Origin of the sequence: Chryseobacterium populi (assembly GCF_000282115.1) — a bacterium.
Lineage (GTDB): Bacteria > Bacteroidota > Bacteroidia > Flavobacteriales > Weeksellaceae > Chryseobacterium > Chryseobacterium populi.
The window spans coordinates 1-57,671 of sequence record NZ_AKJY01000009.1 but is presented as its reverse complement, the minus strand read 5'-3'; the positions used below and the strand labels follow the sequence as shown (position 1 = coordinate 57,671).

The window sequence follows — 57,671 nt, the reverse complement described above, 5'->3', positions numbered from 1 at the left end:
ATTGGCGGAAATGTAAAGATGAATGTTAAAGAAAAAGTTGAAATTAGATTTTAAAAGAATTTAAATGGCAACCCACAACGATTTCGGAAAAAAAGCTGAAGATGCAGCGGTTGAGTATTTGCAGAAGAACGGTTATAGGATTTTAGTCAGGAATTTCCGTTTTCAAAAAGCTGAAATTGATATTATTGCCGAAAAAGGCAGCCTGATTATTATAACCGAAGTAAAAGCACGGTCTACTGATGCTTTTATTCTACCCCATGAAGCCGTTACAAAAAGTAAAATAAAACTGATTGTTTCTGCGGCCAATCATTATTTGCAGCAATTCAATAAAAACAATGAAGCGAGATTTGACATTATCTCAGTACTTCCCGACCCGAAAGGAAATTTAACAATTGAACATATTATCGATGCTTTTGAAGCATTTGACGCTAATTAATTGAATGTAACAATATATCAGTCTACCAGTTTATCAATTCACTGTTACATTGCTATACTTTTACATTGTTATATTAATTGAAATTTCACATTTACTTATGAAAACAGTATTAGTAACCGGAGCTACATCCGGAATAGGAAAAGCTACTGCGGAGCTTCTTGCCAGGCAGGGAAACAGAATCATTATCTGCGGAAGAAGAGCAGAAGTTCTGGAATCATTAAAAACAGAATGGTCAGCCTTTGCAGAAATATTCATCCTGAAATTTGATGTAAGAAATCTCGAAGAAGTTGAAAATGCTATCAATTCTCTTCCTGAAACATGGAAAAATATTGATGTTTTAATTAATAATGCCGGAAATGCACATGGTTTGGAGCCTCTTTTAGCAGGAAATACCGAAGATTGGGACTCTATGATCGACGGGAATGTAAAAGGACTTTTATATGTGTCCAAAACGATTATTCCGGGAATGAAAAAAAGAAATGCCGGACATATCATCAATATCAGTTCTGTTGCAGCAAGGCAAACCTATATAAATGGGGTTGTATATTGTGCCACTAAAAAAGCAGTAGATGTTATTTCCGAGGGAATGCGTCTTGAACTGACAGAATTTGGGGTCAGAGTGACTAATATTCAACCCGGAGCTGTGGAAACAGATTTTTCTCTGGTCAGATTTAAAGGAGATAATGAAAGAGCGGCTACGGTTTATGCAGGTTATGAGGCATTAAAGGCAGAAGATATTGCAGATGCGATCGCTTATTGTGTGAATGCCCCGAAACATGTTACCGTTTCAGATATGACGATTTATCCAAGTGCTCAGAGCGAACCCAGAACGATCTACCGGAAATAGTCTGGAAATATTGGATTAAATTTGCAAAATATTCAGGCAATTTTTGCCAATTAGTTTAAATTGAAAAAATGAAAATTTTATACCTCGAAACATCTTCCAAAAACTGTTCGGTTGCTATTTCCGATAATGAAAAGCTTCTGTGCCTTAGCGAAGAGGTTTCCGACAACTATAAACAGTCTGAAAGCCTGCATACTTTCGTAGAATGGGCACTGGAAGGAGCCGGAATTTCTATCAAAGATATTGAAGCAGTTTCACTGGGAAAAGGCCCTGGTTCGTATACGGGATTAAGGATAGGAGCAGCTTCTGCAAAAGGATTCTGCTATGGATTAAAGATTCCGTTAGTGGCAGTAAATTCTCTGGAAACGATGATAGAGCCCTTTCTAAAGCAAAATTATGATTTTATAATATCTTTAGTAGATGCAAGGAGAATGGAGGTTTATACAGCTGTTTATGATGGTGAAACAGGGAAAGAAATCTCTGCGACCGAAGCCAAGATTTTAGATGAAAATTCTTTTGAAGAGCTTAAAGACAAGAAAATCATTTTTGTAGGTGACGGAGCCAAAAAAGCAAAAGAGATCCTGCAGCTTCCTAATGCTGAGTTTAACGAAGAGGTCTACCCTTCCGCACAGTATCTGATTAAAAAAACAATTGAGAAAATCAGAAATAAAGAGTTTGAAGATATTGCTTATTTCGAGCCTTTTTATCTGAAAGATTTCCATGGAGTAAAGAGAAAGAAATAAAGAAATCGGAAGATTCTATATGACAAAATAAGTGACACGCAAAAAAGCGAAGATTATTCTTCGCTTTTTTATTTTATTGAGACTTTACCGGAACCGAATTGGGATTTGGTGGTGGTGCTTTTTTCTGTTTATTGTTCATCATCTGCCCACTGGTATTATTTTGATTAGGGACAGGATTATTTGGATTTGCCGGAATGGTATTACTTTGCTGGACTGTTTGTTGTACTGGCTGCTGTACAGGGGCTCCGGGATTCTGAGGAACTACATTTCCTTTATTATCCGTTGCCTGAAAAGCCAGATCACTTTTCAGATAGTTCAGCATTTCCTTGGCTTTTAAACCTTCCGGGGTTTTGGAATAATTTAAAGCAATTTGTTCCAGCTGTAAAATCATAACCTCTTTCCCACTCGATTTTCCTGCATTAAATGCATTAAGCAGATATAATTTAGGAACAAGGGCATCTTTAGGATTTTTCTGGATAGCCTGATCTATAACACCTTTACTCTCCTCAAATTTCTCCGATTCAAATAAGGCATAGGCTGTTTTGTAGTCATTTTCAACATCTGCAGAAGATTTTACGAAAGAATTGTTTTTGGGATTTCTGGCAAATTCTGCATAAGAAGTATAAGGATAATCCGTCAGTAAGATCTGTTTTGCCCTGTCTGCGGCCTGTGGGTTTTTCTCATAATTCATGGCAAAAATCTCATACAATGCCTGTAGCATTACTTTTTCTTCAGGTTTCACATCTACAAGGTCATACAATGTTTTTGTAGCTAAGGGGGTATTGGTAAAATAATTCTGATACATAATTCCCAAACCTAGAGAAGCAGTATCCCTGTCTTTTTTCAGCTGGCCTAATTTGCCGGCATCAGTTGGGATCTGTTCAATATAATAAGCTGCTTCAAAACGTCTTGGATTAGGTGCTGAAGTTACTCCCAATGCTTCATTCTTCATGTCTTCGATAGAGCTCATTTTCTTCGAATAACGCCAGTTGTCACTTAAAGCCCTTTCACCCCAGGTTTGTTTAAACGATGAAGTTCCTTTGCTTACTGTTCCTGTATTGCTGAAATAAAAGCCTTTCGGTGTCGTTCCGAAATCTTCAAAAGAATTGGAGCTGTTAGCAAAAAGAGAGGTGGAATTGTAATCGCCGGTATCAAAACCTTTATTTCTTTCCGCACGTTTTCTTTCCAGTTCTTCCTTCTCTTCTTTTGCTTTTAATTTCGCAATATGTTTGGTAAAATAGTCGGTTCTTTGTGCATTATCCATTTTTGCCAAAGCAAGGATACTGTCATTTTTCTTGATTAAATAATAGTTTTTTGAGATCTTCTTAATATTGGCAGACTGATCCTTTAAGAGAACCTTAGATGGTTCATAGGTCATCACGGCAAGGGCAGAATCATAATAGGTTCCGGCACCGATATAATCATTCTTATCCAGGTAGCTCTTCCCTATTTCATAAAAAGCAAGGCCACGGATCTGCGGATCGGAAACCTTTTCTGTAAGGGACTTTCTGAAGAATTGCTGGGCTTCGTCTTTTTTTCCTGCTTTATTGGCCATTAAACCTAAAGCATAGTAAAACTCATTCTTTCTCGAAGTATAAGTTCCTTTGTTACTGATCTTTTCAAGATAATCCTTAGCACCGTTATAATCCCCTTTTCCGTTGAAAGTTTTAGCGATTTCTATCTGGGATTTAACTTCAAATTCAAAATCATTGGCATATTTATAGGCTGCTAAAAAACTTTCTCTTGCTTTTTCATTTTGTCCAAGTTCCTCTAAAATCTGGCCTCTTAAAAATGCAATTCTGCTTTTCAATTTTCTGTTGCTGTTTAATTCAAAAGCACGGTCAAGCTCTTTCACAGATTCTTCTTTTTTCCCTGCATCCAGAAGTGTTTCAGAATTATAAATGCTTAAAAGTTTTTCATAATCCTTATTCATTTTTTCTCCTTTAAGCTTACTGAAAACTTCCTGAGCTTTATGATAATCTTTTCGTTGACTGTAAGCTACTGCCTGGTAAATCCTTGCTAAAGGAATTCTTTTATCGTCCTTCATATGGGTGAAAACATAATTTAAGGCATCAAGGGCTCCCAACGATTTATTCTGGTAAATTCTTGCCTGTGCAAGAATCATATAGGCATCAAAGATCTGCTTATTCTTTTCCTCCCCGTTTCTGATGACGGAATATTTATTAATTGCTTTCAGAGCTTTGGCTTCAGCAATTTCAAGTGTAGTAGCTCCTTTTGTTTCCGGTGTCTGGTCATCAGCAGCCTTACCGAAAGCATTACCGGGATTTCCCGGAATTCCGGGCGGCATATTAGGTTTACCTCCATTAGCTTTATCAGAAAGAGGAGATGAAGTTCTGCCGACATCTGCCATTTTCATAGAATTTTCTGCAAACGCGGTAGATTGTCCGAGATCACTTCCCAAAGGCTGATCTTCGTATGTAAGAATAGGGATGTAGGGCGCATAAAAATTGTCTTTATGAGCTTTATCCCTACTCGTAAACTCACTGTTTAATGCGTCTTTTGCATTAAAAAGAGTGTTATAATAGGTGTTAAATCCTTTTAGAAACTTTGACCGCTGCTCCGGCCTCTTGGTTTTAGTGGCACAGGAAACAACAAAACATGCTGCCAAAAGAAAAAAAATATTCTTTTTCATTATTCAATATAACTCGCTAATCTACTTTTTATTATTAAGTAGTTTGATGATTTTGTAAAAATAATAAAATTTTATATTGAAAATATTTATATTTCGCTCAAAATTTTGTAAACCAAATGAGTAGGAAGCCCCATGATCGTGTAAAAGCTGCCCGTCATTTTTCTGATTTTGGCCATCCCGATCCATTCCTGGATACCATAGCTGCCGGCTTTGTCAAAAGGCTTAAAGTTCTGAATATAATAAACTATTTCCTCATCTGAAATTTTATCAAGCTCTACATCGGCAACATCGGTTTCCGTAAAGCTTTTATCTTTCGTTTTTATAGTAATTCCGGTGTAAACCTGATGAGTTCTTCCTGATAACAGCTGCAACATACTTTTTGCATCAGCTTCGTCCTTCGGCTTTCCAAGGATTTTATGATCAAATACAACAACGGTATCAGCAGTCAGTAAAACTTCTTCATCAATAAGATTTCTGAATGTATCTGCTTTTAATTTGGAAAGATAAGCTGCTACCTCTTCTGTTTTGACCTCTTCAGGAATGATTTCTTCACAGTCTGTTTTTACAACTTCAAAATTGAATCCTAATCCGGAAAGCAATTCTTTTCTTCTTGGAGATTGTGATGCCAATAATAATTTCATACCAATGAATTATACAGATTGGGTATTATCATCGTGCCAGTTTCCCTGAACCTTCATCACCTGTTCAATCACATCACGCACTGCTCCGCTTCCACCCTGCTTAGGAGAAATATAATCGGCAATTCCTTTTATTTCCGGAACGGCATTTTCCGGACAGGTTGCAACGGCTGAGTTTTCCATGATATGTAAGTCCGGAAGATCATCACCCATCGTTAAAATCTCATCATTTTGAAGATTATACTTCTTTTTAAAATCTTCATAATCTGCCATCTTATCATGAGATTTCGGATAATAGTCCTGAATTCCGAGATAATTGATCCTGTGTTTTACCATTTCATCATTTCCGCCGGTAATTACTCCTATTAAATAATTGCTTTTTAAAGCTTTAACAACAGCATATCCGTCCAGAACATTCATCACCCGGGACATATTTCCACCGGGCATCAGATACACACTTCCATCAGTGAAAACACCGTCTACATCAAATACAAATGCTTTTATATCTTTTAATTTCTCTTTATAGCTCATACATTTTTTTAATAGAATGATTCATTGTTTTATAAATTTCAAGACTTTCATCTTTTAATAACTGCTCATGAAGTTGGAGAACCCTGACGTCATTCCTCACAGCAGGCCCGGTTTGTGCCAGTTTAGGTTCAATCTCATGGATTTTCTGAACGGTTTCATCAATTAGCGGTAAAAAATAATCAAACGGAATTTTCTGAGAGTCTGAGATCTCCTTCGCCTTAGAAAAAAGATGATTTACAAAATTACAGGCAAAAACAGCCGTAAGATGAATGTATTTTCTCTTTTCATGACTACTTTCCATTACGTTTTCTGAAACTTTATTCGCCAGTTCAAAAAGCAATTCCTTATCGGCTTCATTCTCAGCTTCTATGAAAAAAGGAATCTTTTTATAGTCTAAAGCCTTTGATTTTGAAAAAGTCTGTAACGGATAAAAGCTTGATTTTCTGTACTCTCCTACCAGAATTTCTTTAGGAAGTGAGCCTGAAGTATGGGCAACCAGACCATCTTTTTTTGTGATGAGTTTAGAAACATCTTCTATCGAATTATCACTTACACAGATAAAATATACATCCGCTTCCGCCAGATGCTCCGTTGAGTAAGGAACATTCAGCTCTTCAGCTATTTTCTTTAATTCTTCAGAATTTCTTCCAAAAACCTGGATTAAAGGAATGCCGTTCAGAACAAAGGCTTTTGCCATATGGGAGGCAACATTTCCGGAACCGATAATTACAACTTGCATATAACAAAGATAAGATTTTACGATGAGTCCGGAAAGAAAGCCGGAAACTGTAAACCCGGAGCTTATTCTTAAACACTATAATCGTTATTTTTTAATATTTGGACTAAAAATTGAAGAAGTAATTTAACTTTCAACTATTTTTGTAATCCAAAACAATGAAAGCATCTTATGAAGATTAAGGACGCGGAGATTATTGCGTTGATGCAAAGCCCACGAACTCAGGAAAAGGGAGTTCGTGCGTTGATGGATGCTTATCAAAGTAGATTGTATTGGCATATAAGAAGAATCATTGTAGATGGAGACCTTGCTCAGGATACTTTGCAGGAGACATTTATTAAAGCATATCAGAATTTTCACCAGTTCAAAAATGATAGCCAATTGTACACATGGCTGTACAGGATTGCTACCAACGAAGCATTACAGCAGATCAATAAACTAAAAAAAATGCAGAAAACTGATGAAGATCCTGAATATTATATGCAGAATCTTGTAGCTGACAATGTGGAAGGTGATGCAGATGAAATACAATTACTATTACAGAATGCAATACAAAGCCTGCCTGAAAAGCAGAAACTGGTTTTTATGATGCGGTATTATGATGATCTGCCCTATGAAGAAATATCAAAAATTGTTGATATGTCGGTAGGGACTCTGAAAACAAATTATCATTATGCCAAACAGAAAATAGAAGAATATTTAAAAGAAAATTACGAGAGATAATTTTGAAAAACAACAGATGAAAGAGTTCGATATTGAAAAACTAGAACGTAAAAATATTTACAAAGTACCTGATAATTTGTTTGAAAATATTCAGGAAAAAGTAATGAATGAAGTAAAAGTAGACAAAAAAGCTCCTATCTTTAAACTCAATTGGGTTTATGCTGCCGCTGCTTCATTAGCTTTGATTTTTGGAATTACTTTTGTGCTGAATTATAATGATTCAGCGAACAATCCGGTTACTACAGGAACTTATACTCAGAATAATCCGGCTCCGAAAAGTGAAAGCGAGAAAGCTTACGAAACTTTGAAATCTGATTTAACTTCTGTTGAAAATAATAATCAAATAGTTGTTAATCAGAAAGATAATATTAGTGTTAAACAAAATGAAACAGAAGATATAAAAGCGCCACAAACAGCTAAAACTGTTTCAAAACAAACTGAAGCCCAAATGACAGAATACCTTGACTCTTTTTCTAATTCTGAAATTGCAGAATTGGCAAATAATTCTACTCAGGATATTTATTTGGATTTATATAATTAAAAGAAAGATGAAAAAGATATTATTTACACTTCTTATTATTTATGGTTTTGGGTTGAATGCTCAAAAAACGGATTATGATTGGAAAAAAATGGATCCTAAACAAAGAAAAGAGGTAATAAATAATCTTTCTCCGGAAGAAAGAAAAGCCCTTCTTACAAAGTTCAGGAATAATATGATAATGGATAATCTGAATATTGATCCGGGTGATAAAGCAGAATTTACAGCTCTTTACAATGAGTACATTGAAAACCAGAAACAGATAAAGAGCCAGTTTAATTCAAATTTTAATCCTGAGACATTATCTGATGATGAAGCAAAGGCAAAACTTCAGCAAAGCTTTGAAGTGGGACAAAAATTACTTGATAATAGAAAAAAATACGCTGATAAAATGCAGCAGGTAATACCTTGCCAGAAGGTTTTAAAACTTTTTCAGTCAGAAGGAATGATGAGAGATAAAATGAGTGAAAGAAAACCTCATGACAAAAACGGGATGGTAAGACCTAAAGAAAACCCATAATAGTTTATTTTTTTAATGTTGGACGACTCTTACAAATCTTTTTTGTGAGAGTCGTTTAATTTTCAATAGATGTTGAAAAGACCGAATTAAAATTAATTTCACAGGGATAAAATTAAGAGAGAGGAATTGTCTCGCTTTTTTTTATCTTTGCAAATTACAAGGTTCTTAAATGAAAAACATACGAAATTTTTGCATAATCGCTCATATCGACCACGGTAAAAGTACTTTGGCGGATCGTCTCCTGGAGTATACCAATACGGTAACCCAAAGAGAACTTCAGTCTCAGACGCTGGATGATATGGATCTGGAAAAAGAACGGGGGATTACCATCAAGTCTCACGCTATCCAGATGGATTATGAATATAAAGGGGAAAAATATATTTTAAACCTGATTGATACACCGGGACACGTAGATTTCTCTTACGAGGTTTCCAGATCAATTGCAGCATGTGAAGGAGCTCTTCTTATTGTTGATGCTGCGCAGAGTATTCAGGCACAAACTATTAGTAATTTGTATCTGGCATTGGAAAATGATTTAACGATCATTCCGATCCTTAATAAAATAGACCTACCGTCTGCAAACCCAGAAGAAGTAACCGATGAGATTATGAATCTGATTGGTTGTGAATACGAAGATGTATTAAGGGTTTCCGGGAAAACAGGCGAAGGTGTTCACCATTTACTGGAGCAGATTGTTGAAAGAATCCCGGCGCCGGTGGGAGATCCGGATGCGCCGCTTCAGGCTTTGATCTTTGACTCTGTTTATAATCCTTTCAGAGGAATTGAAGCTTATTTCAAAGTAGTGAACGGAAGTATTTCCAAAAATGAAAAAATTAAATTCTTCGCTACAGGGAAAGAATACGGAGCAGACGAAGTAGGAACCTTAAAACTGAAACAGGTTCCGAAAAAGACGGTTGAATGCGGAGATGTAGGATATCTGGTTTCCGGAATTAAAGATGCACGTGAAGTAAAAGTAGGAGATACCATTACCTCATTTGAAAAACCGGCATCGGGTCCGATTGAAGGATTTGAAGAAGTAAAGCCAATGGTTTTCGCAGGTATTTATCCTATTGATTCTGAAGATTTTGAAGAATTAAGATTCTCTTTGGAGAAATTAAGGCTGAATGATGCTTCTCTGGTTTTTGAACCTGAAAGTTCAGCAGCTTTAGGTTTCGGTTTCCGATGCGGATTCCTGGGAATGCTTCACATGGAAATTGTTCAGGAGCGTCTCGACAGAGAGTTTAATATGAACGTGATCACGACGGTACCGAACGTTTCTTATTTCGGGTATACCAAGAAAGAACCAGAAGTTCCGATTTTGATCAACAACCCGTCTGAAATGATGGATCCGTCAACAATGGATAGAGTGGAAGAACCATTCATTAAAGCCTCTATCATTACAAAATCCGACTTTGTGGGAGCTGTAATGACTCTGTGTATTGAAAAGCGGGGTGAAATTGTAAACCAAAGTTATTTAACATCTGAAAGAGTTGAATTGGTTTTTAATATGCCTCTGGCGGAAGTTGTTTTCGACTTCTATGACAGATTGAAGTCCATTTCCAAAGGATATGCTTCATTCGACTACCATCCGATAGGATTCAGGGCCTCCAAGCTCGTAAAAATGGATATCCTGATCAACGGGGATATGGTGGATGCCCTTTCTTCATTAATTCACGACAGTAATGCGTACCATATCGGTAAAAAAATGTGTGAAAAGCTTCGTGAGCTGATCCCGAGACAGCAGTTTGATATTGCCGTTCAGGCAGCCTTGGGTACAAAAGTTATTGCAAGAGAAACGATCAAAGCATTAAGAAAAGATGTTACTGCAAAATGTTACGGTGGAGATATTTCCAGAAAAAGAAAGCTTTTGGAGAAGCAGAAAGAAGGAAAGAAAAAAATGAAACAGATTGGCAGGGTAGAAGTCCCACAGTCAGCGTTCATGGCAGTTTTAAAGCTAAACGATTAAGAATAAAAAAAGACCGGCAGATCAATTCTGCCGGTCTTTTTATTTCAGAGATTTCTTTGTTTCTCAATTAAATTCCCTTGAATTACCAGGGCGCCCAGGCCGAGGACGACTTCAGCAATTCCCAGTATTCTAATCAGGTTAAATCCACATACGATACATTCCGGTTCCGGAAATGGCTTTTTGCCTACGATAATAATAATTACCCCGCCAATAATGATAATGATGACGATGATGGTTCTTAATAATGCTTTCATGATGGTATAAATTGGTTTTGCCTACTCTTTAAGGTTTTCAGCTTATCCCTGCAATACCAAAATTGAAGCTAATATTCAGATTATCAGTAAGTAAAAACACCATTTATGTATAGTGATTTCACCATAAAAAAACTCATTAAGCAGTTTTCATTTTATTTCTTACGGACAAATTTTATCTCCATCGTTTTCATTTCTTTTCCGGTTTTCCAGTCCGGGCCGTACATTTCCAGGGTATGATTATTGTCGTCCACAAAAGTATAAACTTCTCTTACATCACAGTCTTTACCGGGCCTGCTTGGATCAGTCATTTTACCTTTGAATTCTATAGTTTTTTTCGAAGGGATCCAATCTCCTGCGGCAGACATAATTCCGGTTCCCATATTATCAATCCATGTGCTTACAAATTTTTTCTTGGCATTATCGTAGCCTAGTATATTCATTCCTTCAAAAGGCATTCCCATAAAATTTCCTTTATGATTGCTTACCTGATAACGGCCGTCAAAAATCATTTTATTGGTACATTCAGACTGGCTTACGACCGGTTTGCCTCCTTCTTCCATCCACATTGTGGTTTGGCCGGTCCAGGTTCCGTCATATTTTGTCAACATTTTTTGCATATCTCCCGGTGTGGCATAAGCCATCCAGGCTTTTGTAGCTGTTGCGGAATCTATGGGTTTCCATGCGGAATCGGCAGCTGCGGAATCTGTTTTTCCGGAATCTTTACCGGTGTCTGTTTTTCCTTTCTCGCAGGCTATACATAATATGGCCATGCATAATGTGATGATTAAATTTTTCATAATGTTTTAATTTTAAGTGGGTTATAATGTTAATATAAAGGTATGAATTTTTAATTGGGAATAAATTATATTTTTTATTGCTTTAGTTTTAATCCAAAATCGTAATTTTGTGTATTCATAACGCAAATTAATTATGCAAAATATAAAAGTTGCGGTAGATGCCGTTATCTTCGGATACTTTGATAAAAAAGACCTTCAGATTCTTTTAATTAAAAGGAAAATAGACCCTTTTAAAGGCGGCTGGGCTTTACCGGGAGGTTTGGTTTTAGATGATGAAAATCTTGATGATGCGGTAAAAAGGGAACTGTGTGAAGAAGCAGGCATAAAACCCGATTTTCTGGAGCAACTCTATACATTCGGTAACGTCGGCCGTGATCCCCGGAACAGAGTGGTTTCTGTGGCTTATTTAGGGTTGGTAAATCCATCCTACCATGAGCTTTTTGCTGATTCCGATGCAGAAGATGCCCGGTGGTTCAGCGTTAATAAACTTCCTAAATTAGCTTTCGATCATGATAAGATCATAGATACTGCTTTGAAAAGGCTCCGGACCAAAATTCAATACCATCCGATCGGCTTTAACCTCCTTAATGAAGAATTCCCTTTTTCAGACCTTGAAAATTTATACAAAACAATTATCGGACAGGAAATTGACCGTAGAAATTTCCGTAAAAAAATGATGAGTTACGGACTTCTTAACGAAACCAATAATGTAAAAAAAGAGGGTAGTGGAAGACCCGGCAAGCTTTTTACTTTCAATCAGGAAAAATATAAGGAGCTTGAAGAACAGGGGTTTTATTTTGAGATTAAATAGTTTTAAACGCAAATTTTACAAATATTTTTATAATAATAACCACGGATATTGTAGACCTAAAACAAGATAACAGAGGTATTTTAAACAAAATAAGCGGCACAAATTGATATCGATAGAAAAGGGCTTTAGTCCGTCTTTTAATTGATAGATATTTCATTGGCTTTGGCCGAAACCTAATTGAATAGTTACATTGCTCCATTGTTGTAAAAAGAGTATATGATATTTTTATTGCTGATAATCAATTATTTAAATATTTTAGTGTAAAATAAACGCAAATAAATTTGGCTGATTGGTTTATATTCTTTTAAATTTGTGTAAAAATAACGCAATAATAGAATAGCTGATTTTGAAAAAATAGATTTACATCTACGGATATTCTTAATTCATGAATTTTTTATTCCAGGCAGAATATGAAGAATATATTGAATAAAACTATGTAATTTCTAATTAGCGTAAATATAACACAAATAATAATTTTAAAACTTAAAGCTATGTTTGGTTTCAGACACATCAAATTTGATTCAATGACTTACGTTCTTCATTTTAAAAATGGAAATATTGTAAGAGAAGGAAGAGGTTTATCATTCTTTTATTTTGCTCCGAACAGCTCCATTGCTGCTATCCCAATGGGAAGTAACGACCTGCCGTTTATTTTCAATGAAAACACTTTTGATTATCAGACCGTAAAAATCCAGGGACAGATAAGCTATAAAATTACTGATCCGAAAGCGCTTTCAAATACATTGGATTTCACAGTGAATGAAAGTGGGGTTTATAAAAAAAATGATATTGAAAAACTGAACCAGAGAATTATCAATCTCGCGCAGACTTCCACATCCTCTTTTATTCATGAGTTGAATCTTAAAGAAGCCATCCGTTCTGCAAAAAATATTGAAGAAAACATTCTTAAGGGATTAATGGCTTCAGAAGCAATTCAAACCATGGGAATTGAAATTTTGGGAGCCAATATTCTGGCTGTTCAGACAACTCCGGAAATGGCAAGAGCATTAGAAACCGAAACTCGTGAAAAACTGCAGCAACAAGCTGATGAAGCGATTTATGAAAGAAGAAATTTTGCTGTGGAGCAGGAAAGAAAAATCAAGGAATCTGAACTGAATACGGAAATTGCTGTTGAAGAAAAGCAAAAGCAGATCGAAGAAAAAAGAATGGAAACTGAAGTTCAGCAGGAAGAAAACAACAGAATTTTGAGAGAAATGAAAATTGCTGCAGATATTTCTGTTGAAAACCAGAGAAAGCAACTGATTGGGCAGAAAACGGAAAATGACAGGAAAGAAGCAGAGACACAGGGGTATGTGCTGGAAGTTTCCTTAAAACCTTACAAAGAAATGGATTGGAAAGTATTAAGTGCCCTAAGCGGAAACCAGGATGCCAGATCAAATATTGCCCTTGCTTTCCGGGAACTGGCCGAAAATGCAGGTAAAATCGGAAACCTGAATATCAGCCCGGATCTGCTGGAGAATCTTTTAAAACAAGAATAGAATGTAAAAATGAAATATTTAATTTCTTAAATCATTAATACTTTTTACATTGTACAAATTAAAAAAATGAAAACAGAATATGCCATCATCATCAAAAATAAAACAAGGCTTGAGTCTTTGATAGAGAGGTTCAATACCAAGGCTCAGGCCCGGTTTTATATTGAAAGTTCAGGAGGGAATTTTCAGGAATATGTGGCTGAGCACGACAAGTTTTATCATTCTTTTCTTGAAGTTCAGACAAAGCTTTCCAAAGTCATTAAAAACAAAGTAGTGGAAAGAGAATTTGTGCCGTCCTATATTTTCTCCGAAAAGAATCTGATTATCGTTATAGGGCAGGACGGATTGGTGGCGAATGTAGCCAAATATTCCAAAAATATCCCGATTATAGCCATAAATCCTGATGAAGAACGGTATGATGGAGTATTGCTTCCTTTCAATGTTAAAAATTTTCTGAACGGGGTGAATTCTGTAATCAACGAAAATTTTAGTTCAAAAAAGATGAGATTTGCAGAAGCAGTATTGAATGACGGGCAAAAACTACTGGCCGTAAATGATCTGTTTATCGGGATTTCTTCCCACAGCTCAGCAAGATATAAAATTATGCTGAATGGAAAAGAAGAAATGCATTCTTCAAGCGGAATTATTGTTTCCACAAAAACAGGGAGTACCGGCTGGCTGAGTTCAATTTTTAATATGGCTTACGGAATTTTAGGTTCCAAAAAGCTCAGATATCCGAAACTGAATGAAGATGATTTATATTTTGCGGTGAGAGAGCCTTTTAAAAGTATAAGAACCCAGACTGAAATCTGCGGCGGAATTATTAAAAGGGGAAATAAGCTCATGATAGAATCTCTAATGCCAAATAATGGTTTTATATTTAGTGATGGAATCGAGCAGGATTTTTTACAGTTCAACAGCGGATCCACGGTGGAAATCAGGCTTTCTGATGAAGAGGCGGTTTTGGTAATTGATTGAAAAAATGATTATGAAAACGAAAATATTATACAGACCGGTAGGAGAAAAGGAAATGATTTTAATAATTGAAAATAATTATAAAAAATTTCCGCCAAGATTAGAATGGCAACCGATTTTTTATCCGGTTTTAGATGAAAATTATGCTTCAGAAATTGCTGGAAAATGGAATACCAGAGATGAAGCAGGAAATTATTTAGGTTTTGTAACCAGATTTGAAGTCCTGGAAGAAGTTGTAAACAAATATCCTTTACAGAATGTGGGAGCAGGAAATCATAATGAATTATGGGTTCCGTCAGGAGAATTAGAAATATTCAATCAGGCTATAGTTGGAAATATTGAAGTGATAAAAATTTTTATCGGGGATAATTTTAAAATATCTGGAAATACTGAAATAGAAAGCCTGATTTTTAAATTGAAACAATGAAACTTAAATTAAAAAAATATAAAGAACAATTACAGGACTGGCCTCAAAGAGGGCAGCATATTATGGCACAATATGATGACGAAAAAATCATTATCAGTCTTACCGAAAAGAAATAGGAGAATTTGCCATGGAAAATCAATATTTTGGTGGGGCTTTCAGCTTAGAAAGAATGATGTGGATAAAGCCCAATTTTCTTTGGATGATGTACAGAAATGGTTGGGGAGAAAAAGAAGGACAAGAATTTGTTTTAGCAATTCATTTGAAAATGAGTGCTTTTAGGCAATATTTAGAAAATGCGGTATATTCTTCTTATGATAAAAACTTAGAGGTATCAAGAGACGAATGGAAGAGGCAGGTAAAGGAATCTTCAGTAAGATTGCAATGGGATCGGATCATGATCCTTTTGGGAAAAAATTAGAAAGAAGAGCAATACAGATTGGACTGAGAAATAATTTTATTCAATCTTTTGCCAAAGAAGATATTATTCTTATTGAAGATATTTCGGATTTTGTAAGAGAACAACATTATTTAGTATTAAAAGATGATCTTGAAAGCCTTATGATTCCTTATGAGAAACCTTTGACCTTCAAAGATCAAGAATTGAATAGAAAATTAAAACTGAATGAAACTGGATATTGAATTAATAAAAGCAGACATTACCAAAATAAAAGCAGATGCAATCGTTAATGCTGCCAATCCTTCTTTATTAGGTGGGGGTGGGGTAGATGGAGCAATTCATCGCGCAGGGGGAAAACAAATTCTTGAAGAATGTATTGAGATCAGAAACAGACAAGGGAAATGTAAAACAGGGGAAGCAGTTATAACTTCAGCCGGAAATCTACCTGCAAAATATGTTATTCATACAGTTGGTCCTGTTTGGAATGGTGACGAAAAAAAAGGATCGGAACTTTTGGCTAATTGTTATAAAAACTCTTTAAAACTGGCGGAAAGTATGAATGTTAAAATAATAGCCATTCCAAATATCAGTACAGGAATTTACAGATTTCCTAAAGAACTGGCTGCTGAAATAGCAGTTCGGGAAGTTGGAAATTTTCAATCAAAAATCGTAGAGAAAGTTATTTTTGTCTGCTTTGATGAAGAAAATGAAGAGATTTACAAAAGACGATTAAAAGAAAGACAATGAAAAAACTAACCATATTAAGCGGTGCCGGAATCAGTGCCGAAAGCGGAATAAAAACCTTCAGGGACGGAGATGGGCTCTGGGAAAATCATAATGTAACCGATGTGGCAAGTCCGGAAGGTTGGCGAAAAGACAGGGCTTTGGTTTTGGAATTTTATAACCAGAGACGACGCCAGCTTCATGAAGTTCAGCCCAATGATGCTCATCAGTTAATTGCAGATCTGGAAAAATATTTTGATGTTCAGATTATTACACAGAATATAGATGATCTGCATGAGAGAGCCGGTTCTAACAACATTCTTCACATCCATGGAGAATTGTTCAAGTCATGCTCCTGCAGCAATAAAAACCTGGTTTACGAACAGAGAGAAGATATAGCTATTGGAGACAGGGCGGAAGACGGAGCACAGTTAAGACCTTTTATTGTTTGGTTCGGGGAAGATGTTCCTTTGTACCAGACGGCGAGAGAAAAAGTAAAAGAAGCGGATATCCTGATCGTTATCGGAACTTCCCTGCAGGTATATCCGGCAGCAGGATTGATTCATGAGATAAAAGATGATTGCTTATTGATCGTGATCAATCCTAATGAAACAGAATTCGGTTACGGAAAAAGAGCAGTAGTCATGAAAGAAACAGCGACCAAAGGAATGAAGCTGTTGTTTGATAAGCTTGTTAATTTAGCATAATGGAAAATAGTATTCAGGCAGGAATTTTCGGGCTTTGCATTGGTGATGCCCTGGGAGTTCCCGTGGAGTTTAGAAGTAGAGAACAATTGAAACGTTCGCCTGTGACTAAAATGAGATCTCTGGGAACTCATCATCAGCCTGCCGGAACCTGGAGTGATGACAGCTCTTTAGCTTTATGTCTTGCAGATAGCCTTTGCAAAGGATATGATTTAGAAGATATTGCTTTGAAATTTTTGCAATGGTACAATGCTGAAATTTGGACTCCTCACGGAAGAGTTTTTGATATCGGAATTGCTACGAGGCAGGCAATTTATAAAATAAGTAAAGGATATACACCACAGTTATGTGGTGGAAAGAGTGAATTTGATAATGGAAATGGATCTTTAATGAGAATTTTACCCTTATTGTTCTATATCAGGGATTTTCCAATTGAACAACGCTTTGATAAAATTAAAGAAGTTTCTTCTATTACCCATGCTCATATTCGTTCTGTAATTTCTTGTTTTATCTATTTGGAATTTTTACTGGAAATTTTGGATGGAAAAGAGAAGGTTGAAGCCTACCATAGAATGCAGCTAACAGTAAAATATTTTTTAAATCATAATCCAATTTGTTCACAAAATGAAATGGACAAGTTTGAGAGGATTTTAAATAAAAACATTTTTGAATTTCAGGAAGATACAATCGGTTCTAGCGGCTATGTTTTACATAGTTTAGAAGCTTCTCTATGGTGCTTCCTGAATGCAGAAAGTTACTCGGAAAGTGTCCTTAAAGCAGTTAATTTAGGAGAAGATACCGATACAACAGGAGCTATCACCGGTGGGATTGCGGGAATTTATTACGGTTTTGAAAATATTCCCGAAGAATGGATTTCAGAGCTTGTGAGAAAAGAAGACATTAAAAATTTATGTGATAAACTCGAGAAAAAATTAATGAAATAATATATAACCATGAATGAAGCAGAAATGGATAAGGGCGAAAAAGGAAGATTAGTTTATTTGCTTTTCAGTCCTTTCATCTTTTCACAAAAGATCAGTAATTTTAAGCTCTGAAATTTTACTTCAATGAAACTGAAATATCTGCTATTCTCACTGAGCTCATCTTTATTTTTTTGCCAAAATTCATTTCAGACCCCTTTTGAAAAGGGAAATGGTAACCAAACCGTTACTTATGATGAAATGAATACCTATTACCAGGATCTGGCAAAAAATTCCAACAGTATCCAATACTTTAAAAAAGGAGAAGATGACAACGGAAAACCCATTTATGTGGTTCTTTACAATCCGTTTCCTGAAAAGGACCTGGAAAAACTGAGAAAAGAGAAAGCCGTTCTTTTTGTGAATAACGGAATTCATCCCGGTGAGCCGGACGGAATTGATGCCACAATGATGCTGATGCGCGACCTGGTAATGCATAAAATTAAAACTCCGGAAAATTTTATTATTGCAGCCATTTCAGCTTACAATATCAGCGGAATGTTAAACAGAGGCTCTTATTCCAGAGCGAATCAGAATGGCCCGGAGCAGTATGGTTTCAGAGGGAATGCCCGGAATTATGACTTAAACAGGGATTTTATCAAAGCGGATTCTAAAAACGCCAGAAGCTTCCAGGAAATTTACCAGTGGCTGAAACCTGATGTATTTATTGACAATCATGTGAGCAACGGAGCAGATTATCAGTATACATTTACTTATATTTCCACTTTTAAAGAACGCCTCGGAAATGTGCTCGGAAATTATTTTTATAATGATTACCAGGCTAAAAACCTTGATGATCTGAAAAAACAGGGCTACGAAAGTTCCCCTTACGTTAATATTCACGGGGACGTTCCGGAAATAGGTTTTGCTGCATTTGAAGACTCCCCGAGATATTCCACAGGATATACATCTTTATTTAATTCTTTGGGTACCGTTCCTGAAACGCATATGCTGAAACCCTATGATAAAAGAGTGGATGCAACCTATAAATATATGTTGGCTAATCTTCAGAACTTAGATAAAGAATATAAAAAGATCAAAGAGCTCCGTCTCGAAAATTTAAAACAATACCAGACCGGAAAGCAATACGGGATCCGCTGGAAAATAGACTCTACCAAATTTTCTACCATGGATTTCAAAGGCTATGAAGGAAAATATAAGCCCAGTGATATCTCGGGAAAATCAAGACTGTATTATGACAGGAGCAAACCTTTCACAAAGAAAATAAAACTGTTTACGACAGCAGAGCCGACAGGCTATATCATTATACCTGAATATTATGTCATTCCTCAGTCCCAATACCGGATTATTGAAGAGTTTAAAAGAAACAAAATTCAGATGAACCCTATCCCGCAGGATAGTACAATTGCCGTGGAATCCTATAAAATCAATGATTTCAAAACAGTTAAAAACCCTTATGAGGGACATTATCTGCATTATGAGACCACAGTAGATAAATCCAATAAAAAAATAACCTTCCTGGCTGGAGATTATTTAGTCCCTACTCAGCAATCAGGTATAAAATATATTATTGAAACTCTGGAACCAGAAGCATTGGATTCATTCTTTAACTGGAATTTTTTTGACGGAATTTTAACCCGGAAAGAATATTATTCAGCCTATATTTTTGAAGATACCGCTGCAGAATTGTTGAAAAAAGATAAAAAGCTAAAAGATAAATTTGAGTCAAAAAAAGCTACTGATAAACAATTTGCTGAAGACGGAAATGCCCAGTTAGATTGGGTGTATAAAAATTCTCCCTATTTTGAGGAAAAGACATTCAGGCAGTATCCTGTTTACAGAATATTATAACTAAAGGGATCGTATTTACCGGCGATTTGTAAAAAATGAAAAACCGTTTCAATGGAAACGGTTTTTCATTTATTTTGGCAACCCTTTTTTAAGGGCGATTTCGGCTCTTTGAATCGCTTTTTTCTCCTTCCAGTCCATATACCTCTTCTTGAAATTGGATTTCATGATATCATCAAACTTACGCTGTACGGTAAGATTCCATAAAGAATTGGCTTTTACGGCCCATGACTTATCCCATGCTCTTAAGGAAATAGAGAAACTTCCATCCAGGTATTTCATCCAGTGCCACCATCCGGTTGGCATAAATAAGGTGTCCCCGTGCTCAAGGAAGCATTCAATGCCTTCTACACCATCTAAAGCCGGGAATTTTGTGAAATCAGGATTTTCAATGTCATAATCTTCCAGAGCATAAGTAGCATATGGTAGTTTATACAATCTTTCTTTCCATTTATATTCAAAAAGCAATACATGCTTCCTCCCGTTAAAATGAGTATGGAAAATATGGGCTAAATCGATATCATAATGTAGAAAAGTAACAGAGCTCTTTCCTCCGAAAAACATTGATGGGTATTTGTCTAAAAAGCCTCCCATAAGTTCTTTTGGAGAAATATAATCATTTAATAATTTGTTGGCATGTTTAATGGGGTCAAAAAAGAAAATCCTTAAATCTGTAGGCTCCCTTTGGATTAAATCAATGTAATCTGCAAATTTCATTTCCGTTGTCGGAGTATTTATCGGAGCGGCGGGATCAGCTTTTTTACTGTCATATAAAGGAACAACAACATCTCCCACAACCTCCTTCACATATTCCATTGTCCATTTTTGGTAAGCAGGCCAGTTTTTTGCCATGTTTTTAATGACAACGGGCCTTCTGGGCTTTAGATACTTTTCATAGAATTCCTCTTTAGTAATATCATCTACAATATCTATAGGCTTTAAATTAATTCCCATTCTGTTAAAATTTTAATGTTACAAAATTATTAAATAAATGCTTATAAAGCAGAGTTTAATTTTTTTTTAATCTATGACGTTAATCAATTTTTTATATCCATTCTAAATAAGGGAATCAGATGTTTCTCTGTTTAATGGATAAAAAACAAAAATTTTCAAAGATTATTTTTTGAAAAATAACAGGAAGATCAGCATAATTAGCAACAAACTAAAAAGAAAAAGAATAATTATTAAAAAACGCATCACTATATTTATAGTGATTCATAGGGTTTTAACTTTTTCTTATAAAACTGATCTTTATAAATGTGTAACAAAAAACCAGGGATACTAACTAATTACTCAAATAATAAACTATGAAAAAGAATATTTCTTTATTTCTGATGATTTTTTTCTCTGTACTTACCTTCGCACAGAAGTCGGTTACAGGAAAAATTACAGATGAAGATGGAGTCCCGATTCCGAGCGCAAGTGTAACGGTTGAAGAGCCGGGAAAAGACGCGATTCTTGCCTATGGGATTACCAATTCAAAAGGGGAATATAAAGTGAGCTTTACTTCTGCAGAACCGAATGTAGACCTGAAAGTAAAAGCATTCAATCAAAAACCATTAACAAAGCAAATCAGCAACAGCGATCAGAACCTGAATTTTAAAATGGATTCTGAAGCGACAGAAATAAAGGAAGTTCAGCTGAAAACCAAAATGATTACAGCAAGAGGCGATACCATTGCCTACGATCTTAAAGCCTTCGATAGTAAAAGCGACAGGACATTAGCTGATGTAATGAAAAAAATTCCCGGAATTGAAGTCAATACAGACGGAACTATTCTTTATCAGGGAAATGCCATTAATAAATTTTATGTAAACGGAAAAGACCTGATGGAAGGAGGTTACGGAACCATCAATAACTCTCTTCCCAAAGATGCGGTACAAAAAGTTGAGGTTCTTGAAAACCACCAGCCGGTAAAAATTCTGCAGGATAAAGTGCCGTCAGATCAGGCTGCCATTAATATCAAGCTTAAAAACTCCGTAACGATGACAGGGAGAGGGGAAGTGGGAACAGGTTTTGGAGATCCATGGCTTTGGAATGTAAAATTAACACCCATGTTTTTCGGTCAGAAAAGCCAATGGGTCGTAAATTATAAAACCAATAATATGGGAGAGCAAGTAGAAAATGAAGGAAATATTCTGGCTTTTGGAAACAGGTTTGAAGGGAGAAGAATAAATGCATCCCAAAATGACTGGCTGAATGTTGAAAATGCCAATACTCCCAATCTTCCTGTTAAAAGATATTTAATGAATAATGTTCATTTCTTATCAGCAAACTATCTGACAAATATGGATAAGAAAAAAGAATGGGAGCTAAAAGCCAATGCAAGTTATACAAACAATGCAGTAGAAAGAGAATCTTACAGTCAGACAGACTATTTTGCAACAACCGATGAAGCAGCTTCTACGGTTACTCAAAATATTTTAAATAATTTTTATACTGATAAGGCAAAGGGAGAGCTGATCTTTACTAAAAATGCTAAAAAAGGATTTTTTAAAAATACTACGAGTTTTTCTCAATTCTGGAATGCAGACAGAGCTGTTGCAGACAGAACGAATTCTTTAACAAACTCGAACAGACATGGAGAAGAGGCATTAGGATCCCCAACGTCATCTTTCCAAAACTCTTTGAGTACAATAATTCCCTGGAAAGAAAAAATGGTAAACGTTTTATCTTTTATTAATTATCAAACGGATAGACAAACATTAGAGGTTTCCCCGGCATCATATTTGCAGGTTCCGGGATTCTCTACTCCATCAGGGACGGATCTTGTGAGACAGAATTTAAGGTTGAAAACTTTTGAAGCGAATCATTCTGCAAATATTGGCTTTTCTGCAAAAGGATGGACATTCACTCCGGAAGTCGGATTTAATTTTAAAACGACGGATCTGGTTTCAGATTTGTCAAATATGATCACAATTCCTTCTACTAATCCTAATGATCCTGTAACACCAATTTCAGCATACAGTAATGATTTGAAATATACAACCGCAACACCCTACGGAAGCCTGGGAGTAAATTATAAGAATGATGCATGGATGCTATATGCAAACTTCCCTGTGAATTCCAATAATATTAAAGCGGAAGATCCATTAAGAAACGTTGCGAAAGATGTAAATAAAGTAACTTTTGAACCAAGTATTTTTGCACAGTACACTTTTGCTTCTTTCTGGAAAGCTTCGGTAAATGCCAATGTTAATAACAATTTTGGTGAAGTGAATACAGCATATTCAGGATTTTTAATGACTTCTCCTAATGGAGTTAACGCAATGGACGCAAAAAATCCGATTCCTCAAAACAATACCAAATCTGCAGGAACCAGATTAGAATATAGAAACCCTTTGAATAATTTATTTTTTAATGTTAATTACAGATATTCGGATGCAAAAAGAAATCTAATTTCATCACCGATAAGAAATAATTCTGGTTACACTATTATGAAATATCTGGAACAGGAAAATCATGTTTTGAATAATGGTTATTCTGCTGAAGTAGGTAAATATTTTCCTAAGTTTAAAACAAATGCTTCTGTAAGCTATAGCAATAATACTTCAAAATCAGATGCATATCAGAATGATTTTGCTTATACAAGTAAAAACAACTCCCAGTCTTACGGATTTAAATTCAACAACACTTATTTCAGTTGGATGAGCATTGATTACAATTTCAATATTTCAAGGACAAAACAAATAAGTAAAAGTGTTACTCCACAGTTGAACAATGAAAACTCAAGAAGTGGATTTACTCATAATTTAGGAGTTTTCTTTTATCCAATAGAAAATCATACCGTTGGTTTCAATTGGGATCAGGTAAATACAAGTGCGGCTGATCAAAAATACAATAATGGGTTCTATGATTTGTCATATCAATTTACCTGGTCTAAAAAGAAGATCGATTTTGAATTGAAATGGATGAATATAGCCAATAAAAAAGTGTTTGAAACATATGATATTAATCCGCAGAGTATCTCTTACACAAGAATCCAGCTTCGGCCAAGCCAGGTAATGTTTACCGTAAAATTCAATTTTAAATAAAAAATAAAAACCAATCTCACTGAGGTTGGTTTTTATTTACAATACTTTTATTTTAAAAATTGTGATCATCTGCAGATGGGCCATAGCTTCCCGGCAGGGGAATATCATTTAACCGGTAATAGACACCAAGCTGAGCTCTGTGATGCGTAATCTGATTTAAGCTATGCCTGATTGAACCATATTTTGACCATTTTGCCAACTCCTGACCATTGTTCTTCAGCGCCCATGTTTGATTCAGCTCGTCTTCTTTTGCATTTTCCAGTGCGTTGATCCCCGATTGGTAATTTTCATCAAGAGCATTTAAAAGGTCATTTTTCGTTGATAGCTGTTTGGGTTTATAATCATTGTTGGCAAAATCAAGGTCTGATGTTTTCAGCATCGTGTTGGGCCATTCAAAAACTTCTGCAATGTGAGTAGCCAGATGCATCATTTTCATACTTTTTTCATGAGGAGCAAAATCATTTTTGTTGTCAGGATAAACTTCAAAAAATTTTCTGGTGGTCTGATACTCTTCCTGAAGCTCGTTTTTTAATTGAGATAAAGTGTCCATAATATTTTGTTTTTAAGCGGTTTAAAGTTAAAAATTTTAATAATGAAAATGTTTTAACAGAATCATAAATTTTAAAATGACCTTTTTTACCAGATCGAATCTGTAATTAAAAATATCAGGCTAAAAATAAAAATCAAAAAAAGATGTAACATATTTTACCAGGTGATAACTAATTAATAAACGTTTCACAATGAAAAAACTATTTTCAATATTTCTTATCACTCTTTTTGCTTTTGCCAACGCACAGGAATCTAAAGAAACTGCAAACCGGTTCTTTTATGAGCTTACCTATAAGCCTAAAAAAGATTCTGCAAAAATGGAGAAGGTGATTACAATTCTGGATATTACTGATAAAAGCAGATCTATTTATCAGGATTATACCATCATTGCCCAGGATTCCATCATGAAAGTGGAAATAGAAGCCATGCAGAAAGCAGGAATCATGAAAGATTTGTCAAAATCACTGAAGTCTCCGAAAATTTCTGCGAGAATATATAAATCTTATCCAAGCATGAAGGTGCAATACGTAGAAAAAATTGCCAGCGGATTTACACCAAGTAATATAGGATACAGTGAAGAGCCTAAATTTAACTGGGATATCTCGAATGAAAAACAAAAAATAGGAGCGTACAACACGCAGAAAGCAACGACCGAGTTTGGAGGGAAAAAATGGACTGCATGGTTCAGTACTGATCTTCCGTTTCAGGATGGGCCTTACAAATTTTCGGGGCTTCCGGGGCTGATTGTAAAAATAGAAGATGAAGGTAAAAATTACTCATGGGTCCTTCAGGGAAATAAAAAAGTGAAAGATTATACTGAGTTTTCATATATCGAAAATCTGATGCAGGCAAAAGGCGGAAAAATAAACGAATTGCCGAGAGAGAAATTTGAGAAAACATTCAATGATTTCAAGAAAGACCCTTTTGCAACAGTAAGACCGATGATGACACAGGAAATGATGTCAAAAACAATTCCGGGAATGGATGGGACAATTGGAGATATGATGAAAAAGCAGGAAAAGCAATACAAAGATTTTTTCAATTCAAACGACAATCCTATCGAACCTCCTTATGAAAAATTAAAAGTTGGGAAAGTGGAAAAAGTTGGAAAAGAAAAGGATTAAAAATTACATTCATTCAACTAAATTATATTGATCAGATAAACCCAAATGTATCATGCATTTGGGTTTATTGTTTCAAAAAAAGGTTATTTAGATTAAATTTAAATAGCGTATATTTGCATGGACAAAAAAGCAGGCTTTGGAAGAGAATGAATTACATAAATTAAGCAGCTTTCCCAAAAACAAAATGGGAAAGATATTGGGTTATGATAATGATCATCTTAAAATGCCCAACAAAATCATAGAAATGGGACTTCTGCCGGAGACTGTTTTCAGGATTTTGTACCAGGCCCCGTTTAGTGGTCCTATGTATGTGGAGTTTGGAGATGAAAAAAGCCGGATTGCTCTTCGTGAGGAAGAAGGAAATTATATCATTGTTGAAGAATTGAATTAATGCAGGATACTCAAAAAAAACAAGTGCTTTTAGTAGGAAACCCGAATGTAGGAAAGTCAACGGTTTTCAATACACTTTGTAATAAAAAACAGAAAACCGGAAACTATGCAGGGGTTACCGTAGCAAGCCATTCAGGAAACTATACCTATAAAAACGAAGATGTTGAGGTTATAGATTTGCCGGGCTCATACAGCATTTATCCAAGTTCCGAGGATGAAGCTATTTTTTCCAAATTTCTTATTGATGAGCAGAAAAATTATGCAGGAGTTATCTATATTCTTGAAGCATTAAGCTTAAAAAGAGGGCTTCTGTTGTTTCAGCAGATTCAGGACCTGGGGATTCCCATGATCCTGGTGGTCAACCAGATTGATCAGGCTGAAAGAAGAGGAATTATTATTGATATCCAAAAATTTTCCGAAGCACTGAATATTAAAATTATTCAGACGAATGCTAAAGAACAGATCGGAATAAACGAAATAAAAGAAGCCGTTTTAAACAACGAATTTGTAAAAACTGATAAAGTTTCTTTTGAGACACCAACCGAACACAAAGATTTCCTTCACAAATTCGCTTCCCATAAAGGAATAAAAAATGAATACAAAGCCTGGATGAGTCTGTCCTTAGGCTCAGATCTGGGTAGGATTGAATCCATCGTTGAGCAGATGAACGAGCCGGATTCTAAAAGTTTGGTTCCTAAAAGATTACAGGTTCAGGAAACAGTAAGGAGATATCAGAATGTTGATAAGATCTTAGCTGATGTTATTTCTAAAAAGCCTCAGTTCAAAGAATTACTGACCGAAAAACTGGATAAAGTTCTGGTTCATAAATTCTGGGGTTACGTAGTCTTTATGTTTATTTTATTAATCATTTTCCAGAGTGTTTTCTTCCTGGCGGAATATCCGATGAACTGGATCGATGATTTTTTTGCATGGCTGTCGGCTTTTACAACAGAGCACCTTCCGGAAGGTCCTGTAAATTCTTTGATTTCAAACGGAATTATTCCCGGCTTAGGCGGGATCATCGTTTTTGCACCACAAATCGGGATTCTATTATATTTTCTGTACCTGTTGGAAGATTCAGGATATATGGCGAGGGTTATTTTCCTTATGGACAGGTTCTTACGCCCGTTCGGATTAAACGGAAAAAGTATTGTCCCTTTGGTTTCAGGAACAGCCTGTGCCATTCCTGCTGTCATTTCTACAAGAAATATTGAGAATGTAAAAGAAAGGTTGCTGACAATCTTAGTTACCCCTTTCATGACCTGCTCGGCAAGACTGCCGGTATACAGTATCATTATCGGGCTGATCATTTCAGACGGAACTTTCCTTGGGATCAAATATAAGGCTCTGGTTCTGATGGGAATGTATCTTCTGGGATTTTTAGTTGCTTTATTTTCAGCGTCGATTCTTAAAAGATTTATAAAAAGTAAAGGTAAAACCTATCTTGTAATGGATTTGCCCACCTATAAAAAGCCGCTTTTCGGATACGATTTTAAAATGGTTTTGGGAAAAGTCTGGGATTTCATTACCGGAGCAGGGAAAATAATTTTCATTGTAAGTATCATTATCTGGTTCCTGAGCTATTTCGGGCCGAAACAAAAACCGAATGAAGTAGTAGCAACCAATGTTGAGCTTGACCACTCTTATCTGGCAAAAATGGGGAAAGCAATTGAACCCGTTATCGAACCTCTCGGGTACGACTGGAAAATGGGAGTGGGGATCATTACCAGCTTTGTGGCAAGAGAAGTTTTTGTAGGGACAATGTCTACTTTATACAGCCTGGATGATGATGCCCCCGAAATGAAGGTTATTGATAAAATGAGACATGATGTAAAACCGAATGGCGAAAAAGTATTTAACTTTGCTACCGGTATTTCAGTGCTTTTATTTTATGCATTTGCAATGCAGTGTGTTTCCACACTTGCAGTAGTTTACAGAGAAACCAAAAGCTGGAAATGGACAGGTTTTCAGGTGGTGATGATGACAGGTTTGGCATATTTTGTGTCCATGTTAGTTTATCAAATCTTAAAATAATAATGAACTCATCATTAATTTTCCAGTACATATTAGTTCTGCTTATCGTAGCATTCGCTTGTTATTCCTTATTTAAGGTAATCAGAAAGAATTTTGCCCCTAAAAAATTTGATTCCAAAAGAACAAACTGCGATAAGGATTGCGGCTGTTCATAAAAAAATAATGTTCTGGCAGAAGCTAAAAGGTTTCAGAAATCAATTTTTACTTATTTTTGTTTATCCAAAACACAAATCATATGAAAAAAGAATTGATAGAAGAGCTCTTTCTAAAGTTTGAAAACGCCCGCCATTTTGTTGATAATATTGAATGCTGGAGTGCCAGGAATTTGCAGGAAATTTTAGGCTACTCCAAATGGGATAATTTCTTAAAAGTTATTGCCAAAGCAAAAATATCTTGCGAAAATGCGGGTGGAAACGTTTTGGATCATTTTGCCGATATCGGGAAAATGATCGATTTAGCAAAAGGAGCTCAAAGAGAAATCCAGGATATTGCGTTGACCCGGTATGCCTGCTATTTAATTGCACAAAACGGAGATACAGCCAAAAACGAAGTTGCATTTGCTCAAACCTATTTTGCTGTTCAGACGAGAAAGCAGGAGATTATTGAGAAAAGACTGTCAGATGTAGCAAGAGTAGCCGCGAGAGAAAAACTATCAAAATCTGAAAAAATTCTTTCTGGCATAATTTATGAAAGAGGAGTTGACGAGAAAAGCTTTTCAGTAATCCGTTCAAAAGGAGATCAGGCATTGTTTGGTGGATTTTCTACGAATGATATGAAAAAGAAAATGGGTATTCCGTCAGGCAGGCCATTAGCTGATTTTCTTCCCACACTGACAATCAAAGCGAAGGACTTTGCAACGGAACTTACAAGTCATAATGTGGTTGAAAAAGATTTAAACGGGGATGATCAAATAACAAATGAACACATTGAAAATAATTTGGCTGTAAGAAAAATGTTGGGAGAAAGAGGGGTAAAGCCGGAAAATCTGCCGTCACTTGAAGATGTGAAAAAAGTACAAAGAAAGCTGGAGAGTGACGAAAAGAAAATATTAAAAGAAACAAAGAAAAAGTAAAAATAGGAATGTCATTAATAAAAAGTATCTCAGGGATCCGGGGAACGATCGGAGGAAAAGTAAACGATAACTTAACGCCGCTTGACGTGGTAAAATTTGCTTCCGCATTCGGAACCTGGCTTCAGAATAATAAGAATAAAAAAAATTTAACCCTTGTCATAGGAAGAGACGCCAGAATCTCCGGAGGAATGGTTTCTTCATTGGTTGCTGCTACCTTACAGGGTTTAGGAATCGATATTGTTGATTTGGGACTTTCTACAACGCCTACCGTTGAGATCATGGTTCCTGAGCTGAATGCAGACGGAGGAATTATCCTTACTGCATCTCATAATCCAAAACAATGGAATGCTCTTAAATTATTGAATGATAAAGGAGAATTCATCAGTGGTGAAAACGGGGCAGATGTACTTGCTCTGGCAGAAAGTGAAGATTTCAACTATGCTGAGGTAGATGATCTGGGACAATATACAATAAGGGATGATGCCTTTGATATTCATATTCAGCAGATCCTTGATTTGCCGATGGTAGATGCAGAAGCGATTAAAGCTAAAAAATTTAAAGTCGTTTTGGATGCGGTGAATTCAACAGGGGGAATTGCCATTCCAATGCTGTTGGATAAACTGGGCTGCGAAACTGTAAAATTATATTGTGAACCAAATGGACAGTTTCCACACAATCCAGAACCTTTGAAAGAACATCTGGGAGATATCTGCGAGCTGGTTAAAAAAGAAAACGCAGACTTCGGAGTGGTTGTTGATCCTGATGTTGACAGATTAGCATTAATAGATGAAAAGGGGGAAATGTTCGGCGAAGAGTACACTTTAGTTGCAGTTGCAGACTATCTATTGAAAAATAAAAACGGAGTGGCCGTTTCAAATCTTTCTTCAAGCCGTGCGTTAAGAGATGTTGCCCAATCGCACAACTCAGAATATTTTGCAAGTGCAGTAGGAGAAGTGAATGTGGTTACCTTAATGAAAGAGAAAAACGCAGTAATCGGAGGCGAAGGAAACGGCGGAATTATCTACCCGGATTTGCATTACGGAAGAGACTCTTTAGTGGGAATCGCTTTATTTTTGACTCATCTGGCTAAAGAAAATAAAACCGTTTCAGAATTAAGAGCAGGATATCCGGGCTACTTTATGGGGAAGAAGAAAATTGAACTGACTCCCGAAATCAATGTAGATGATATTTTATCCAAAATGGAAAAAGAATATCAGAATGAAGACGTTTCTACAGTAGATGGAGTGAAAATAGATTTTGAAAACAACTGGGTTCATCTTCGTAAGTCAAATACCGAACCGATCATCAGAATTTATACAGAGGCCAAATCTCAGGAAGAAGCCGATCAATTAGGAGATGATATCATTGCCAAGATCAAAAGCTTAATTTAGCGAATAAAATAAGAACGGACTTTTGGTTCCGTTCTTTTTGTTTTGAAAAGGTCTCGGAAAGTGAAATTCGGAACAGAAAGAGGATAGCAGTGTTAATTTTGTAATAACTCCTCTTTTTTTATCCACAATTCTTTTATTTGAATGTTCTTTTTACTATCTTTAGGATAGAAATTTACGAAAATATATGTCAAAAAAAATTCGCAACTTTGCATATATTTTGAATATTAAATTTCAGAAGTAATATTAATTTAAGAAGTTTGCCGAGGTCTGCAAGAAAATTCAGACATTGGGCTGACGAAGGTTACACGTATTGGAAGAGTATTTTGGAAATGAACTTGTAAAAAAGTTCGAAGAAATGATGGAAAATAATGATGAATTCTACTTTGATACAGAAGAATTGGAAGACATTATTGTTTATTATCTGGAGCTTGGCGACTTTAATTATGCTGATAATGCAGTGAATTACGGTCTGAAGCTTCATCCCAATTCCTTGGAGATCAAGATCAAAAAGCTTGAGGTACTCTTAGAATGGGAAGAATATAATGCTGCGAAAGAGCTTATCGATGAGCTTAAAGGTGCTTCTATGGAGAACACCGACTTTTTGGTTTGCTACGCGAAGTATTATTCGAATTTAGGGAATCCTAGAAAATCCATTGAAATTTGTAAAATTGCATTAGAGCTGAAAGAAGAAGAAAACTTCCTTCACAATTTTATTGCAGATGAATATGTAAATTTAGGAGATCCTTTTAACGCTCTTAAACATTACAGAAAAGCATTGAAAGAAGATCCCACGGATGAATATTCGCTGGAAAACTGTATGATCTGCTTCAGTGATTTGAATAAGAGTGAGGAGGCGATTGCCTTTCTTAATGAATATTTAGATGAATTTGCTTATTCGGAAACCGCCTGGTTTGAATATGGGCAGTTCTATTTTAACCGGAAGAATTATGAAGAAGCCATAAAAGGATACGACTACTTATTGGCAATTAATTCAAGTTCTGTAGGAGTGTATGCCAATAAGGCCGCCTGCTATGAGGCACTAGGGCAGTATAAAAAAGCGATCGAAGTGTATGAGGAAATGCTTGAGCTGGAATACACCAAAGCATTTACATTCTATAAAATCGGATTATGTTATAAAGCTTTAAAACAGCCGATTGTCGCTTTAAACTCATTTCAGAAATCCTTGAGAGAAGATCCTCAGTTTTATCTTGCCATGATGGAACAGTCTTACCTTTACGAAGAAATGGGTGGAATGACTGAAGCCCTGCACTTTGCAAAAGAGGCCACTCACCTGAATGAAAACAATCTTGATTATCAGAAAAGATTAGCGTTTTTATTCATCGATTCAGGGAAGTTTGAAGAAAGCCTTTCCTGTCTCAAAAAACTGGTTGATGCAGAACCTTCCAGATTCTACAACTGGTATGCATATTCGGAGGTACTGATGCTTTTGGGTGAATATGAAGAAGCGGTTATGATTTTAGACAAAGCTTTGAAATCACATCACAGAGCGGAATTGTATTATCAGCTGAGCAATTGCTATTTCAATCTGAGAAATCAGGAAAAAGGAATTGAATCGCTTCAGAATGCATTGGCTTTAGATCCTTCTCTTGTTCAGGATATGCAGAAAAAATATCCTTTCATCAAAGAAGAAGTGAAAAGAGCTAAGGCCAAAGTAAAGAAGAAGAATTAAGAACAGAAGACAGTGAATTTTATCTCCGTAACATTCAAAATAAAATAAATTCTGCCAGAAGGCAGGATTTATTTTTTTATAACAGCCGGTTTTGACCTTAAAAAGATTAATCCTGCAATGATGACACTTGCCCCTGCAAATTGTAAGACCGTCAGTTTTTCACCATCAAGAATCCCCCAGATAATAGCAACAATAGGCATTAATAGAGTAACTGTAGATGCGAAAAGCGGAGTGGATACTTTCAGCAGCCTGTAATTCATTGTCATCGCAAGCCCGGTTCCGAAAACCGATAACAAGCTTACAAACATCAGCCCAAGCATATTATCTTTAGAAAAATGAAATTCTGAGAAGAATCCCGTTAATGCCAGGGAAATTATTGATGGCAGAAATAAAACAAAGGAAAAAACAAAAGCTGATAAAACAGTAGAAGAAACTTCCATAAGTTTTGATTTTACCGTTGTAGTACTGATGGCATAGCATAATGTAGCCAATAGCAATAACAGAATCGGGATGAGTTTAAAAGTTCCGCCTTCTTCCCCGCCGAAAGCCAGTAAACAGACCCCTGTAAAGCTGATTAGGGTACCGGTGATCTGTTTTTTTGTCGTTTCAAAATTCCATACCAGTGCTCCGACAATAATCACAAAAATAGGCATCATGGAATTAATAATCCCGGCAATACTGCTGCTGATCTCTGTTTCCGCTATAGGAAATAAGAACATCGGAATGAAGTTTCCTGTAAAAGCTGCTAAAATCAGCCACTTTAAATGCTTTTTCGGAAAAAGCTTATATTTTGAAATGGCAATGGGTAATAAAATAATTCCCGCAATTAATACCCGTAAAGCTCCCACCTGGAATGGATTGAAATGCTCCAGAGATTTTTTTATCAAAATAAAAGAAGAACCCCAAATGATGCTAAGGACAAGTAAAAGAATCCATTTTTCTTTATCTGCGTTCATTGTTTTTATGTAAAATTTTTAAAAATTCTTTTTTAGAAATCATCCTGGCACCCAGACTTTGAAGATGCTCTGTATGGGATTGACAGTCAATAAGATCCAATATGTTTTTGTTGCTTTCGACAAAATGAATAAATCCGGCTTTTGAGGCATTGCTTACTTTCGCAAACATACTTTCACCACAGAAAATATTTCCGATCTGAAGTCCGTAAAAACCGCCGACCAATTCTCCTTCCTGCCAGACTTCAATACTTTTGGCCAATCCATACTGATGAAGTTGTACAAATACTTCCAGCAACTCATTCGAAAGCCATGTTCCGTTTTGTTCTTTTCTGTTGATCTGTTGACAGTTGCGGATAACTTCCCTGAAGCTTTGGTTTTCGGTGAAGGTGAAAACATTCCTGTTTAATATTTTTCGCATCGATTTTGAGACTTTTAATTCTTCCGGAAATAAAACAAATCTCGGATCGGGACACCACCAGAGAATTTCTTCCCCCGGATTATACCACGGAAAGATCCCTAGCTGGTACCCAAACCAAACTCTCTCTACGGAAAGGTCGCCTCCAAAAGCAATCACCCCTTCATGTCCGTCATAGAGCTCAGGATCGGGGAATGATATATCATTTTCGTCTAATCGAACCATTACAGGAAAAAAAATCCTACTTAATAAAGCAGGATTTATATTTGATTGTTATCTCTGATTAAAAAGGTAAATCATCATCTTCGTCTCCTGCAAACGGATTTTCGTTAGAAACCGGAGATGCAGATTGTGACGGTGCAGCCTGAGTGGGCTCAGAACCATTATCGAAAACTTTTTCCACTCTCCATCCTGTAATAGAATTGAAGTATTTGGTTTCCCCTTGTGGAGAGGTCCATTCTCTTCCTCTGATATTGATTCCTACCTTTACATTTTCTCCTTCTTTAAGATTATCTAATAAACTGATCTTATCAGACAAAAATTCTATGTTTATCGGCTGTGGATACTGCTCCTGGGTTAAAATAACCATTTCTCTTTTCTGGAAACCGCTCGCAAATGTCTGAGCATCAAAAAGTTTCTTTACCGTTCCTTGTAATTCCATATCATAAATATTAACGATGTAAAAGTAATAAAATGAAATGTAATAAAAGGGGTCAGGGAAAAAAAATATAAAATTTTTAAAAAAATCTTTGAAAAGTCTTGCAACTAAAGAAAAATGTCCTATATTTGCACTCACAAAAACGAAACAAGCTCTTTAAAATAAAACTTAACAAAACAACGCGGATGTGGTGTAATTGGTAGCCACGCCAGACTTAGGATCTGGTGCCGAGAGGCGTGGGGGTTCGAGTCCCTTCATCCGCACAGTATGCGAAAATAGCTCAGTTGGTAGAGCACAACCTTGCCAAGGTTGGGGTCGCGGGTTCGAATCCCGTTTTTCGCTCCACTCCATGCCCTGGTGGTGGAACTGGTAGACACGCAGGACTTAAAATCCTGTGCCTCTTTTGGCGTGCGGGTTCAAGTCCCGCCCGGGGTACTTCAATAAAGGCTTAATTAATTGGTTCTCAGTTTTTTAAGCCTTTTTTGTTTTTTATATTGCCGACATTTTGCTGGATTTATAAAATAATAATACATTATAAAATCTATTTATATTTTGCCTTTAATGTTTTGGCTGCATATACCCAGTTTTCATCGTTAATCTTTTCAATTTCTGCAATATTTTTTTCTGCCTCATTTTTGTTTGATGTCTGGTAATAGGCTTTTGCCAGAATATAATGGGCATAAGACTTATTCTCCTCAGAGATTTTAGAAGTATCTAAATTTTTAACAACTTTGTTTTCAGAATTGGTAAGAGCCAGATTAAAAAACTTTCCTAATTCTGAAATTTCCTTGTTCTTAGCATCAGAAGTCTTCTTTATACACTTATTAAAGAAATTGTTACTCAGAGTCAAAAATTTATTTCTTGCCGTATTTTCCGATTTTTGTAAAAGCACTTGATATGAGGTTGCTAAAGTTATCAATTCTTCATCAGTAGGATTCTTTTTGTCTTTAAAATTAAGGCTAGTATATAAATCCTCTGTACCTTCGGGAAATCCGTTAAACTCCTGGTCAAAATATTTAGAGTTTTGAAAACCTAAAGTTTGATGAATTACATCCCCATTAATATCTACAAGCTTTACATCGGGAATTGAGCTTACATTATAATTTTGGGCTACATCCCTATTCGTATCAATATCAATCGGAACTATGATAAATTTATCGAGTGTAGATTTGTAGGCTGTATTATACCAGAAATCCGTTTCCATCTTTTTACAAGGTTTACACCAGCTAGCATTAAAATCCAACAAAATAAATTTGTTCGTTGTCTTTGCTACTTTTTTTGCTTCATCAAGAGAATTTACCCAGATCTGGGAAAAGCCAAACTGGGAAATCAGTAATAAAAATAAAAATTTCAGTTTCATGTTCTTAGTTGTTTTTCAAAATAAGCCTCCAATAATGGAGGCTTTATTCTATTGTTTTGTAAATATTAAATCTTTTGTTTTAGGTAAATAAATTGTTTTATCTGGATTACCTGGACAGCTTTGCGAAGTTAAGGAAATGTCATCTGGACGATATTCCCATGATAGTTGAGTTGCATTTATTTTCTTTAAGAAAATATCTCCCCATCCTACAGAACAATTTGTCCCGCTGTAAAGAAAAAGTACAGTGTTTTGATTTGGTCTTGTTCCAATACTATATAATTCAATATTAGGCAAATTATTATTCTGCGTATCTTGTAAAACATTTCCTGAGGAATTTTTAACAATATATTTTACAATTAAAGCATCCATATAGTAACTTTTTTGAGCACTATTTTCTAATTTGTCTATTTGTTTAGTAATAAACAGGATAATTTCATTTCCGTTGAAATTAGCCTTATAAGTTCCAATATAGGGTGATAACTCATTATTGGTATCTTTTAAATGTGCACCATTGGGAATACTTGTCAATGCCGTATTTAATGGAAGATTTTGTGCTCTGCAGGATATTGAGCTTATCATTAAGCCTAACAATATTATTGCTGTTTTTAAATATGTTATTTTCATATCTATTTATTTTTTTAATTAAATTATTTAAAGACAAGGTACAGCAGTAATTTTACCTGTACTATCTTGTACTATGTTATATACGGTTCCATTTTCTTCATCTACACGTTGTAAATTTACTTTCCCTGTAAGCCCCATATTTTGTAACGTATCAAAGAATAATTTTTCCAATCCTTTTTCATTTAATTCACCAGCAATATTAACATAAGTATTACCATTTATACTTGTGTTCGTTAAATTAGAAACCATCTTTCGATAATCATATTTAAATTGTTTCATTTTTGTTTCCGAATATACAAAACCTCCCAATTCTGTACCAGTTCCTGCAAAACGTATTACATAGTGTACATATTTTACACCATTAGGACAAGTACTACAACCTTCAGCTGCTATCATTCCAAAATAGGCATGTCCTACACCGTCAGCTACGCTCTGAGCGGCAGCAAATCCAAACAACGTATCTACTATATCCGGAGGTGATACCATATGAGTACCTGATGCTGTGTGATTATGATAACCACCATAACCATCAGTGACATTAGTAAATTCAACTTCATGATCTCCATTAACATCTGCAGGAACTACAGTTCCATCTTTCTTTTCCTTAAATCCTATTTCTCCTGTCGTTTCAGGGTTACTAAGTGTTTGTTTGGCATTTGCTTTCACATTGGTAATTCCCTGTTGAACATTAGGTTTGTTTAGCACAGCATTAGTTTTCTCGCAAGGATCTTCAATATCTGGAAGGGTTCCACCACCGCCACAACTTGGAAGTAACCGGTAAAAAACATCTTGCATTACACATCCGTCATTTGGAGTGCCTGGGTCTGTACTTGGAACAGATCCGCCTCCGCCTCCACTGCTTCCACCGCCTGAGCTTGGATTAGCGGGAGGAAAATCAGTTCCTGTGTCTCCTGTAAAAATAGTTTCACATGAATAGGTAACACAAGTTCCACAGTGGTCACAATCCTTCCAAGGTTTTCCATTTTTGCAATGAAAATAAAGCGTGCATATATCTACGGTAAGCGTTATTTTAGATTGATCATCAGTATGTGCAGTAATATTCGTTGGGGGTCTAAATTCCGTCAGCCACATCCTTCCTTTTTCCTTGTCTTCTTTTTGTCCCTCAAATAAATCCTGTGGAATATTGGTGAAATGCTGAGTTCCGAATGTTTTATAGTCCATATACATAAAAGTATAAAACATATGCTGCCTATAGTCTTTGTCTATATTTCTGTCATAGACAATCCTTTGAAGTAATGCATTATCATAATCCCTTACAAATGAAACCAAATCCCTATCGTTTAGGGTTGCAAACAAAACAGAACTCATTGTTTCATTATCATAAGAAAGTGGAATCATTAAACCTGTAGCTCCTCCCTCAGCATCAAAAACCTGCATTTTCTCCCAGATTGGCATTCCCCTTTGGTCTGGCATTTGAGCAAGAAAACCGGTTTGATCATTGTAAGCTTCAAGGATACTGATATAATCTACTCCGGCTCTGGAAAGTGTATTATTTGTTTTAGAATGTTTAAAGAAATCGGCATTATTCCGGTGTGGGGTTGTTTCATCTTTTGTCATCTCTTCATTCCGACATGAGTATAAAACTATACTCAGGGTTATCAACAGGGATAACCACAGAAAAAACCTGTTTTTCATTGATTTTTTAGTTTTTAAGTTGTTAAATATAAGTTATTATCATATTTAGGGGAAATCTTTTGTAAAATTTCTAAAATCTCCCTTAGACTAGTACTGTAAATGTAGTTATAGAGAACGACAGAACATGTCGTATTTACTAAGAATTAAAAATAATTTTATCATTTTGTGATTGTAGATTCTTGGTTAATAACAATAGAAAAAAAGGCACGGAGCAAAATCAATCGGTTAAGAGGTACTGCGGAGAATCCAAAAGACCAGAAATGCCCTGCCCGTGCTCATATTAGTACTAAGAACCCTCCGTAACAAAATTACGGAGGATTTTTGTTTTAAAAAGGGCTCAGATAGGATATGGACATTTTATTCTTTAGGAATTTCAGTTTTAATATCTTGGTCTTTATCCGGTCTTTTTTTAAGAGTTTCCAGATATTGGTCTGTAAAATCAATCTTTAGTTCTATCCAGAGCGGCAGATGATCACTCATCTGAAAAGTCCGCCAGCTTTCAAGCTTCCAGTTTGGAGGGAATTCCTTGCCCTTTTCCTTATATTTTTCTTCAGCAACAGGCTTATAGTATTCTTCATTGTTAAAAACAGAATTATAATAATTGAGAACACCCATTTTTATATTTTTACTTTCTTCATGAATATCTAAATCCTCAAGCCGTAGGTTTTGCATATTGAAGGCAATCTGATCAAAAGCCCTGTCATTTTTAGCATTGGTATAAAGAGATTCATTAAATGGACGAAGATAGAAACCTGTCGGGTTTTCCTTTGTACCTACCAGAGCAGAATAAAATTCGTCTCCTATCTTTTCAATATTGAAATCACCTAATAATATATACGTTACATCTTCTTTTTTTGCTCTGAAGTCGAGTTTTTCAGCGAGGGCTGCGATTTCATTTTTCCGTCTTACGTTATCCTTTTCACCGGTTGCATTCTTTGCTTCAGAACCATAATAGACATGTACGCTACAAAGGTTAAACTTAAACCAGCTGGCCTGAAAGGCAACCATAAACGGGGGACGTGCAAACCCGTAAGGAAGATTGAATTTTTCTCTTTCTTTGGAATCCAGATATACTTCCCCGGCAATGTTTTTAAATTTTACTTTGCCTGTATTATAGATAAAGGCGATTCGTTCGTTTCCTCCTTCTGCATTAGGGGTATCGGTAACGATATATTCATATTTATAACCTAAAATTCTCATTAGGTCTGTAAGCGCAGACATATTGTTTCCGATCTCCTGGACAGCGATTAAGTCAAATGAAGAAATGATTTCAGCGATATACCAGAAAGATTCTTTCAGACGGTTTTCTGAATTTGAAAATTCCCTCAGGTTCCAGGTGGCCAGTAATAAAGAGCTTCGGTTGGTTCTTTCCGGAAGTTCATTTTTAATCTGCTGTCTTAGCTTCTGGAGGTTCTCAATAATATGCAGGCGTTCGGCTATTTTAATCTCATCAAGGGGTTTATAATAAGGCATGGCGGTTATTTTAAAAGTTTTTTATCTTCAAGATCTTTAAGAATATATTCAATAGCCATTTTTGAGGCTTTCCGGGCGATTGAGGCTTTTTTCATTTTAAAAAAGGCAATCAATACAGTATTTCCTATCCATCCTGAAATGCGGGTAAATACATTTTCTTTATAGTGTTTTTTTATTATTTCCTCAGTAATCGGATGTTGGGAGTCTACTTTTTGGTCTGTTAGTTTTTCATATACCAGATCAATCATTTTCTTCACTCTGTATTCAATTTTTGGGGATAGTTTAAGTAAGGTTTCAGGATTGTATGTCGGCCACTTATTGAAAGTTCTTTCAAAAGGATTGGGGGCTTTTGGATCTTCCATCTTCTCCTTTAATAAATAGAGGTCCGGGATTACGGGTAAAAAAACTTTTCCCATTCTCTTTTTTTCAATTTTAAAAAGATGAATCATTTCCGGAGTCCAGTTTTTATGAATAGGATGTACATTATTATTCTCAGGGTCGTATTCAATTGAAAAATAGATTTTAAAAAAATTCCGGGCATTATCTCTGCCCAGAAAAAAGTCATGATGTCGGAAACTGAGATCTAAAAAACCGCCAAAAGCATAAACGGAAGAACAGGCGATCGGATGCTCTTCTTTTTTATTTTCTTTGTTGTATCTGGTTGGGAAAATCTCTCCGGTGAAATATTTTCCCGTATGAAAATCCAGCATCTCTTTTCTTTTTATTCTTGCCTGATCCTGTAAGGTTCCCAGAATTGACGGGATAACAGAAAATATATCATCCGGTTGAGTGTACTCATGACTGTAGATATGATCCGGAAATGGATCGATCATGATCAGGGCAAATTTATCAGGATCATCAGCGTTTTGCTTTTCTCCGTGACGTTCTTTCAGAATATTTAATACCTCTCCGATAGGCTCATTATTGATAGCTCCTCCATCTACCCCGATAAAATTGAACGGATCAGAAACATTTTTGAATTCAATAGGAAGATCAGCAGGAATATTTTCCGGCTGTATCTTATTGTAAAGTAATTTTCTGGAATTATTTTTAATGTAATCCACCGTGAATTCATTCTTAAAAAACTCTCTGAAACGGAGACCAATAGGAAATGCACCTGTTGCTTTTGTGGTAAGCTTTAACCGGTCTACAACATCCTTTTCGTCACTGAAAGGAGCCAGCGGTAAATAAAAGTCTTTGTGAAGCGGGTTGCTTTTGTCATAATCCAGTTTAAAATGAGAAATAACAAAATGCTCAAATGTATTGTACTGCGGAAGGTCAGCATTTTTTTTTAATCTCCCGAATGGTGTTGAAAAATCTATGGGTAAGGGCACGCTTCTCAACATAGTTTGGGATAATAAGACCTCCAGTTCAGAGGACACATAGGCCGGCAATTTTTTTTCTTCAACATCATCTGCGAATGCATTATCACAGATTTTGTCAATAAAATCTGAATTGAGCAGGGAAATAATTTTCCCATTATTCAAATCGTCTGCGGATAATGCCTTTTCAAATATTTTCTCGGGGATATCCTCAGTGTCTCCCATTAAAACCCAGCTGTCATAAAGCATATTTCCTTTTTTTGAGGAAGGATCTGAAGGGTTGTTTACCGGGGTTATTTTTCCTTTCAGAGCATAAATCGCAGACATCATTGTCGTCATTCCTCCTGCCGAAGCGCCCCCCATTGCATCAATGATCACTTTGTGCTTCGGGATATAATTAAGCATATCCTGATCCCATCCTTCGGGAAGCTTTCCGGATTTTGCCTGCTCCCATAATTCCAGGATTTCAAAAAGATAATCCATCACTCCTGCTGTATAACATCCGGCAGAAATAGCGCCAGCCATTGTGATGCCGACGTGGAATACATCATTTTGCACTTGAATATTTTCCATGGTCATATTTGTTTATCAGTTGTTAGTTTTTAACAAAGCCTGTTGTTGGGACGAATTTATAATAAATACCTAAAAAATAAAATTCCCCTTTTGTGTTATATTTAATCCTGAATTATCCTTAGTTTTAAAATTATTCCCCTTATATTATTCAAATTCATACAAATAAAAAGCTGCCTTAATAAAAAGACAGCCTGAAATTTAAATGTTTATTATTTAGATTCAACTTCCTGAATTAGTTTCCGGGATAATCCAGAACTGCTCCAAGAACCCATCCTAAAGAATCCACGCTGTTTCCGGCGATAAGATCCTGTGGCGGATTTAAAGTAATCGTGATTGTAGAAGATGAGCTGTCTACAGATGTGGAAGAAGAATAAGTAGACTCTGATGCGCTGGCCAAAGGAATTCCCAGGAAAGACACTTTTACGGAAGAAGACTGTTCAAACGTTTTCTGAATGCTTTGATAGTTGCTGCTTGTTACTTTGATAACAATCGTAGGATAATTTGAAATAGCAACTCCGTTTAACAATCCGAAAGGACCGTTTTGGGAAAAATCGATGTTTGGATTTGGCGAAAATTTAAATCCTGTCACATCTTTGCTTCCGTTTTTAATGGCTTCCTGAATCGGGGCAAACCAAGCCCAGTTCAGTCCGGTTGCTGTACTGTAAGCTGAAGGTCCAAAGTTTACTAAAGTAGCTCCGGTGAATGACATTGATACACTTATTTTATTTTCTGTAGTCGCAAGACTGTCTGAAAAATACTTTGCATTTCCACTTACCCCTACCGTTAAGAAATCCAGTATAGGAATAGAAAAACCAGTGCTTCCGCTTACGGATACTGTAAATCTGTCGCTTGTTTCGCGGCTGACTTCCATGGTGAGATTAACGGCTTGTGACGTGTTCTTCAGGCCATTGAGAATATCACTGATCTGGGTGGTCATCTGGAAGGCAGGAACCGTAGTATTGTTATCTAATGTTAATCCTCCGTTATCGGATGAAGGGGTTTGAACATTCCCTAAAGCTGTGCTTACATAGCCGTTGTTCATGGTTACATTGTTCTGTAACGTGACGGAAGCTCCCAATGCATTCAGGTAATTGGCCAGTACCGGAAGAATAACTTTTCCGCTTGCAGGGGTATTATTTAAAAGCTTATTTAGATTTTTACTTACCTGGATTTCACTAAGCGTAGTTTTTGGAGACGCCCATTGTGTTGCAATAGTATTCATGATGACATCAATAGGCTGCATTGTTGGAGTTGCAGGAGGAAGGCTTCCATACGCCTGTTTCCAGGAATTAAGTAAAGCCACCTGCTGATTCACGGCATTCTGTTGAGCTGTGTTCAGTGTTGCAGTATCACTTGTGGATAGAGAATACACCACTTTAGATAAAACCTGGGTATAAAAGTTGGTGAAAACCTGGTCTAGCTGTACCGGAGTGGTATTGGCCTTCAGGTTGGAAGCAATCCAGTTGTACGTTTTATTATTAAAAGCTAAATTGGTCGGATTCTGCCAGTAATAAGGAAAGTTTCCCTTGTCTGTAATAGTAAGCTGGGAAAGCGGGGTTTTCAGGATTGATGAAAAAATACTATTAGCCTGTTTTTGTAATTCTGCGATAATTTCTTCTGCTTCTACAAAAGGAGAAACATCTGTGGGGTTTTTCATGATTGATTAGTTTTTGCGGTTTTCCTACTCTCTTATTGGCTTTTCGGAATTTGCCATTGTATTTGTCCGTTTTGAAGCTTCGTTTGAACAATCCAAAGTAACGTTGAAAAAAAGACAAATTTTAGCGTAGAAATTCCCAAATTTTAAATTGAGTGTTTTGTATGAAGAAAACTAAGTAATTACCGATGTGGAATATGACGATCAGAAAACCAGTATTTTAGCTTAATTTTGAATCTTTTTAATTTATTAAATTTACTTTAGTTAATAAATTAAAAAGACATGTAAAACGGAAGACCAATAATCTTAAATAATTCAGGACCTTCCATAAAAAAAATATTAGAACTCAGATCATTATGTCCTTGTTCTAATATCAAAAATTAAATCTATTATGCGATTATAATTAAAAAATTTCTCTGTATTTTATTTTTTAATGAAAATTTTTGAAAAAGATTTTTTATTACCGGTCACTTTTATGAAATAGGAGCCGGCAGGAAGAGTTTCTGTATTGAGTTTTTCATCATAATACCCTTGTGAAGAGTTTAATCTTTTAGTAGAGATAACATTTCCTCTTGAGTCTATGATTTCAACATTTGATTCTTTATCTTCCGATTTGAATTTTATAGTGATATTCTGTTGAGCGGGATTGGGATAAACCGTAAAATCATTTGCCGGGACTTCAATATTTCTTGAAGATAAATTGCCCGGTGAACATTCAGGGATTCTGTTGATACCATCTATTCCCCATGAAGGCTGAACCGGAATACACAGCCAGTTCAATACGGTTGGCAAATGATCTGTTTCTCTCGTAGTTGACAGATAATTGTAAATTTTAAAATTAGCAGTGGCATTATGGGACCTTGTGGGGTTACCTGTAATCGTAGAATTATTGCTGTTCGGGCTTGAATCGGTCAGTGTATTTCCCGAAGTTTCATCGCATTTCCAGTTGGCCAATAATTGTGAATAATAAGGATGGGAAGCCGTGATATTCTGATTTGCCCAGTTCACCAAAACATTATTTGGGATTGCAGATTTCCAGATTCTGATATCTCTATAAGAAGCAGCCAGATTTTGTCCGTAAGCATTGGTTCCATCCTGGTTGATCGTAAGCGGAAGCCCGGAATCGATATTCCCGATCGTATTCATTTTAGCAAAAGTTACCGGAACTCCATCTTCATACAGCGTTACAAGACCGTCTCTGTCAAAGCTTACTGCAATATGTTTCCATTTATTCGTCTCAACTTTTCCTCCCACAAGGTCAATCCTGTTGGTTCCGTCACCAATATTCATTTTAAAAGTCTGTCCGGAATATCCCGAAATGACGAAACCTTTGTTTTTTCCACTGTTCCAGTTTTTATTACTGATCATCACGGGATCACTTGAATAGCCAGCGTTAGGCTTTACCCAAAATTCAACGGTAAAATCCTGGCTGGTTCCAAAATTAAATGGAGACTGATTGGCCGGTTTTGCATAAGAACCTGCAGGAAGATTAAGCTGATTGTAAGTTTTATTGGTGTCGATTACCGTTTTGCTGATCTGTTGCGGAATAAAATTCGGGTTTGAATAAATCGTGAAAATATTTCTTTCCGAAAGATTTCCTCCACCATGTCCGTTATCCACTGCCCCGTGATCTGTCGTTACAACCACCAGCCAGTCTTCATTCTGATAAGTTGGCCTGTTTTTCATGGCATTGACAATTTCCCCGATATAGGTATCCGTTGTCTGTATTGAAGAAACATATTGTGGAACACCTGAAGAGAAACCGTACGAATGTCCGGCGTGGTCTACGTCGTCAAAATCAACAAACAGAATATCAGGATTATCATTTTGTAAAGCATTGACTGCCGCATTTTTTACCGCTAAATCTGTGCTTAAATTGGTTTGTACATCCGCGTTCTGAACGATTTTATCATTTACAGGAGCCCAGTGTGCTAAAGAAATGGTTTTTAAATTCGGATTGTAAGTTTCCGCTCTTGTCAGGAAATCAGGGTAACTGGCGTAATTAGGGTTGGTAAAATTATTATCCTGAACATTGTGCTTCGTATGCCATACTCCGGTAAGCATTGTGCTCCAGCCGTTTCCGCTCCAGGTAGGGGCAGCGCAAAGGCCATCTAAAGAATAAATCGATTGATTCGCTAATGCATGAATGTTAGGAGTATTGGAAGACATCATCACATCAGTTCGGCATCCGTCAACACCAATAAAAAGAACTTTTTTAGTCTGAGCACTTAGAAAGAAGCTCATTAAGACCGCCATTGAAAAGAGTTTTGTTTTCATGAGTTTAAATTGTTTAAAAATAAAAAAGTTTACAAATAGTAATTTTAATTTAATAATTGTAAAACTAATTTACTATTTGTAAACAATCGTGAATTGAAAGTTAATTAATTGATAATTAAAAGTGCTATGTCTTAAAACACAGATAACACAAACAGACTTCACAATAGCACAATAAAAATTAATAAGCCATTCGTGAATAGTTTGTGTTATCAGTAGCTAACCAAAATGTTTGAACCAAAGAGGCTGAATCAGGACTTTGTTTGAAAGAATAAGTTAAAGAATTTCTTCAGCCTCAGATATGGTATTAAAAATATAATCCGGATTGGATTTTTCCAGTTCGGTTTTACTTTGAGCTCCGGAAAGGACGGCAATGGTAAGTCCGCAGCCGGCATTTTTCCCCTCCTCAATATCAATCACAGAATCGCCGGCTTTTAAAACTTTTTCTGGTTCAATGATGTTAAATTTCTTCATAGCAAGATATATCATTTCAGGGCTTGGGCGGCTTTCTGAGACATCATCTGCCGTAATCAGGGCATCGTAATGCCTGTTTTCTTTCCAGCCCAGTTTGTCTAAAAGCTGTTGTGCTATTTCAGAAGTATATCCTGTATTCAAAACAATTTTTTTGTTCCCGGACCTCATTTTTATTAAGAAATTTTCTACCCCGTTAATAGGCTGTACATTGAGATTCCGGTAAGCTTCCTTTAGCTGGTCTGAAAAACTTTCAAAAATAGCCGGAGCCTCTTCTTCTTTTCCGCCGATTTCCTTTAATAAGCTGCTGATAGCTTCCAGCTTTTCCATGCCTGCACAGCTGGATAAAACTTTCTCTAAAGAAACCTGATATCCGTAGTCATTCACAGCGTTCATTAGTGTTTTGTATACTACATTGTCTTCATTAATTGTAGTTCCGGCCATATCCAGAACCAATAATTCTATATTCTTCATTTATTTTATGTGTAAATTTTATCAATATTAAATTTTGAAAAGCCACCACTCCCGGTCATTCCTTTTCCGCCGATCCCGGTTACGATATGAATATCAGGAGATGGGCTGTGTTCAAAGAGGTCTTTTGTTTTGCATTGGGAATAGACTCCAAACCATCTTCTCTGAATTTCGTAAGTCGGCAGATCTATAATTTTCCGGGCTTCATTGATCATAAATTCATCAATCTCCATATTAAGGTCATACCCCAAAGCATCGGAATCTTTTGCACTTGCGTATTCATGGGAATCTCCGAGGATAACAGATCCGTCGAGAGCCTGTTTGAATAAAATATGAATTCCGTATTTTTTCTCAAAAGAATTTGGCTCTTCAAGCGATTTGATCTTTTCATAGGAAGGGCATTCCCGGAAAGATTCGTATCGTCTGATGGATAATCCGGTCAGGATATTACCTTGTAAAGAATAAATTCCCTGGGGTTTTGTCTGAAGCATCTGCAATTTACTTACTTCAAGATCACTTTCATTGAACAGTTTAGGATATAATGTTTTAAACTCATGGCCACCACAGATAATTATTTTTTCTGCCTTGAATTCTGTTCCTTCTGCGGTTGTAGCAACACATTGCTGATCATCTTCATATGTTTCCACAACAGTCGTGCTATAGAATATTTTTAAACCTAGCTTTTCTTTTAATAATGCATGAAGTTTTACGATCATTTCTGCAGAATCTACTGAGAGCTCCTGTGGAAAAAACAGTCCGCCTTTGCAGTAATCAGAACGCAGGGCATCGTACTTTTTGATGCAGTCATTTTTAGATAGGAGGACGGATTCATAGCCGTTGCTCTTATTAATTTCGTAGAGCTCATGGATCAACTGCATTTCTTCATCATTGGATGCAATATAAACGGAGCCGTTTTTCCGGATTGTCATATCGGCCTGAGACTGTAATTCATTATAGAGGGCTAAACTTTCTCTTCCGAAGTTCTGCCATTTCAGATCCATCCCGGATGGAACTACCTGTCCGAAATTTCTTACCGTGGCACCTTGTGGAAGGGAGTTTTTTTCAAGCAAGGCTACTTTCAGGTTTCTTTTTAAAGCATGATAAGCATGGAATGTTCCTAAAATTCCGCCGCCCACAACGATTAAATCGAATTTTGTTGTCATTTTTACTGTATTTTTTTAGATCATTTTCGAACGGGTATCGAAATTGATGTATGGATTATTGTTGTTTGATTTAGGTCTTGATTTTTTTCTGAAGCTTAAATAAGCAATCAAAGATGAGATGAGAACAATGATGACAATTATGTAATTCAGATAGATGTAAAAATTAAGCCATGAAGTTCTGGCAGACCCGAAGTTTTTATAAAGAAGAATCAGAACACTTCCCAGATACCCGAAGGAATCTACAAAATAGATCAGGAATCCCACATTTCCTTTAATTTCAAAAGCGGCAATCATCCGGTCGAAATAAATTCCGTTGAAAGGGATATAGCATAGATACATTCCAAAACCGGAAAGGACCATCCACAAAAAAGGAGACATGAAGCCATTTTGAAAAAGGTAGGTGGAAAGGCCTACACTTCCTATTCCTATAAAAAGAATATAATGATAATAGGCAAATGCTTTTTTATTGTTCTTTACTTTTACCATAAAACTTAAGACCAGCAATACCATAATGGCAATGGGAATCTCGGTTATGGTGAAAATAGAGCTATCAAACCTGATATTCAGATTATCCCAGATCTCACGGTTGAAATTATCCCTGAAATCCCTTAAAACAGTAAGGCTTACATACAGAAATGTAATACAGATAATAGGGATGAAAAACTGACGGATAAGTGCTTTTCGTTCATTTTTATGAAGCGGTTGTCTCTTGTTTTTCAACAAAATATCTTCTTCTGTAGGCCTGGGAATTCTTTCCAGCATAAACCCGAAAATAATAAGCGGAATGATAAAAAATAATCCTGTGGTAAAAGGCATCCAGAACTCCGAAACTCCGAAAGTATCCATTAAAAATTTTCCGACGGACTTTGTAAATCCTGAAGAAACGACAAAGCTTGAGCAGAGAAATAAGCCAATGATCTCTGTGGTTTTCCGTCCTTCAATATAAGAGAAGACAATTCCCCAGATCATTCCCAGCGGCATCCCGTTGATAAACATAAAAAGGATATTATAAGGAGCCGGAACAACGGCAAATCCGAGTAAAGCAAGCTCTGCAATGACGATGAAAATAAATAAATAAGAAATTCTCTTTTCAGGCTTTAATTCAGAAATAAAGCGTATCCCGATGAATTTTGAGATGAAATATCCCATGACCTGGGCAATGATGATCAATACTTTATACTCAATCCCAAAATAAGAAAGTCCCTCAAACGAAGCTACAGTAAACGGCTTCCTAAAACCATACATGCAGAAGTAGACTCCAAAAGCAGCAAACGCCGCTTTCAGGGTTATTCCTATATTTTTATTATTGCTTTCAGCCATTTTATTGTCTTAAAAATTAAGCTTTATTCCCAGATTAAATCTTACCCCATAATATTCTACCTGTTCAGGACGGGCCTCACTTTTTCCAAAATGATAGATCAGTGGCTTATTCAGGATGTTATTCACATCTGCATACAGCATTAAATATTTTGTAAACTGGTATGATCCGCCGAAATCAAGACTGCTGTATTTTCCGTAGTAGGAATCGTTGAGGTCTTCTTCGGCATATTCCACGGCATATTTTCCCTTATAATTATAAGCCATCCTCGCGTTGAATCCTTTTTTCTCAAAGAAAATCTGCACATTATATAGTTGTTTAGCCTGATAAGGAAGGGCTACTTTTCTTCCACTCGGCTTTTCCATTTCGGAAGTCATCAAAGTAGCGTTAAGCTGGGTTCCGAAGTACTGCAGGAATCCCGGAAGGAAGTCAAATCTTCTGTTGATTCCCAGTTCGAAACCTCCCAGCCACGCTCTTTTTCCATTATTCGGGGCTGTAAATTGTACTCCGTTGATTCCGTTATAAGAGCTGATAAAAGAATCCTGGAATATAGGATCTGTAATCGATTTATAAAAAACACCACCGCTCAGGATCCCTACATTCGAGAAATAATATTCACCCATCAGGTCAAAATTTAACGAATATGTTGGATTCAGATTTGGATTTCCCCCTTTGAATTCATTATCAGCTTCTATATAAGTTCCGCCCGGAGTTAAATCTCCGAAATTCGGTCTTGAAAAAGTTCTTGTTGCTGCAAAACGGACGTTGGTTTTGTCATTTAATGTATACTTCAGGTGCAACATCGGTAAAACAGCAAGATAGTTTTTAGTGTTTTCAACAGGTGTTAAAACATCTTCAACAACGTTGTAGCCTTTTACTTTTGTATGGGTGTTTGATAGTCTGATTCCTCCCAGGATGGTAATCTGATCATTGATTTTATACGTTCCCATTCCAAAAGCATCGGCATGTTTTTCAAAAACATCAAAATTTCTCCCCAATGCCTTATTGTACTCTAGTGCCTCTGAATCTGCAGTATTTATTTTTAAATTTCCCTGATTCTGGTGCCAGAACTGATCCATCCCCGGGGTTGATAAAACAGGGCCGAATGTATTTCCGATATGAGCATTCATTTCACTTAAATACTTTGTACCGTTCGGTTGGCTTGTGATGTATTGTCCGAAATCAGATAAAAGAGGAGTGTTCCCATTGCTCCAGCTGTAAAAAATATCTGAAAATCTTGCATTACGTTCCTTGTCACGGTATTTGAAGCCATATTTTAAAGTCAACCGGTCGGAAACATTGATCTCATGATTGAAGGCTGCTACAATTTTATCTTTTTCCTCCACGAAGACCTTGTAAAATTCCAGGTCGGTAAATTTCATCTGTGAAGCATCCATTTTAAAATCCGGGTTACTGTAAAATCCGAATAATGCATCAGGGTCTTTATAATCTAATTTTCCGCCGTCTGCTTTCCAGTAGGCCCTTGGGCCGTTTCCATAATCAGCAATATAATTGGGGTTGATCCCAACACCGGATTGAGTATATTTTATCACATAATAAGAATTATTCTGTTTATCTGGGATGTTTCCATACTTAAACCGGTTGTCATAATAGGAAAGATCCCAATCAATTTTTCCTTTGTTTAAACGGTGGTTTCCACCCAATGAAACTGATGTTAATTCTGTAATCAGCAGATTGTGAATGTTTTGTAGTTCGACTCTTGCCGTATTATTGACTGAACTGAATTTATCAAATCTGATTCTGTGCTTGTAATGGGTTTCATCATCGGCCAATGTTCCGTATATTCCTTTCAGGTATAAAGTGTTTTTTGGGGATAAAACATATTCAAAGGCAGTATTGATCCCTGTGGTTTTTCTTACCCCGTTATAATCACGGAGCTCCAGTCTGAAAACTCCTTCATCACCACTTCTTCTTGCTTCAAAATTATCCGTTGACCAGTTCCTGGTGAAATGAGCGATATTCAATAAATACCCGAATTTTTTATCTTTAGTTCTTCCACCGTAGAGCAATCCCAAATTATAAACGCCTTTGTCCGATTTAGTATTGTAACCGCTTCCTAATGTGATTTTTAGCTCTGTTTTCATAGGTGGTGTTTTTGTGATGAAATTCACACCACCACCAATTCCGTCCGCTTCCATATCGGGAGTAAAAGATTTATTCACATGAACGTAGGAAATCAGTTCAGTTGGGAAAAAATCGAATGCAGTAGCCCTTGAAGTGGTCTCTTCTTCAGCAGTCGGAAGCCTGTTTCCGTTGATGGTTGTAGATGCCCAGAACGGAGGAAGCCCTCTGAGGGAAACAAATCTTCCTTCTCCCTGGTCTCTTTCTATGGAAACGCCCTGAACCCGCTGAACTGTTTCCGCGGCATTTCTGTCCGGCAGTTTTCCGATACCGTCCGAAGCAATAACGTTTGTAATATTAATTGCATTTTTTTGAAGATTTAAGGCCCTTGCTTCGGTATTCTTTAAAGTACCTGTGACAATAACTTCATCAATATTTTTCTGTTTCTGGGATAACTTTATATTTCCCAGATCTACGGTTTCTCCTGTTTTTATTTCTATCTCAATGCTTGAGGTTTCGTAGCCGATATAGCTTACCTGCAGATTATAGGTTCCGGCTTTTACATCATTGATGGAAAATTTACCGTCAACATCTGTTGATGCTGTTTTGGAAGATCCTTTTACTTTTATTGAGGCACCGGGAAGGGGTTGGCTTTCGTCAAGGATAATTCCTATGATGGATTGTTTTTGTGCAGAAATCAAAGTGATCACACACACAAAGACAAGGATAAGTAATTTCTCTAATTTTGTTTTCATTTTTACATATATTAAATTTTTTATGCAAATCAAGCTAATAATTTTAATATATGTAACAATTTTATATTAAGTAATGTTTAATAATTTTAAAGGTAAAACAACAAATAGATTAACATTAATTTTTGGTGAAAAAGACAAGATCAGTAAAAAAAAGTCCTCTAAAGCAGGTGCTTGAATGAATTTTTGAATATAATTAAGAAATAGGAAACTGATAAAACCACTCAATTTTTTAAGTGGTTTTGGTTAATTGTATATTAATTCTGATGAATCTTAAAAAAGCAAAAAGTTGAATATTTGTAAACTTTTTGAATTTGGATATACCAGAGCTATTATTTATCAGAATAAAAATAAAGAACAAGCATGATGCAGCTTTCGTCGCTTATGCTTACAGGAACGTGCGGAAATTTTCCGTTGAAATAAAGAGAATCGCCTTCTCTTAAAAAGACTTCTTCATTATCAATTATATATTTTACTTTTCCTTTCAGAATATATTTGAATTCCCAGGCATCGGTAATTACTTTTTCTCTTCTGGAATTCGGTTCAAGGGTTAATAAAACGGCTTCAAAACCCAGAGAATGAAGGCTTTTACTGAAAATGTGCAGGTACTTAAAGCCCTCTGCCTCAACTTCCTTTTCAATAAGTTGCTGATTTTCTTTAGGGAGATGAATGAATTTTGCATTTGATTTTTTTTCTACCCCTTCAAAAAAATAGCTGGCATCGATCTCAAGTGACTGAATCAGATCCAGAAGGACAGGAAGAGAGGGAATCGTTCTGCCATTTTCAATTCTGGAAACCAATCCATTACTCACATTGGCTCTGAACGCGAGTTCATGAATGGTTAAATTATTTTTTTTTCTAATGTCCTTTAATCTCTTTCCGATACCTATTAAAAAATCATTCATACTCATTAAGGTTTAACCTTTATTATTTCATCGTTATTAGTGACCGCAAATTTAGCATTAATTCCATATAGTTTTACAAAGTTTAGAATCGTTAACTAAAATTATTATATTGATTTTTAAATTTTAAACTGTTAAGAATAATGGAGTTATTGATTTTAATAAGAAATGATATTTTAATTTTAAGCCTCCAAAAAGAATAATTTTAAATCTTCCTGTCCTTCCGGATTACGACTTCCGGCCAAAATAAAATTTGCTATTTTTGTGATATTCGTTACTTATGAAAAAAATAATTCTGATCGAAGACGAAACGAGTGTGGTATCTTTTATTAAAAAAGGGCTGCAGGAAAATGGCTACGAAGTTTCTGTGGCTTTTGACGGGCGTACCGGAGTACAGCTGGTACAGTCAAACGATTTCGATCTTGTTGTTCTGGATATTATGTTACCGGAAATGAACGGATTGGATGTTTGTAAAGAAATCAGAAAAACGAATAAACATGTTCCGATTCTTTTTCTGACAGCATTGGGAACATCTGAAAATATTGTTCTCGGTCTTGAAAGCGGAGGCGATGATTACCTGGTAAAGCCATTCAAATTTATTGAGCTTGTCGCCCGCGTAAAATCTTTGTTGAGAAGAAGCAATAATAATCCGGTTCAGGAAATTATTGAACCTGAAACCAATAATGAGCATGTTTTTCAGTTCTCCGATTTAATGGTTAACAATTATACCAAAAAAGTGACCCGCTCCGGAGAAGAAGTTTCTCTTACCTCCACGGAATATAAACTGCTGATGTATTTTCTTAACAATCCTGAGAAAGTGATTTCCCGGGCAGAAATTCTTGATGCTGTGTGGGGAGTCAATTATGAGCTGGGAACCAATGTGGTGGATGTTTATGTAAACTATTTAAGAAAAAAACTGGACCAGCAGGAAGATAATAAACTGATTCATACAGTTATCGGAATGGGATATGTATTGAAAAAAACGTAATGGATGCCTTATAAAGTGATTACAAATCAGACCAAAACGATGGTTCTTTTAATGTTGGTTTTTACTGCCATTATATTGCTGTTCAGTGGTTTGGTGTATTTCTCTATTGTTAACTTTTCGCATCAGAGGTTTTATGAATTGCTTAAAATCCGTACCACAACCATTGTGCAGATTGAAAAAAGTAAAGAACACCTTGACCTCCCTGAAAATTATATTCTGAACAGCCTGAATGATGAGGAACTGCCGATGGAAAAAGATTATGTATTTGCCGTTCCCACAGATTCCAATTTTAAAAAGATTTCCCAGGAAGTGCATATCCCGGATTATTTTTTTAAAAGCATCATAAAAAATGGGGAGTCCAATTACAATGACAAAGAATTTTATTATATCGGGCAGTCTTTCAAATTTGATGACAAAGAATATATTGCAATAGCTTCTGCTAAAAACCATTATGTGGTTTATTATTTAGGATTTTTGAAAAGGACTCTCATCACCTGCATTGTACTTTCGCTCTTCTTCAGCATGATCTTCTCTTTTTATTTATCCAAAACTTTGTTCAAACCTATTTTAAAAATTACAGGGAAAGTAAAGGAAATAAGTTCAGAAAACCTTCACTTAAGACTCGAAGCTCAGCTGGATAATAAAGAATTGAATGAGCTGGTAGATACCTTTAATGATATGCTCAACCGTATCGAAACTTCATTTGAAACCCAGAATCACCTGATCGGAAATGTATCCCATGAATTGAGGACACCATTAACTTCCATTATGGGAGAAGCCGATGTTGCCCTTTCCATCAGCCGTACCGGTAACGAATACAAAGAAACCCTGGAAATTATCCTGGATGAAGCCGAAAAATTAGATAAAAAGATCAAAGCTTTATTAATGATCGCCCAAACCGGATTTGACGGGAAAATTCAGAAAATGGATAACGTACGTATTGATCAGCTGCTTTGGGATGTCATTGAAACTTTAAGGAAAATTGATAGCCGGAATAATATCTATCTGGATGTAAGCATGCTGCCGGATAATCCTGAAAAACTGAAAGTGCAGGGGAATGAGCAGTTATTGCATCTTGCCGTTACCAATATTATTCAGAATGGGTGTAAGTATTCCAATTTCCAGCAGGTGAAAGTTTCTTTGGGCGCTACGGATACTGATGTTTATATCATTGTAAAAGATTATGGAATCGGAATTCCTGAAGAGGAAATGAATAAGATTTATGACCCTTTTTTCAGGGCATCCAATACCAAAAATTATGAAGGCTACGGAATTGGTCTTCCACTTGCCCGGAATATTATCAGAATGCATCACGGTGAGCTCATCGTAAGTTCTTACGAAAACCAGGGAACCACTGTACAGATGCGTTTTCCTAATTTCCACAACACCCAGAGAGAAGAGAAAACAATATAGAAGCTGAAGGCTAGAGCTTTTGAAATTTTTCAGCCACATCATAAAAAGCAATTTGCGATTTAACGATTTTGCCTTTCAGGTATTAATAAGCCTTAACGATTTTCTAATCTCATTTTAATCTCTTTAATGACATTTTAATTCCATTCCAAAAAGCTTCTAATATGGTCGCAATAGTTTTGTATTATCAAAAAGATAACACGGAACTAAATCTAAAAGATATGACCAAAACAATTTTAATTGCCACAGACTATTCTCTTGAATCTTTGAATATATTAAAAAAAGTACTGAAGGAGAAAGACGCTTCGGAAGACACAAATCAATATAACATTCTTCTCGTATCAGGCTATGATATGGGAGATTCAATCAGAGATCTTCTGTTTACTACAAAAAGTACCATTTTTAACAAAATCAGGCCACAGGAATTTTGCGATGCTCACGGAATTATTAAGAATAAATATCCACATCTGATCGGCAAAATTACCTGTGATGTTTTTACAGGAAGCTTTCAGCGGACATTCAATAATTATGTGAAAGCCGAAAATATTGAAGAAGCTTATTACTCTTTATCTGTTAAAAGTAAGGGCAAAGGAAAATTCGACATCATTCCTTATATCATCAAATGCAAAGAGCTGGAATCCCGCGAAATCACAATTGGAATTACCGAAAGGCTTCCTGAAAGAGGAAGACTTGCAGAGATTTTTGTTGAGGTCTAGAAAAATAAAGAACACTTTAAAAATTAAAAAATGTTAAGAAATTATAGTAACAGCAGGACATTGGGAGACAACATCAGGTTGGGGACGCTGACTGCCTTCACGGCAGGAACTATAAATATAGCATCTCTATTAATATTCCTCTCTTTTACTTCAAACGTAACGGGACATTATGCAATTCTGGCAGCGGAAATCAGTAAAGGAAACTGGGCACAGGTTGGTATCGTAGGAGGATGGATTTTACTTTTCTTCTTCGGAAGCTTTTTATCAAATTTTATTGTCATCAATTTTAATAAGAGAAGTAAATACTTTGCCCATTCAATGCCTCTCGTTTTAGAAATAATATGCTTACTGTTTGTAGGGGTTTACGGACAGTTTTTCTATCAGAAAACATTGGAGGAAACAGAATATTTAGTTGCGCTGATGTTGTTTGCGACAGGCTTACAGAATGGGTTGACAGCAAGTATCTCAAACTTCTCGGTAAAAACAACCCATCTTACCGGCACAACGACCGACTTAGGGATTCTTTTTTCTATGTTTACGCAGAAAAAATTCAGGAAAAACGGGGAATTGATTGCCAGGGCGAAACTGCTTACAAGCATCATGATTGCTTATGTATTGGGAGCGGTATTTTCAGGATTAACATATTATTATCTGGAATTTATGGTATTTTATCTGATAAGCCTGTGTCTTCTGGTAGTAATCGGGTACGATGCCTATAAAATTCATTTAAGGCATTTTAATACACAATACAGATACAGCAGAATTTATAAAAAGCAAAATATTTTTGCTTATCTGTATGACAAAATCCATGGAATTCCGGAAATAAAAGAAAAAAGACAGGAAAAAAGAAAATTTGTGTTTGATGATTAAAATATAGTCAGACGGAAAAAATATAAAAACGATCAGTACTAATTTTGTGTAAACCAGCTGTGAACCAATCCTCTATTTGTGAAAATCAATTAGGGGATTGACTTTTTTGAAACCTTTGTGAAGGAGGGATATACTTTGTGGAGATTTACGGCAAGATTGTTGATTTGTTGATAATTAAATCCTAATTCCCGTTTTTAGTATTTTTATTCCCGTTTTCATTGACTATTTTTGTAAGTTGATTTTACGTTTTTATGTCAGATATTATTCAGCTTTTACCGGATCATGTAGCCAACCAGATTGCAGCAGGAGAAGTGGTGCAGAGACCTGCGTCCATAGTGAAGGAACTTTTGGAAAATGCTATTGATGCAAACGCTTCCAAAATTGAACTCATTGTTAGGGATGCGGGGAAAAACCTTATTCAGGTGGTAGATGACGGAAAAGGAATGTCTGAAACAGATGCAAGAATGGCATTTGAAAGACATGCCACTTCTAAAATCAAAGGAACGGAAGATATTTTTAAAATCACTACAAAAGGGTTTCGTGGGGAAGCTTTGGCTTCTATTGCTGCGGTTTCCCAGGTTGAATTGAAAACGAAACAGAAAGAATCAACAATAGGAACCAATATTTACATTGAAGGTGGGGTTTTCCAGTTTCAGGACCCGGCACAGACTGCCGACGGATCTAATTTCCTGGTTAAAAATCTTTTCTATAATGTTCCGGCAAGAAGAAAATTTCTTAAAAACAACAATATTGAATTCCGCCATGTGATCGATGAATTCCAGCGTATCGCATTAGCCCATGAAAACCTGGAATTTTCATTGTTTCATGATGATGAGCCTGTTTTCAGATTGAGAAAAGGAAGCCAGATGCAGCGGATCGTTGATATTTTCGGAAGAAAACTGCAACCACAGCTGATTCCGATAAAAGAAGATATCATCTGGTGCCAGCTCCACGGGTTTGTTGCAAAACCTGAAGGCGCCAAGAAAACCAGAGGTGAACAGTTTCTTTTTGTAAATGGGAGATTTTTCAAAAGCCCATATTTTAATAAAGCTGTTCAGGAAGCATTCGAAGGGCTGCTTTTACCAGGATATATCCCTACATTTTTCCTTTTTCTGGAGCTTGATCCGGAGAAAATTGATGTGAATATTCATCCGCAGAAAACAGAAGTGAAATTTGAAGATGAGCATCTTATCTTTGCTTTGATCCGTTCTACGATAAAAAGATCTCTGGGAATTTATAATGTGGCTCCAAGCCTGGATTTTGAAAGAGATCCGCAATTGGATGAAATGATGCAGAAATCGTTTCCGAGCAAAGGAAATAATGCAAACATTAAAATGCCTGAAATTGTTGTAGATAAAGATTATAACCCGTTTTTGGAAGAAAGGGGAGTGAAACAGTCAGAAATCCAGAATCTTGCGGAAATGTATCATCAGAATATCGCTGCAGAACCCTCAAAGATTAACTTATTTGAAGATGAAGATTTTGATGAGGACCTGATGAGGCTGCCCAACGGATACTGGCTGTTCAATAAAGGAGACCGGACGCTGATGCTGGATTTGGGAAGAATGCACAGGCTGG

The 57,671-nt window shown here is 36.1% G+C and carries 51 protein-coding genes, 3 tRNA genes and 1 pseudogene (1 of these 55 running past the window's edge); 33 read left to right on the top strand and 22 right to left on the bottom strand.

Features of this window, described 5'->3' with window-relative positions:
- From PMI13_RS02985 to tsaB, 4 genes are all read left to right on the top strand, one after another.
- Window positions 1–54 carry the 3' end of a S66 peptidase family protein gene (locus PMI13_RS02985; protein ID WP_007840532.1) on the top strand. The gene continues 876 nt to the left of window position 1, outside the view, so the window shows 54 of its 930 coding nt (coding positions 877–930); the start codon falls outside the window, past its left edge; the stop codon is at window positions 52–54.
- Between the two features lie 10 nt (window positions 55–64).
- Window positions 65–436, top strand: a complete 372-nt coding sequence (locus tag PMI13_RS02980; protein WP_007840531.1) for a YraN family protein — start codon at window positions 65–67, stop codon at window positions 434–436.
- A gap of 97 nt (window positions 437–533) precedes the next feature.
- Entirely contained in the window at window positions 534–1,283 is a 750-nt protein-coding gene (locus PMI13_RS02975) for an SDR family NAD(P)-dependent oxidoreductase (protein ID WP_007840530.1), read from the top strand.
- A gap of 68 nt (window positions 1,284–1,351) precedes the next feature.
- Window positions 1,352–2,023 carry a tRNA (adenosine(37)-N6)-threonylcarbamoyltransferase complex dimerization subunit type 1 TsaB gene (tsaB, locus tag PMI13_RS02970; RefSeq protein ID WP_007840529.1) on the top strand — a complete coding sequence of 224 codons (672 nt, stop codon included), beginning with the start codon at window positions 1,352–1,354 and terminating at the stop codon, window positions 2,021–2,023.
- Window positions 2,024–2,096: 73 nt separating this feature from the next.
- Here the strand turns inward: tsaB and porW are convergent, their stop codons facing one another.
- From porW to PMI13_RS02950, 4 genes are all read right to left on the bottom strand, one after another.
- A complete protein-coding gene (porW, locus tag PMI13_RS02965; RefSeq protein WP_007840526.1) occupies window positions 2,097–4,676 on the bottom strand; it encodes a type IX secretion system periplasmic lipoprotein PorW/SprE in 2,580 nt (859 codons plus the stop codon).
- A gap of 86 nt (window positions 4,677–4,762) precedes the next feature.
- Window positions 4,763–5,317, bottom strand: coding sequence for a Maf family protein (locus PMI13_RS02960; protein WP_007840524.1), 555 nt, complete (start codon window positions 5,315–5,317; stop codon window positions 4,763–4,765).
- A 9-nt stretch (window positions 5,318–5,326) separates the two neighbouring features.
- Window positions 5,327–5,845 carry a KdsC family phosphatase gene (locus PMI13_RS02955; RefSeq protein WP_007840522.1) on the bottom strand — a complete coding sequence of 173 codons (519 nt, stop codon included), beginning with the start codon at window positions 5,843–5,845 and terminating at the stop codon, window positions 5,327–5,329.
- Window positions 5,835–6,584, bottom strand: a complete 750-nt coding sequence (locus tag PMI13_RS02950) for a Rossmann-like and DUF2520 domain-containing protein (RefSeq protein ID WP_007840520.1) — start codon at window positions 6,582–6,584, stop codon at window positions 5,835–5,837. The genes PMI13_RS02955 and PMI13_RS02950 overlap by 11 nt, the downstream gene beginning before the upstream one ends.
- A 168-nt stretch (window positions 6,585–6,752) precedes the next feature.
- On the opposite strand from PMI13_RS02950, the gene PMI13_RS02945 reads away from it, so the two are divergent.
- The 5 genes from PMI13_RS02945 to PMI13_RS21290 all read left to right on the top strand — a co-directional run bounded on the left by PMI13_RS02945 (window position 6,753) and on the right by PMI13_RS21290 (window position 10,570).
- Window positions 6,753–7,304 carry an RNA polymerase sigma factor gene (locus PMI13_RS02945; RefSeq protein WP_007840516.1) on the top strand — a complete coding sequence of 184 codons (552 nt, stop codon included), beginning with the start codon at window positions 6,753–6,755 and terminating at the stop codon, window positions 7,302–7,304.
- Between the two features lie 103 nt (window positions 7,305–7,407).
- Window positions 7,408–7,845, top strand: a complete 438-nt coding sequence (locus PMI13_RS02940; protein ID WP_238536268.1) for a hypothetical protein — start codon at window positions 7,408–7,410, stop codon at window positions 7,843–7,845.
- Between the two features lie 7 nt (window positions 7,846–7,852).
- A complete protein-coding gene (locus PMI13_RS02935; RefSeq protein ID WP_007840511.1) occupies window positions 7,853–8,362 on the top strand; it encodes a hypothetical protein in 510 nt (169 codons plus the stop codon).
- 169 nt (window positions 8,363–8,531) lie between these two features.
- The gene (lepA, locus tag PMI13_RS02930) at window positions 8,532–10,328 is read left to right on the top strand and encodes a translation elongation factor 4 (protein WP_007840509.1); all 1,797 of its coding nucleotides are present in this window, start codon (window positions 8,532–8,534) and stop codon (window positions 10,326–10,328) included.
- A gap of 77 nt (window positions 10,329–10,405) precedes the next feature.
- Window positions 10,406–10,570: a hypothetical protein gene (locus tag PMI13_RS21290; protein WP_156104452.1), complete on the top strand. Its 165-nt coding sequence runs from the start codon at window positions 10,406–10,408 to the stop codon at window positions 10,568–10,570.
- A 164-nt stretch (window positions 10,571–10,734) separates the two neighbouring features.
- Here PMI13_RS21290 and PMI13_RS02920 read toward each other — a convergent pair whose 3' ends face one another.
- Window positions 10,735–11,379, bottom strand: coding sequence for a DUF1579 domain-containing protein (locus PMI13_RS02920; protein ID WP_007840505.1), 645 nt, complete (start codon window positions 11,377–11,379; stop codon window positions 10,735–10,737).
- A 133-nt stretch (window positions 11,380–11,512) separates the two neighbouring features.
- Between PMI13_RS02920 and PMI13_RS02915 the strand changes: the two genes are divergently transcribed.
- From PMI13_RS02915 to PMI13_RS02875, 9 genes and pseudogenes are all read left to right on the top strand, one after another.
- The gene (locus PMI13_RS02915; protein WP_007840503.1) at window positions 11,513–12,190 is read left to right on the top strand and encodes an NUDIX hydrolase; all 678 of its coding nucleotides are present in this window, start codon (window positions 11,513–11,515) and stop codon (window positions 12,188–12,190) included.
- A gap of 524 nt (window positions 12,191–12,714) precedes the next feature.
- Window positions 12,715–13,689, top strand: a complete 975-nt coding sequence (locus PMI13_RS02910; protein WP_238536267.1) for an SPFH domain-containing protein — start codon at window positions 12,715–12,717, stop codon at window positions 13,687–13,689.
- Between the two features lie 66 nt (window positions 13,690–13,755).
- Window positions 13,756–14,664 carry an NAD(+)/NADH kinase gene (locus PMI13_RS02905; RefSeq protein ID WP_007840499.1) on the top strand — a complete coding sequence of 303 codons (909 nt, stop codon included), beginning with the start codon at window positions 13,756–13,758 and terminating at the stop codon, window positions 14,662–14,664.
- Between the two features lie 10 nt (window positions 14,665–14,674).
- Window positions 14,675–15,088 (top strand): hypothetical protein, encoded by a 414-nt coding sequence (locus tag PMI13_RS02900; RefSeq protein ID WP_007840498.1) that lies wholly within the window; start codon window positions 14,675–14,677, stop codon window positions 15,086–15,088.
- Window positions 15,089–15,215: 127 nt separating this feature from the next.
- Window positions 15,216–15,727: pseudogene (locus tag PMI13_RS21745) on the top strand (DUF4291 family protein).
- The gene (locus PMI13_RS02890) at window positions 15,711–16,232 is read left to right on the top strand and encodes an O-acetyl-ADP-ribose deacetylase (protein WP_007840494.1); all 522 of its coding nucleotides are present in this window, start codon (window positions 15,711–15,713) and stop codon (window positions 16,230–16,232) included. The pseudogene PMI13_RS21745 and the gene PMI13_RS02890 overlap by 17 nt, the downstream one beginning before the upstream one ends.
- Window positions 16,229–16,915 (top strand): SIR2 family NAD-dependent protein deacylase, encoded by a 687-nt coding sequence (locus PMI13_RS02885; RefSeq protein ID WP_007840492.1) that lies wholly within the window; start codon window positions 16,229–16,231, stop codon window positions 16,913–16,915. The genes PMI13_RS02890 and PMI13_RS02885 overlap by 4 nt, the downstream gene beginning before the upstream one ends.
- Window positions 16,915–17,856, top strand: a complete 942-nt coding sequence (locus tag PMI13_RS02880; protein WP_007840484.1) for an ADP-ribosylglycohydrolase family protein — start codon at window positions 16,915–16,917, stop codon at window positions 17,854–17,856. Before PMI13_RS02885 ends, PMI13_RS02880 begins: the two co-directional genes overlap by 1 nt.
- A gap of 123 nt (window positions 17,857–17,979) precedes the next feature.
- Complete coding sequence (locus PMI13_RS02875) at window positions 17,980–19,704, top strand: M14 family metallopeptidase (protein WP_007840479.1); 1,725 nt, start codon at window positions 17,980–17,982, stop codon at window positions 19,702–19,704.
- A gap of 69 nt (window positions 19,705–19,773) precedes the next feature.
- Here the strand turns inward: PMI13_RS02875 and PMI13_RS02870 are convergent, their stop codons facing one another.
- Window positions 19,774–20,655, bottom strand: coding sequence for a cupin-like domain-containing protein (locus PMI13_RS02870; RefSeq protein WP_007840477.1), 882 nt, complete (start codon window positions 20,653–20,655; stop codon window positions 19,774–19,776).
- Window positions 20,656–21,008: 353 nt separating this feature from the next.
- Between PMI13_RS02870 and PMI13_RS02865 the strand changes: the two genes are divergently transcribed.
- Window positions 21,009–23,735, top strand: coding sequence for a carboxypeptidase-like regulatory domain-containing protein (locus tag PMI13_RS02865; RefSeq protein ID WP_007840476.1), 2,727 nt, complete (start codon window positions 21,009–21,011; stop codon window positions 23,733–23,735).
- A 52-nt stretch (window positions 23,736–23,787) separates the two neighbouring features.
- On the opposite strand, the gene PMI13_RS02860 is transcribed toward PMI13_RS02865, so the two are convergent.
- The gene (locus tag PMI13_RS02860) at window positions 23,788–24,285 is read right to left on the bottom strand and encodes a DinB family protein (protein WP_007840475.1); all 498 of its coding nucleotides are present in this window, start codon (window positions 24,283–24,285) and stop codon (window positions 23,788–23,790) included.
- A 190-nt stretch (window positions 24,286–24,475) separates the two neighbouring features.
- On the opposite strand from PMI13_RS02860, the gene PMI13_RS02855 reads away from it, so the two are divergent.
- From PMI13_RS02855 to PMI13_RS02830, 6 genes are all read left to right on the top strand, one after another.
- Window positions 24,476–25,408 carry a GLPGLI family protein gene (locus tag PMI13_RS02855; RefSeq protein ID WP_007840474.1) on the top strand — a complete coding sequence of 311 codons (933 nt, stop codon included), beginning with the start codon at window positions 24,476–24,478 and terminating at the stop codon, window positions 25,406–25,408.
- A gap of 136 nt (window positions 25,409–25,544) precedes the next feature.
- Window positions 25,545–25,799 (top strand): FeoA family protein, encoded by a 255-nt coding sequence (locus tag PMI13_RS02850; protein WP_034669919.1) that lies wholly within the window; start codon window positions 25,545–25,547, stop codon window positions 25,797–25,799.
- Window positions 25,799–27,832: a ferrous iron transport protein B gene (gene feoB, locus PMI13_RS02845; protein ID WP_007840472.1), complete on the top strand. Its 2,034-nt coding sequence runs from the start codon at window positions 25,799–25,801 to the stop codon at window positions 27,830–27,832. The genes PMI13_RS02850 and feoB overlap by 1 nt, the downstream gene beginning before the upstream one ends.
- A gap of 235 nt (window positions 27,833–28,067) precedes the next feature.
- Window positions 28,068–28,904 (top strand): DNA damage-inducible protein D, encoded by an 837-nt coding sequence (gene dinD / locus PMI13_RS02840; RefSeq protein WP_007840471.1) that lies wholly within the window; start codon window positions 28,068–28,070, stop codon window positions 28,902–28,904.
- A gap of 8 nt (window positions 28,905–28,912) precedes the next feature.
- Complete coding sequence (glmM, locus tag PMI13_RS02835) at window positions 28,913–30,295, top strand: phosphoglucosamine mutase (protein WP_007840464.1); 1,383 nt, start codon at window positions 28,913–28,915, stop codon at window positions 30,293–30,295.
- 310 nt (window positions 30,296–30,605) lie between these two features.
- Window positions 30,606–31,985: a tetratricopeptide repeat protein gene (locus tag PMI13_RS02830; protein ID WP_034669921.1), complete on the top strand. Its 1,380-nt coding sequence runs from the start codon at window positions 30,606–30,608 to the stop codon at window positions 31,983–31,985.
- Between the two features lie 68 nt (window positions 31,986–32,053).
- On the opposite strand, the gene PMI13_RS02825 is transcribed toward PMI13_RS02830, so the two are convergent.
- The 3 genes from PMI13_RS02825 to PMI13_RS02815 are packed head-to-tail and all read right to left on the bottom strand — an operon-like array spanning window position 32,054 to window position 34,017.
- A complete protein-coding gene (locus tag PMI13_RS02825) occupies window positions 32,054–32,941 on the bottom strand; it encodes a DMT family transporter (protein WP_007840459.1) in 888 nt (295 codons plus the stop codon).
- Window positions 32,928–33,581, bottom strand: coding sequence for a leucyl/phenylalanyl-tRNA--protein transferase (gene aat, locus PMI13_RS02820; RefSeq protein ID WP_007840458.1), 654 nt, complete (start codon window positions 33,579–33,581; stop codon window positions 32,928–32,930). The genes PMI13_RS02825 and aat overlap by 14 nt, the downstream gene beginning before the upstream one ends.
- Before the next feature lie 58 nt (window positions 33,582–33,639).
- On the bottom strand, window positions 33,640–34,017 hold the full coding sequence (locus PMI13_RS02815; RefSeq protein ID WP_007840457.1) for a DUF3127 domain-containing protein: 378 nt from the start codon (window positions 34,015–34,017) through the stop codon (window positions 33,640–33,642).
- Window positions 34,018–34,195: 178 nt separating this feature from the next.
- Between PMI13_RS02815 and PMI13_RS02810 the strand changes: the two genes are divergently transcribed.
- The 3 genes from PMI13_RS02810 (at window position 34,196) to PMI13_RS02800 (ending at window position 34,449) form a co-directional block, all read left to right on the top strand.
- A tRNA-Leu gene (locus tag PMI13_RS02810) sits at window positions 34,196–34,277 on the top strand.
- Window positions 34,278–34,283: 6 nt separating this feature from the next.
- Window positions 34,284–34,359 (top strand) — tRNA-Gly (locus PMI13_RS02805).
- 6 nt (window positions 34,360–34,365) lie between these two features.
- Window positions 34,366–34,449: transfer RNA gene (locus PMI13_RS02800), tRNA-Leu, on the top strand.
- A gap of 106 nt (window positions 34,450–34,555) precedes the next feature.
- On the opposite strand, the gene PMI13_RS02795 is transcribed toward PMI13_RS02800, so the two are convergent.
- The 12 genes from PMI13_RS02795 to PMI13_RS02740 all read right to left on the bottom strand — a co-directional run bounded on the left by PMI13_RS02795 (window position 34,556) and on the right by PMI13_RS02740 (window position 52,112).
- Entirely contained in the window at window positions 34,556–35,374 is an 819-nt protein-coding gene (locus PMI13_RS02795) for a thioredoxin family protein (RefSeq protein ID WP_007840456.1), read from the bottom strand.
- Window positions 35,375–35,422: 48 nt separating this feature from the next.
- Window positions 35,423–35,998, bottom strand: coding sequence for a DUF6705 family protein (locus PMI13_RS02790; protein ID WP_007840455.1), 576 nt, complete (start codon window positions 35,996–35,998; stop codon window positions 35,423–35,425).
- Between the two features lie 27 nt (window positions 35,999–36,025).
- Window positions 36,026–37,654 (bottom strand): hypothetical protein, encoded by a 1,629-nt coding sequence (locus PMI13_RS02785; protein WP_007840449.1) that lies wholly within the window; start codon window positions 37,652–37,654, stop codon window positions 36,026–36,028.
- A 357-nt stretch (window positions 37,655–38,011) separates the two neighbouring features.
- Window positions 38,012–39,127: an endonuclease/exonuclease/phosphatase family protein gene (locus PMI13_RS02780; protein ID WP_007840447.1), complete on the bottom strand. Its 1,116-nt coding sequence runs from the start codon at window positions 39,125–39,127 to the stop codon at window positions 38,012–38,014.
- Window positions 39,128–39,132: 5 nt separating this feature from the next.
- Window positions 39,133–41,022 carry a hypothetical protein gene (locus PMI13_RS02775; RefSeq protein ID WP_007840445.1) on the bottom strand — a complete coding sequence of 630 codons (1,890 nt, stop codon included), beginning with the start codon at window positions 41,020–41,022 and terminating at the stop codon, window positions 39,133–39,135.
- Between the two features lie 232 nt (window positions 41,023–41,254).
- Window positions 41,255–42,679, bottom strand: coding sequence for a hypothetical protein (locus PMI13_RS02770; RefSeq protein ID WP_007840443.1), 1,425 nt, complete (start codon window positions 42,677–42,679; stop codon window positions 41,255–41,257).
- Between the two features lie 420 nt (window positions 42,680–43,099).
- The gene (locus PMI13_RS02765; protein WP_007840441.1) at window positions 43,100–44,953 is read right to left on the bottom strand and encodes an alkaline phosphatase family protein; all 1,854 of its coding nucleotides are present in this window, start codon (window positions 44,951–44,953) and stop codon (window positions 43,100–43,102) included.
- A 273-nt stretch (window positions 44,954–45,226) separates the two neighbouring features.
- Entirely contained in the window at window positions 45,227–45,895 is a 669-nt protein-coding gene (locus PMI13_RS02760) for an HAD-IA family hydrolase (protein WP_007840440.1), read from the bottom strand.
- 5 nt (window positions 45,896–45,900) lie between these two features.
- Window positions 45,901–47,055 carry a TIGR03364 family FAD-dependent oxidoreductase gene (locus tag PMI13_RS02755; protein WP_007840439.1) on the bottom strand — a complete coding sequence of 385 codons (1,155 nt, stop codon included), beginning with the start codon at window positions 47,053–47,055 and terminating at the stop codon, window positions 45,901–45,903.
- Window positions 47,056–47,070: 15 nt separating this feature from the next.
- The gene (locus PMI13_RS02750; protein ID WP_007840438.1) at window positions 47,071–48,375 is read right to left on the bottom strand and encodes a DUF5690 family protein; all 1,305 of its coding nucleotides are present in this window, start codon (window positions 48,373–48,375) and stop codon (window positions 47,071–47,073) included.
- A 9-nt stretch (window positions 48,376–48,384) separates the two neighbouring features.
- A complete protein-coding gene (locus PMI13_RS02745; protein WP_007840437.1) occupies window positions 48,385–51,210 on the bottom strand; it encodes a TonB-dependent receptor in 2,826 nt (941 codons plus the stop codon).
- A gap of 329 nt (window positions 51,211–51,539) precedes the next feature.
- The gene (locus PMI13_RS02740; RefSeq protein ID WP_034669928.1) at window positions 51,540–52,112 is read right to left on the bottom strand and encodes a helix-turn-helix domain-containing protein; all 573 of its coding nucleotides are present in this window, start codon (window positions 52,110–52,112) and stop codon (window positions 51,540–51,542) included.
- 277 nt (window positions 52,113–52,389) lie between these two features.
- Here PMI13_RS02740 and PMI13_RS02735 point away from each other — a divergent pair, with 277 nt between their 5' ends.
- The 5 genes from PMI13_RS02735 to mutL all read left to right on the top strand — a co-directional run.
- Window positions 52,390–53,097 (top strand): response regulator transcription factor, encoded by a 708-nt coding sequence (locus PMI13_RS02735; RefSeq protein ID WP_007840434.1) that lies wholly within the window; start codon window positions 52,390–52,392, stop codon window positions 53,095–53,097.
- A 3-nt stretch (window positions 53,098–53,100) separates the two neighbouring features.
- Window positions 53,101–54,510: a sensor histidine kinase gene (locus PMI13_RS02730; protein ID WP_007840433.1), complete on the top strand. Its 1,410-nt coding sequence runs from the start codon at window positions 53,101–53,103 to the stop codon at window positions 54,508–54,510.
- 218 nt (window positions 54,511–54,728) lie between these two features.
- Window positions 54,729–55,223 (top strand): hypothetical protein, encoded by a 495-nt coding sequence (locus PMI13_RS02725; RefSeq protein WP_034669940.1) that lies wholly within the window; start codon window positions 54,729–54,731, stop codon window positions 55,221–55,223.
- A gap of 30 nt (window positions 55,224–55,253) precedes the next feature.
- Window positions 55,254–56,093, top strand: a complete 840-nt coding sequence (locus PMI13_RS02720; protein WP_007840431.1) for a YoaK family protein — start codon at window positions 55,254–55,256, stop codon at window positions 56,091–56,093.
- A 251-nt stretch (window positions 56,094–56,344) separates the two neighbouring features.
- Window positions 56,345–57,671: DNA mismatch repair endonuclease MutL (gene mutL / locus PMI13_RS02715; protein WP_007840430.1), on the top strand; the 1,327-nt coding region annotated here is incomplete at its 3' end.

What these genes read in the sequence shown, in the direction of transcription:
- PMI13_RS02870 (WP_007840477.1), bottom strand. Translation starts at nt 20,655, where the DNA reads ATGGGAATTAATTTAAAGCCTATAGATATTGTAGATGATATTACTAAA.
- PMI13_RS02730 (WP_007840433.1), top strand. Translation starts at nt 53,101, where the DNA reads ATGCCTTATAAAGTGATTACAAATCAGACCAAAACGATGGTTCTTTTA.
- PMI13_RS02855 (WP_007840474.1), top strand. Translation starts at nt 24,476, where the DNA reads ATGAAAAAACTATTTTCAATATTTCTTATCACTCTTTTTGCTTTTGCC.
- PMI13_RS02775 (WP_007840445.1), bottom strand. Translation starts at nt 41,022, where the DNA reads ATGGAAAATATTCAAGTGCAAAATGATGTATTCCACGTCGGCATCACA.
- aat (WP_007840458.1), bottom strand. Translation starts at nt 33,581, where the DNA reads ATGGTTCGATTAGACGAAAATGATATATCATTCCCCGATCCTGAGCTC.
- PMI13_RS02755 (WP_007840439.1), bottom strand. Translation starts at nt 47,055, where the DNA reads ATGACAACAAAATTCGATTTAATCGTTGTGGGCGGCGGAATTTTAGGA.
- porW (WP_007840526.1), bottom strand. Translation starts at nt 4,676, where the DNA reads ATGAAAAAGAATATTTTTTTTCTTTTGGCAGCATGTTTTGTTGTTTCC.
- PMI13_RS02875 (WP_007840479.1), top strand. Translation starts at nt 17,980, where the DNA reads ATGAAACTGAAATATCTGCTATTCTCACTGAGCTCATCTTTATTTTTT.
- PMI13_RS02750 (WP_007840438.1), bottom strand. Translation starts at nt 48,375, where the DNA reads ATGGCTGAAAGCAATAATAAAAATATAGGAATAACCCTGAAAGCGGCG.
- dinD (WP_007840471.1), top strand. Translation starts at nt 28,068, where the DNA reads ATGAAAAAAGAATTGATAGAAGAGCTCTTTCTAAAGTTTGAAAACGCC.
- PMI13_RS02880 (WP_007840484.1), top strand. Translation starts at nt 16,915, where the DNA reads ATGGAAAATAGTATTCAGGCAGGAATTTTCGGGCTTTGCATTGGTGAT.
- PMI13_RS02735 (WP_007840434.1), top strand. Translation starts at nt 52,390, where the DNA reads ATGAAAAAAATAATTCTGATCGAAGACGAAACGAGTGTGGTATCTTTT.
- PMI13_RS02765 (WP_007840441.1), bottom strand. Translation starts at nt 44,953, where the DNA reads ATGAAAACAAAACTCTTTTCAATGGCGGTCTTAATGAGCTTCTTTCTA.
- PMI13_RS02890 (WP_007840494.1), top strand. Translation starts at nt 15,711, where the DNA reads ATGAAACTGGATATTGAATTAATAAAAGCAGACATTACCAAAATAAAA.
- PMI13_RS02815 (WP_007840457.1), bottom strand. Translation starts at nt 34,017, where the DNA reads ATGGAATTACAAGGAACGGTAAAGAAACTTTTTGATGCTCAGACATTT.
- PMI13_RS02770 (WP_007840443.1), bottom strand. Translation starts at nt 42,679, where the DNA reads ATGAAAAACCCCACAGATGTTTCTCCTTTTGTAGAAGCAGAAGAAATT.
- PMI13_RS02975 (WP_007840530.1), top strand. Translation starts at nt 534, where the DNA reads ATGAAAACAGTATTAGTAACCGGAGCTACATCCGGAATAGGAAAAGCT.
- PMI13_RS02915 (WP_007840503.1), top strand. Translation starts at nt 11,513, where the DNA reads ATGCAAAATATAAAAGTTGCGGTAGATGCCGTTATCTTCGGATACTTT.
- PMI13_RS02780 (WP_007840447.1), bottom strand. Translation starts at nt 39,127, where the DNA reads ATGCCTTATTATAAACCCCTTGATGAGATTAAAATAGCCGAACGCCTG.
- PMI13_RS02940 (WP_238536268.1), top strand. Translation starts at nt 7,408, where the DNA reads ATGAATGAAGTAAAAGTAGACAAAAAAGCTCCTATCTTTAAACTCAAT.
- tsaB (WP_007840529.1), top strand. Translation starts at nt 1,352, where the DNA reads ATGAAAATTTTATACCTCGAAACATCTTCCAAAAACTGTTCGGTTGCT.
- PMI13_RS02795 (WP_007840456.1), bottom strand. Translation starts at nt 35,374, where the DNA reads ATGAAACTGAAATTTTTATTTTTATTACTGATTTCCCAGTTTGGCTTT.
- PMI13_RS02960 (WP_007840524.1), bottom strand. Translation starts at nt 5,317, where the DNA reads ATGAAATTATTATTGGCATCACAATCTCCAAGAAGAAAAGAATTGCTT.
- PMI13_RS02725 (WP_034669940.1), top strand. Translation starts at nt 54,729, where the DNA reads ATGACCAAAACAATTTTAATTGCCACAGACTATTCTCTTGAATCTTTG.
- PMI13_RS02910 (WP_238536267.1), top strand. Translation starts at nt 12,715, where the DNA reads ATGACTTACGTTCTTCATTTTAAAAATGGAAATATTGTAAGAGAAGGA.
- PMI13_RS02905 (WP_007840499.1), top strand. Translation starts at nt 13,756, where the DNA reads ATGAAAACAGAATATGCCATCATCATCAAAAATAAAACAAGGCTTGAG.
- PMI13_RS02720 (WP_007840431.1), top strand. Translation starts at nt 55,254, where the DNA reads ATGTTAAGAAATTATAGTAACAGCAGGACATTGGGAGACAACATCAGG.
- PMI13_RS02900 (WP_007840498.1), top strand. Translation starts at nt 14,675, where the DNA reads ATGAAAACGAAAATATTATACAGACCGGTAGGAGAAAAGGAAATGATT.
- PMI13_RS02825 (WP_007840459.1), bottom strand. Translation starts at nt 32,941, where the DNA reads ATGAACGCAGATAAAGAAAAATGGATTCTTTTACTTGTCCTTAGCATC.
- glmM (WP_007840464.1), top strand. Translation starts at nt 28,913, where the DNA reads ATGTCATTAATAAAAAGTATCTCAGGGATCCGGGGAACGATCGGAGGA.
- PMI13_RS02955 (WP_007840522.1), bottom strand. Translation starts at nt 5,845, where the DNA reads ATGAGCTATAAAGAGAAATTAAAAGATATAAAAGCATTTGTATTTGAT.
- PMI13_RS02745 (WP_007840437.1), bottom strand. Translation starts at nt 51,210, where the DNA reads ATGAAAACAAAATTAGAGAAATTACTTATCCTTGTCTTTGTGTGTGTG.
- feoB (WP_007840472.1), top strand. Translation starts at nt 25,799, where the DNA reads ATGCAGGATACTCAAAAAAAACAAGTGCTTTTAGTAGGAAACCCGAAT.
- PMI13_RS02760 (WP_007840440.1), bottom strand. Translation starts at nt 45,895, where the DNA reads ATGAAGAATATAGAATTATTGGTTCTGGATATGGCCGGAACTACAATT.
- PMI13_RS02885 (WP_007840492.1), top strand. Translation starts at nt 16,229, where the DNA reads ATGAAAAAACTAACCATATTAAGCGGTGCCGGAATCAGTGCCGAAAGC.
- PMI13_RS02865 (WP_007840476.1), top strand. Translation starts at nt 21,009, where the DNA reads ATGAAAAAGAATATTTCTTTATTTCTGATGATTTTTTTCTCTGTACTT.
- lepA (WP_007840509.1), top strand. Translation starts at nt 8,532, where the DNA reads ATGAAAAACATACGAAATTTTTGCATAATCGCTCATATCGACCACGGT.
- PMI13_RS02920 (WP_007840505.1), bottom strand. Translation starts at nt 11,379, where the DNA reads ATGAAAAATTTAATCATCACATTATGCATGGCCATATTATGTATAGCC.
- PMI13_RS02790 (WP_007840455.1), bottom strand. Translation starts at nt 35,998, where the DNA reads ATGAAAATAACATATTTAAAAACAGCAATAATATTGTTAGGCTTAATG.
- PMI13_RS02945 (WP_007840516.1), top strand. Translation starts at nt 6,753, where the DNA reads ATGAAGATTAAGGACGCGGAGATTATTGCGTTGATGCAAAGCCCACGA.
- PMI13_RS02860 (WP_007840475.1), bottom strand. Translation starts at nt 24,285, where the DNA reads ATGGACACTTTATCTCAATTAAAAAACGAGCTTCAGGAAGAGTATCAG.
- PMI13_RS02935 (WP_007840511.1), top strand. Translation starts at nt 7,853, where the DNA reads ATGAAAAAGATATTATTTACACTTCTTATTATTTATGGTTTTGGGTTG.
- PMI13_RS02785 (WP_007840449.1), bottom strand. Translation starts at nt 37,654, where the DNA reads ATGAAAAACAGGTTTTTTCTGTGGTTATCCCTGTTGATAACCCTGAGT.
- PMI13_RS02980 (WP_007840531.1), top strand. Translation starts at nt 65, where the DNA reads ATGGCAACCCACAACGATTTCGGAAAAAAAGCTGAAGATGCAGCGGTT.
- PMI13_RS02740 (WP_034669928.1), bottom strand. Translation starts at nt 52,112, where the DNA reads ATGAATGATTTTTTAATAGGTATCGGAAAGAGATTAAAGGACATTAGA.
- PMI13_RS02950 (WP_007840520.1), bottom strand. Translation starts at nt 6,584, where the DNA reads ATGCAAGTTGTAATTATCGGTTCCGGAAATGTTGCCTCCCATATGGCA.